General features: G+C 61.5%; 53 protein-coding genes and 2 tRNA genes (1 of these 55 cut by a window edge). 19 read left to right on the top strand and 36 right to left on the bottom strand.

Annotation, left to right across the window (positions count from 1 at the left end; translation table 11 throughout):
* The 3 genes from RLDS_RS49670 to rpmF form a co-directional block, all read right to left on the bottom strand.
* Window positions 1-867, bottom strand: the 5' portion of a protein-coding gene (locus tag RLDS_RS49670; RefSeq protein ID WP_021227898.1) for a beta-ketoacyl-ACP synthase III. It extends 114 nt beyond the left edge of the window; only the first 867 of its 981 coding nucleotides appear in the window; it begins with the start codon at window positions 865-867; the stop codon falls past the left edge of the window.
* Window positions 864-1,889, bottom strand: coding sequence for a phosphate acyltransferase PlsX (gene plsX / locus RLDS_RS49665; protein WP_031298884.1), 1,026 nt, complete (start codon window positions 1,887-1,889; stop codon window positions 864-866). Before plsX ends, RLDS_RS49670 begins: the two co-directional genes overlap by 4 nt.
* 68 nt (window positions 1,890-1,957) lie before the next feature.
* Window positions 1,958-2,137 (bottom strand): 50S ribosomal protein L32, encoded by a 180-nt coding sequence (gene rpmF / locus RLDS_RS0128855; RefSeq protein ID WP_031298882.1) that lies wholly within the window; start codon window positions 2,135-2,137, stop codon window positions 1,958-1,960.
* Between the two features lie 220 nt (window positions 2,138-2,357).
* Here rpmF and RLDS_RS49660 point away from each other — a divergent pair, with 220 nt between their 5' ends.
* Window positions 2,358-2,789: an MAPEG family protein gene (locus tag RLDS_RS49660; RefSeq protein WP_021227896.1), complete on the top strand. Its 432-nt coding sequence runs from the start codon at window positions 2,358-2,360 to the stop codon at window positions 2,787-2,789.
* A gap of 1 nt (window position 2,790) precedes the next feature.
* Here RLDS_RS49660 and RLDS_RS49655 read toward each other — a convergent pair whose 3' ends face one another.
* Genes RLDS_RS49655 through RLDS_RS0128850 form a run of 5 tightly spaced genes read right to left on the bottom strand, consistent with a single transcriptional unit; the run spans window position 2,791 to window position 5,755 of the window.
* Window positions 2,791-3,450, bottom strand: coding sequence for an MBL fold metallo-hydrolase (locus RLDS_RS49655; protein WP_021227895.1), 660 nt, complete (start codon window positions 3,448-3,450; stop codon window positions 2,791-2,793).
* A 38-nt stretch (window positions 3,451-3,488) separates the two neighbouring features.
* Entirely contained in the window at window positions 3,489-3,914 is a 426-nt protein-coding gene (locus RLDS_RS49650; RefSeq protein ID WP_021227894.1) for an RrF2 family transcriptional regulator, read from the bottom strand.
* A 39-nt stretch (window positions 3,915-3,953) separates the two neighbouring features.
* On the bottom strand, window positions 3,954-4,964 hold the full coding sequence (locus RLDS_RS49645; protein WP_408021189.1) for a glycerophosphodiester phosphodiesterase: 1,011 nt from the start codon (window positions 4,962-4,964) through the stop codon (window positions 3,954-3,956).
* Window positions 4,965-5,002: 38 nt separating this feature from the next.
* Complete coding sequence (locus RLDS_RS49640; RefSeq protein ID WP_021227892.1) at window positions 5,003-5,359, bottom strand: ArsC family reductase; 357 nt, start codon at window positions 5,357-5,359, stop codon at window positions 5,003-5,005.
* A gap of 15 nt (window positions 5,360-5,374) precedes the next feature.
* Window positions 5,375-5,755: a RidA family protein gene (locus RLDS_RS0128850; RefSeq protein ID WP_031298880.1), complete on the bottom strand. Its 381-nt coding sequence runs from the start codon at window positions 5,753-5,755 to the stop codon at window positions 5,375-5,377.
* Between the two features lie 135 nt (window positions 5,756-5,890).
* Here RLDS_RS0128850 and RLDS_RS49635 point away from each other — a divergent pair, with 135 nt between their 5' ends.
* Entirely contained in the window at window positions 5,891-6,199 is a 309-nt protein-coding gene (locus RLDS_RS49635) for a hypothetical protein (RefSeq protein WP_021227890.1), read from the top strand.
* 174 nt (window positions 6,200-6,373) lie between these two features.
* Window positions 6,374-6,967, top strand: coding sequence for a thermonuclease family protein (locus tag RLDS_RS0128845; RefSeq protein ID WP_021227889.1), 594 nt, complete (start codon window positions 6,374-6,376; stop codon window positions 6,965-6,967).
* A gap of 45 nt (window positions 6,968-7,012) precedes the next feature.
* Here the strand turns inward: RLDS_RS0128845 and RLDS_RS49630 are convergent, their stop codons facing one another.
* Complete coding sequence (locus tag RLDS_RS49630) at window positions 7,013-7,612, bottom strand: glycine zipper 2TM domain-containing protein (protein WP_021227888.1); 600 nt, start codon at window positions 7,610-7,612, stop codon at window positions 7,013-7,015.
* 596 nt (window positions 7,613-8,208) lie between these two features.
* On the opposite strand from RLDS_RS49630, the gene RLDS_RS49625 reads away from it, so the two are divergent.
* Window positions 8,209-8,427, top strand: a complete 219-nt coding sequence (locus tag RLDS_RS49625) for a hypothetical protein (RefSeq protein ID WP_021227887.1) — start codon at window positions 8,209-8,211, stop codon at window positions 8,425-8,427.
* 19 nt (window positions 8,428-8,446) lie between these two features.
* On the opposite strand, the gene RLDS_RS49620 is transcribed toward RLDS_RS49625, so the two are convergent.
* Together RLDS_RS49620 and RLDS_RS49615 are read right to left on the bottom strand one after the other, a co-directional pair.
* Entirely contained in the window at window positions 8,447-9,193 is a 747-nt protein-coding gene (locus tag RLDS_RS49620; RefSeq protein WP_021227886.1) for an SDR family NAD(P)-dependent oxidoreductase, read from the bottom strand.
* A gap of 93 nt (window positions 9,194-9,286) precedes the next feature.
* Window positions 9,287-11,683, bottom strand: coding sequence for a membrane-bound PQQ-dependent dehydrogenase, glucose/quinate/shikimate family (locus tag RLDS_RS49615; RefSeq protein ID WP_021227885.1), 2,397 nt, complete (start codon window positions 11,681-11,683; stop codon window positions 9,287-9,289).
* A gap of 270 nt (window positions 11,684-11,953) precedes the next feature.
* On the opposite strand from RLDS_RS49615, the gene RLDS_RS49610 reads away from it, so the two are divergent.
* Window positions 11,954-12,316 carry a PilZ domain-containing protein gene (locus RLDS_RS49610; RefSeq protein ID WP_021227884.1) on the top strand — a complete coding sequence of 121 codons (363 nt, stop codon included), beginning with the start codon at window positions 11,954-11,956 and terminating at the stop codon, window positions 12,314-12,316.
* A gap of 27 nt (window positions 12,317-12,343) precedes the next feature.
* On the opposite strand, the gene RLDS_RS49605 is transcribed toward RLDS_RS49610, so the two are convergent.
* Complete coding sequence (locus RLDS_RS49605; protein ID WP_031298878.1) at window positions 12,344-12,628, bottom strand: TFIIB-type zinc ribbon-containing protein; 285 nt, start codon at window positions 12,626-12,628, stop codon at window positions 12,344-12,346.
* Entirely contained in the window at window positions 12,628-13,338 is a 711-nt protein-coding gene (locus RLDS_RS49600; RefSeq protein WP_021227882.1) for a Bax inhibitor-1/YccA family protein, read from the bottom strand. The genes RLDS_RS49605 and RLDS_RS49600 overlap by 1 nt, the downstream gene beginning before the upstream one ends.
* A gap of 300 nt (window positions 13,339-13,638) precedes the next feature.
* Between RLDS_RS49600 and RLDS_RS49595 the strand changes: the two genes are divergently transcribed.
* Together RLDS_RS49595 and RLDS_RS49590 are read left to right on the top strand one after the other, a co-directional pair.
* Window positions 13,639-15,159: a cysteine--tRNA ligase gene (locus tag RLDS_RS49595; RefSeq protein WP_031298876.1), complete on the top strand. Its 1,521-nt coding sequence runs from the start codon at window positions 13,639-13,641 to the stop codon at window positions 15,157-15,159.
* A gap of 59 nt (window positions 15,160-15,218) precedes the next feature.
* Complete coding sequence (locus tag RLDS_RS49590; RefSeq protein WP_021227880.1) at window positions 15,219-18,110, top strand: CHAT domain-containing tetratricopeptide repeat protein; 2,892 nt, start codon at window positions 15,219-15,221, stop codon at window positions 18,108-18,110.
* 4 nt (window positions 18,111-18,114) lie between these two features.
* Here RLDS_RS49590 and RLDS_RS49585 read toward each other — a convergent pair whose 3' ends face one another.
* The 5 genes from RLDS_RS49585 to RLDS_RS49565 form a co-directional block, all read right to left on the bottom strand.
* On the bottom strand, window positions 18,115-19,995 hold the full coding sequence (locus RLDS_RS49585) for an ABC-F family ATP-binding cassette domain-containing protein (RefSeq protein ID WP_021227879.1): 1,881 nt from the start codon (window positions 19,993-19,995) through the stop codon (window positions 18,115-18,117).
* A 166-nt stretch (window positions 19,996-20,161) separates the two neighbouring features.
* Window positions 20,162-20,905: a short-chain dehydrogenase/reductase gene (locus RLDS_RS49580; RefSeq protein ID WP_021227878.1), complete on the bottom strand. Its 744-nt coding sequence runs from the start codon at window positions 20,903-20,905 to the stop codon at window positions 20,162-20,164.
* Window positions 20,905-21,804, bottom strand: coding sequence for an alpha/beta fold hydrolase (locus RLDS_RS49575; RefSeq protein WP_021227877.1), 900 nt, complete (start codon window positions 21,802-21,804; stop codon window positions 20,905-20,907). The genes RLDS_RS49580 and RLDS_RS49575 overlap by 1 nt, the downstream gene beginning before the upstream one ends.
* 100 nt (window positions 21,805-21,904) lie before the next feature.
* Entirely contained in the window at window positions 21,905-22,177 is a 273-nt protein-coding gene (locus RLDS_RS49570) for a DUF1330 domain-containing protein (protein WP_269078225.1), read from the bottom strand.
* Window positions 22,178-22,226: 49 nt separating this feature from the next.
* Window positions 22,227-23,138 (bottom strand): LysR family transcriptional regulator, encoded by a 912-nt coding sequence (locus RLDS_RS49565; RefSeq protein WP_021227875.1) that lies wholly within the window; start codon window positions 23,136-23,138, stop codon window positions 22,227-22,229.
* A 411-nt stretch (window positions 23,139-23,549) separates the two neighbouring features.
* On the opposite strand from RLDS_RS49565, the gene RLDS_RS49560 reads away from it, so the two are divergent.
* On the top strand, window positions 23,550-25,895 hold the full coding sequence (locus tag RLDS_RS49560; protein ID WP_031298874.1) for a TonB-dependent receptor: 2,346 nt from the start codon (window positions 23,550-23,552) through the stop codon (window positions 25,893-25,895).
* A 267-nt stretch (window positions 25,896-26,162) separates the two neighbouring features.
* On the opposite strand, the gene RLDS_RS49555 is transcribed toward RLDS_RS49560, so the two are convergent.
* The 5 genes from RLDS_RS49555 to RLDS_RS54755 all read right to left on the bottom strand — a co-directional run bounded on the left by RLDS_RS49555 (window position 26,163) and on the right by RLDS_RS54755 (window position 30,060).
* Window positions 26,163-26,450 (bottom strand): DUF1330 domain-containing protein, encoded by a 288-nt coding sequence (locus tag RLDS_RS49555; protein WP_021227873.1) that lies wholly within the window; start codon window positions 26,448-26,450, stop codon window positions 26,163-26,165.
* Between the two features lie 134 nt (window positions 26,451-26,584).
* Window positions 26,585-27,760, bottom strand: coding sequence for a CaiB/BaiF CoA transferase family protein (locus RLDS_RS49550; protein ID WP_031298872.1), 1,176 nt, complete (start codon window positions 27,758-27,760; stop codon window positions 26,585-26,587).
* A gap of 154 nt (window positions 27,761-27,914) precedes the next feature.
* Window positions 27,915-28,382, bottom strand: a complete 468-nt coding sequence (locus RLDS_RS49545; RefSeq protein WP_021227871.1) for a CoxG family protein — start codon at window positions 28,380-28,382, stop codon at window positions 27,915-27,917.
* Between the two features lie 42 nt (window positions 28,383-28,424).
* Entirely contained in the window at window positions 28,425-29,177 is a 753-nt protein-coding gene (locus RLDS_RS49540) for an alpha/beta fold hydrolase (protein ID WP_021227870.1), read from the bottom strand.
* A gap of 148 nt (window positions 29,178-29,325) precedes the next feature.
* On the bottom strand, window positions 29,326-30,060 hold the full coding sequence (locus RLDS_RS54755) for an enoyl-CoA hydratase/isomerase family protein (protein WP_021227869.1): 735 nt from the start codon (window positions 30,058-30,060) through the stop codon (window positions 29,326-29,328).
* 372 nt (window positions 30,061-30,432) lie between these two features.
* Between RLDS_RS54755 and RLDS_RS49530 the strand changes: the two genes are divergently transcribed.
* Both RLDS_RS49530 and RLDS_RS49525 read left to right on the top strand, forming a co-directional pair.
* Entirely contained in the window at window positions 30,433-31,236 is an 804-nt protein-coding gene (locus tag RLDS_RS49530; RefSeq protein WP_021227868.1) for an FAD binding domain-containing protein, read from the top strand.
* A 107-nt stretch (window positions 31,237-31,343) separates the two neighbouring features.
* A complete protein-coding gene (locus tag RLDS_RS49525) occupies window positions 31,344-32,129 on the top strand; it encodes an enoyl-CoA hydratase (protein WP_021227867.1) in 786 nt (261 codons plus the stop codon).
* Window positions 32,130-32,320: 191 nt separating this feature from the next.
* Here RLDS_RS49525 and RLDS_RS49520 read toward each other — a convergent pair whose 3' ends face one another.
* From RLDS_RS49520 to RLDS_RS54750, 4 genes are all read right to left on the bottom strand, one after another.
* Window positions 32,321-34,735 carry a xanthine dehydrogenase family protein molybdopterin-binding subunit gene (locus RLDS_RS49520; RefSeq protein WP_021227866.1) on the bottom strand — a complete coding sequence of 805 codons (2,415 nt, stop codon included), beginning with the start codon at window positions 34,733-34,735 and terminating at the stop codon, window positions 32,321-32,323.
* 42 nt (window positions 34,736-34,777) lie between these two features.
* Window positions 34,778-35,284: a (2Fe-2S)-binding protein gene (locus RLDS_RS49515; protein ID WP_021227865.1), complete on the bottom strand. Its 507-nt coding sequence runs from the start codon at window positions 35,282-35,284 to the stop codon at window positions 34,778-34,780.
* A 377-nt stretch (window positions 35,285-35,661) separates the two neighbouring features.
* Window positions 35,662-36,882 carry an acyl-CoA dehydrogenase family protein gene (locus RLDS_RS49510; RefSeq protein WP_021227864.1) on the bottom strand — a complete coding sequence of 407 codons (1,221 nt, stop codon included), beginning with the start codon at window positions 36,880-36,882 and terminating at the stop codon, window positions 35,662-35,664.
* 169 nt (window positions 36,883-37,051) lie between these two features.
* A complete protein-coding gene (locus RLDS_RS54750) occupies window positions 37,052-37,990 on the bottom strand; it encodes a LysR family transcriptional regulator (RefSeq protein WP_021227863.1) in 939 nt (312 codons plus the stop codon).
* 206 nt (window positions 37,991-38,196) lie between these two features.
* Between RLDS_RS54750 and RLDS_RS0128825 the strand changes: the two genes are divergently transcribed.
* From RLDS_RS0128825 to RLDS_RS49500, 3 genes are all read left to right on the top strand, one after another.
* The gene (locus RLDS_RS0128825) at window positions 38,197-38,703 is read left to right on the top strand and encodes a flavin reductase family protein (protein ID WP_021227862.1); all 507 of its coding nucleotides are present in this window, start codon (window positions 38,197-38,199) and stop codon (window positions 38,701-38,703) included.
* A 175-nt stretch (window positions 38,704-38,878) separates the two neighbouring features.
* Window positions 38,879-39,712 (top strand): SDR family oxidoreductase, encoded by an 834-nt coding sequence (locus RLDS_RS49505; RefSeq protein ID WP_021227861.1) that lies wholly within the window; start codon window positions 38,879-38,881, stop codon window positions 39,710-39,712.
* A 174-nt stretch (window positions 39,713-39,886) separates the two neighbouring features.
* The gene (locus RLDS_RS49500; protein WP_021227860.1) at window positions 39,887-40,789 is read left to right on the top strand and encodes a LysR family transcriptional regulator; all 903 of its coding nucleotides are present in this window, start codon (window positions 39,887-39,889) and stop codon (window positions 40,787-40,789) included.
* Between the two features lie 83 nt (window positions 40,790-40,872).
* Here RLDS_RS49500 and RLDS_RS49495 read toward each other — a convergent pair whose 3' ends face one another.
* The gene (locus RLDS_RS49495; protein ID WP_021227859.1) at window positions 40,873-42,096 is read right to left on the bottom strand and encodes a cytochrome P450; all 1,224 of its coding nucleotides are present in this window, start codon (window positions 42,094-42,096) and stop codon (window positions 40,873-40,875) included.
* 275 nt (window positions 42,097-42,371) lie between these two features.
* Window positions 42,372-42,446, bottom strand: a tRNA-Thr gene (locus RLDS_RS49490).
* Between the two features lie 116 nt (window positions 42,447-42,562).
* Here RLDS_RS49490 and RLDS_RS56570 point away from each other — a divergent pair.
* The gene (locus tag RLDS_RS56570; protein ID WP_169534115.1) at window positions 42,563-42,703 is read left to right on the top strand and encodes a hypothetical protein; all 141 of its coding nucleotides are present in this window, start codon (window positions 42,563-42,565) and stop codon (window positions 42,701-42,703) included.
* 3 nt (window positions 42,704-42,706) lie between these two features.
* Here RLDS_RS56570 and RLDS_RS49485 read toward each other — a convergent pair whose 3' ends face one another.
* On the bottom strand, window positions 42,707-44,488 hold the full coding sequence (locus RLDS_RS49485) for an aminopeptidase P family protein (RefSeq protein ID WP_021227857.1): 1,782 nt from the start codon (window positions 44,486-44,488) through the stop codon (window positions 42,707-42,709).
* Window positions 44,489-44,598: 110 nt separating this feature from the next.
* Here RLDS_RS49485 and RLDS_RS49480 point away from each other — a divergent pair, with 110 nt between their 5' ends.
* The gene (locus RLDS_RS49480; RefSeq protein ID WP_021227856.1) at window positions 44,599-46,683 is read left to right on the top strand and encodes a S9 family peptidase; all 2,085 of its coding nucleotides are present in this window, start codon (window positions 44,599-44,601) and stop codon (window positions 46,681-46,683) included.
* Window positions 46,683-47,075: an acyl-CoA thioesterase gene (locus tag RLDS_RS49475; protein WP_021227855.1), complete on the top strand. Its 393-nt coding sequence runs from the start codon at window positions 46,683-46,685 to the stop codon at window positions 47,073-47,075. The genes RLDS_RS49480 and RLDS_RS49475 overlap by 1 nt, the downstream gene beginning before the upstream one ends.
* Window positions 47,076-47,146: 71 nt before the next feature.
* Here the strand turns inward: RLDS_RS49475 and paoC are convergent, their stop codons facing one another.
* Genes paoC through paoA form a run of 3 tightly spaced genes read right to left on the bottom strand, consistent with a single transcriptional unit; the run spans window position 47,147 to window position 50,933 of the window.
* Window positions 47,147-49,351, bottom strand: coding sequence for an aldehyde oxidoreductase molybdenum-binding subunit PaoC (paoC, locus tag RLDS_RS49470; RefSeq protein WP_021227854.1), 2,205 nt, complete (start codon window positions 49,349-49,351; stop codon window positions 47,147-47,149).
* Entirely contained in the window at window positions 49,348-50,304 is a 957-nt protein-coding gene (locus tag RLDS_RS49465) for an FAD binding domain-containing protein (RefSeq protein ID WP_021227853.1), read from the bottom strand. Before RLDS_RS49465 ends, paoC begins: the two co-directional genes overlap by 4 nt.
* A complete protein-coding gene (paoA, locus tag RLDS_RS49460) occupies window positions 50,301-50,933 on the bottom strand; it encodes an aldehyde dehydrogenase iron-sulfur subunit PaoA (protein ID WP_021227852.1) in 633 nt (210 codons plus the stop codon). The genes RLDS_RS49465 and paoA overlap by 4 nt, the downstream gene beginning before the upstream one ends.
* 317 nt (window positions 50,934-51,250) lie before the next feature.
* Here paoA and RLDS_RS49450 point away from each other — a divergent pair.
* Together RLDS_RS49450 and RLDS_RS49445 are read left to right on the top strand one after the other, a co-directional pair.
* A tRNA-Gly gene (locus tag RLDS_RS49450) sits at window positions 51,251-51,325 on the top strand.
* Between the two features lie 503 nt (window positions 51,326-51,828).
* The gene (locus RLDS_RS49445) at window positions 51,829-53,850 is read left to right on the top strand and encodes a ParB/RepB/Spo0J family partition protein (protein ID WP_021227850.1); all 2,022 of its coding nucleotides are present in this window, start codon (window positions 51,829-51,831) and stop codon (window positions 53,848-53,850) included.
* Window positions 53,851-53,957: 107 nt separating this feature from the next.
* On the opposite strand, the gene RLDS_RS49440 is transcribed toward RLDS_RS49445, so the two are convergent.
* The 3 genes from RLDS_RS49440 to RLDS_RS49430 form a co-directional block, all read right to left on the bottom strand.
* Window positions 53,958-54,266: a type II toxin-antitoxin system RelE/ParE family toxin gene (locus RLDS_RS49440; RefSeq protein WP_021227849.1), complete on the bottom strand. Its 309-nt coding sequence runs from the start codon at window positions 54,264-54,266 to the stop codon at window positions 53,958-53,960.
* Between the two features lie 2 nt (window positions 54,267-54,268).
* The gene (locus tag RLDS_RS49435) at window positions 54,269-54,547 is read right to left on the bottom strand and encodes a type II toxin-antitoxin system ParD family antitoxin (RefSeq protein WP_021227848.1); all 279 of its coding nucleotides are present in this window, start codon (window positions 54,545-54,547) and stop codon (window positions 54,269-54,271) included.
* A gap of 96 nt (window positions 54,548-54,643) precedes the next feature.
* On the bottom strand, window positions 54,644-55,054 hold the full coding sequence (locus RLDS_RS49430; RefSeq protein ID WP_021227847.1) for a MerR family transcriptional regulator: 411 nt from the start codon (window positions 55,052-55,054) through the stop codon (window positions 54,644-54,646).
* 68 nt (window positions 55,055-55,122) lie between these two features.
* Here RLDS_RS49430 and RLDS_RS49425 point away from each other — a divergent pair, with 68 nt between their 5' ends.
* Window positions 55,123-55,767, top strand: a complete 645-nt coding sequence (locus RLDS_RS49425) for a cation transporter (RefSeq protein WP_021227846.1) — start codon at window positions 55,123-55,125, stop codon at window positions 55,765-55,767.
* Window positions 55,768-56,123 lie beyond the last annotated feature (356 nt).

The following is a 56,123-nucleotide window of genomic DNA, read 5'->3' as shown; positions in this document are numbered from 1 at the left end:
AACCGACGCGGCCGATGTATTGGCGTGCCGATCGACCGTCACGATCACACGCTCGGCAGGCAGCTTGAGCTTGCGGGCGGTCGCATCGAGAATGCGGGCATTGGCCTGATGCGGCACCAGCCAGTCGATGTCGCTTGCGGCCAGGCCAGCCATGCTCATGACTTCGTTCAGCACCGACGCCAGATTGACCACGGCATGGCGGAACACTTCCTGCCCCTTCATGCGCAGCTTGCCGACCGTGCCAGTGGTCGACGGGCCGCCATCGACGTAGAGAAGCTGGTTGTGCCGGCCATCGGCATGCAGTTTCGATGCCAGGATGCCGCGCGCGGAACGGGGATCAGTGGTGGCGCTTTCCTCCGCCCCCAGCACGATCGCGCCCGCGCCGTCGCCGAACAGGACGCAGGTCGTACGGTCTTCCCAGTCGAGAATCCGGCTGAAGGTTTCCGATCCGATCACCAGTGCGCGCTGGGCCGCGCCGGACCGGATCATGCTGTCAGCGACGGTGACGGCGTAAAGAAAGCCCGAACACACCGCCGCGACGTCGAAGGCGACACAATCATCAATGCCCAGCGCTGCCTGCACCTTGGTCGCGGTGGCGGGAAAGGTCTGGTCGGGCGTCGCAGTCGCCAGGATGATGAGGTCGACGTCCTGCGCGGCGAGGCCAGCAGCGTCGAGCGCGGCCTTGGCGGCGTCAGTCGCCAGCGTGGCGGTGGTTTCCCCCTCGCCCGCTATATGGCGCATGCGGATGCCCGTGCGCTCGACAATCCACTCGTCGCTGGTGTCCACCGTCTCGGTCAGTTCGGCATTGGTGACGACACGCTTGGGCAGGGCGGAACCTGTCCCCAGGAGAATGGAACGACGGATCACTTGACGGGCTGCTCCAGCTTCGATGCGACGGCGCCCAGTCCTTCGACGCCCGCCATATCGGCGGCGATGCGGCGGGTGATATCTTCTTCCAGCAGGCGCGCCGCGACATGGACGGCATTGGCGACGCCCTTTTCGTCCGCGCTGCCATGGCTTTTCACCACGACGCCGTTGAGGCCCAGGAACACCGCGCCGTTATGATTATTCGGGTCCAGATGATGCTTGAGCATATACATGGCCGGCTTTGAAATCAGGAAGCCGATCTTGGACCGGATCGAGCTGGTAAAGGCCTTGCGCAGCACATCGGTCACGAAGCGGGCCGTGCCTTCAGCCGTCTTGAGCGCGACATTGCCGGAAAAACCGTCGCACACGATCACGTCGCTGTCACCGCGCGCGATCTTGTCGCCTTCGGTGAAGCCGTCGAACTGGAGCGAGAGGTCATTGGCGGCGCGCAGCACGGCGGCGGCATCGCGAATTTCGTCGGTGCCCTTCAGCTCCTCGGTGCCGATGTTGAGCAGGCGCACTCGGGGCCGGTCAAGGTCGAAGGCGATCCGGGCATAGGCTGCGCCCATCACCGCGAACTGGACGAGGTTGCGCGCATCACATTCGGTGTTCGCGCCCAGATCCAGCATGATGGCGTCATTGTCGCCCAGCGTGGGCAGCATTGCCGCCAGCGCTGGCCGGTCGACGCCGGGCATGGTGCGCAGCGCCAGCTTCGCCATCGCCATCAGCGCGCCGGTATTGCCGGCGGACACTGCCGCGCCGGCCTCGCCCGCCTTCACTGCGGCGATCGCCATCGCCATGGAGCTGGTCTTTTTGCGAACAGCGACGCTTGGCTTGTCCGACCCATCCACGACGCTGTCGCTATGCACTACATCCGACGCCGCCCGCAAATTGGGATGACGGTCGAGCGCGGCCTTGATCCGCGCTTCGTCGCCGAACAGGGTGAACCGCAGGCCTTCGTGACGATGGCGGGCCAAAGCGGCCCCGGCCATCATCACACGCACGCCTTCGTCCCCGCCCATCGCGTCGATTGCGATTCGCGGTTGTCTGGACACTGTCAGGTCACCCCTTTGCGGAGTAGAGAATGGGCTCAGGCCCCGACGGCGACGACTTCGCGGCCGTTATAGTGCCCGCAGGCGTCGCACAGATTGTGCGGACGCTTGAGTTCACCGCAGTTGGAGCATTCCTGATAAGCCTCGACGCGCAGCGCGTCATGGCTGCGGCGCATGCCGCGACGGGAGGGAGAAGTTTTCCGCTTGGGGACAGCCATGTCGGCACCTTGTTCCGTATAATGATCTGGTTGTGCGACTGGCCGGTTTCCGATGGGATGCCGACGCCAACGGCGCCGCAGACCCATGCGGCCCGGGTGATCGCGAAGCCATGCGCCTATAGCGCTTTTTGCCGGTCACGCAACCCCTTCCTTCCTTTGCGCTTGCCCGGCCTGGCCCGCGCGATAGGGTGCGCGCATCCAGATACAGGGGGAATGCCGGATGCTGTTGCCGATCACATTGACCTTTGCCGCCGCCTGCGCGCTGCTCAATCTGTGGCTTGCGATTCGCTGCGCGCGGTTCCGCATTTCGGACAAGATCATGCATGGCGACGCCGGTCACGCGCTGCTCGCCAAACGGATGCGGGCGCATGCCAATTTCATCGAATATACGCCGATCGTCCTCATCCTCTTTGCGTTGATCGAACTGGCGGCCGGGCCTTCGCTCTGGCTGTGGATGGGGGCGTTGGCCTATATATTGGCGCGTGTCGCCCATGGCATCGGCATGGACGCGGACAAGCCGACCGCCTGGCGCGCGGGTGGAGCGCTCGTCACCTGGGGCGTCATGCTGGTGCTCGCAGGCGCAGCGCTGGCTCTGGCCTATCAGCAGACCCGCGAGGTTCCCGTGCCGCCCGCTTTGGCCGCGCAGGTCTAGGTCAGCGCGCCAGCACCGAATCGGCGACGAACGGATTGGTGCGGCGTTCATGGGCGAAATTGCTCATCGGCCCATGACCGGGGACGAAAGCGGTTTCGCCGCCCAGCGGCCATAATTTGCCGGTGATGGCGTCGATCAATTGCTGATGATCGCCGCGCGGGAAATCGGTGCGGCCGATCGCCCCCTGGAACAGCACGTCGCCCACGATCGCCAGCTTGCTGGGCGCATGGTGGAACACGACATGGCCGGGCGTGTGGCCAGGGCAATGATAGACGTCCAGCGTCAGATGGCCGACCGTCACCTGGTCGCCATCCGCCAGCCAGCGGTCAGGCTCGAAACTCTCCCCCGGCACGTTCCAGCGCTCGCCATCCTGCGCCAGCCGCTCGATCCAGAACCGGTCCTCCTCATGCGGCCCCTCAATCGGAACCCCCAGATCGCGCGCCAGAACGCCCGCCTGGCCGCAATGGTCGATATGGCCATGGGTGATGAGCAGCTTTTCGATGGTCACGCCATGCTGCTGCGCCGCTTTCTTGAGCATCGGCAGGTCGCCGCCCGGATCGACGAAAGCGCCGCGCATCGTGTCCGTGCACCAGAAGAGCGTGCAATTCTGCTGCAACGGTGTGACGGGGATCAGGGCGGCTTTGAGCGGCGGGTTGGTCATGCCCCCGATGTGGCGAAACCACGCGCGCGGCGCAAGGGTCAGCCCTCCGCCCCCAGCGGGATCGGCTCGGCCAGGCTGATGCCGTCCAGCACCTTGGCCGTCTCGTCGCGCACGCGCAGCATGATCCGATGGAGCCGGCACTCGCTTTCGGGCAGGCAGTTGGTGCAGCTTTCATGCGCGAAGCGGCTGGCGCAGGGGGTCAGAGCCAGAGAGCCGCGGGTCAGCCGGACGATATCGCCATAGCTCACATCGACCGGCGCCAGCGCCAGCCAATAGCCGCCGTCCCTGCCCCGCTGCGTCGCCACCAGCCCTTCACGCGACAATTCGGACAGGATCACGGTCAGGAATTTGGCCGGAATATTCTGCTGCGTCGCGATCTCGTTCAACGGCACGGGGCCCTGGCGGTAGCGGTCGGCAAGATGCTGGAGGGCGCGGATGGCGTAACGGGTCTTCTGGGACAGCATGGCCCCGTTATTCGCGCCCTACCGCCTTTTGACAAGCGCTTAGGGCGCGGCCGTCATCGCCGCGCGTGCCTGCTCCGGAAAGTCGGTGAACAAGCCGTCGACCCCGGCCGCGACGATCGCACGCACATAGCCGGCAAAGTCGCCGCGCCCTTCGGGATCGTCGCCGCGCTGATATTGGGCGGGCAGGAAGGGGTTTTCCATTCGCAGCGTCCAGACATGGACCTGCAAGCCTGCGTCATGCGCGCGGCCGACCAGCGCCGTCGCGCCTTCGGGTGCGATCACCAGCGCGGCGGACGGGCCGATGCCGTCGGCATAGGTCGCAATCTCCGTCAGGCCCTGCACCGTCAGCATGTCGTCATAGCTAGTGCCGGGCATATCGGCTGGCCCGCCCTGCGCATCGACCAATTGGATAAGGCGCAGCCGCGTGGCGGCGCGCAGCGCCTTCAGATTGCCGACCTCGAACGACTGGATGAAGACCGGATCGGCCTGCGTCATATAGCCATAGCGGCTGAGCAGATCGAGCAAGGGCGCCTGATGGGGCAGACCGATGCCCGCAAAATAGCTGGGATGCTTGGTTTCGGGATAGAGGCCGATACGCCGGCCAGTCTCCGCCTCCTTGGCGCGGACCAGCTTCAGAATCTCCTCGAATGTCGGAATTTGGTAGAGCGCATCATAGCGCTTGTTGGCCGGACGCAGGTCGGGAAGGCGTTCGCGCGCGCGCAATGTGCGCAGTTCCGCCAAGGTGAAATCCTCGATGAACCAGCCCGCCATTTCGACGCCGTCGATGACCTTGGTCGTCTTGCGATCGGCAAATTCGGGATGATCGGCGACGTCCGTCGTTCCGCCAATCTCATTTTCATGGCGGGCGACCAGCACCCCGTCCTTGGTCAGCACCAGATCGGGTTCGATATAATCCGCGCCCTGGTCGATCGCGCGCTCATAGGCGGCCAGCGTATGTTCGGGCCGCTCGCCGCTCGCGCCGCGATGTGCGATGATGATGGGTTCAGCGCCCGGCGCCGCCCGAAGCATCGAGAAAGGGAGGAGACTCATCAGAACAATCAGCCCTAATTGCGCCAGCCCCCGCATGCTCACGCCTTCACGCCGTGCAGCGCATTTTCATAGGTCGTCGCCTTGAACCCGACGATCGTGCCCTTGCCAGTGTCCAGGATCGGGCGCTTGATCATGGAGGGGTTGGCCATCATCAGCAAGATCGCCTTGTCCGCATCGATATGCGCCTTGTCGCCCGCATCCAGCGCCTTGAAGGTCGTGCCGGAGCGGTTGAGGATGGTTTCCCAGCCATGCTCCATCACCCATTCCTCCAGCCGGCCCTTGTCGACGCCCGACACCTTATAGTCGTGGAAGCTGTAGGGGACGCGCTCATTGTCCAGCCAGTTGCGGGCCTTCTTGATGGTGTCGCAATTCTTGATGCCGTACATGGTAATCATGATGCTGTGCTCCTGTCACCCTTTGAACGCGGTGACTTCGATCTCAATCTTCATTTCCGGCTTGACCAGCCCTGCGATGACGCAGCTTGCCGCGGGACGGATGTCGCCGAAGACGGGGCCGGCGATGTCGCCCATCACGTCCCAATAGGCGGCGTCGGTGATATAATAAGTGACGCGCACCACATCCGCGAAGGAAAAGCCCGCCTCCTCCAGCGCCCTTCCGATAGTCCGCAGCGCGTTGCGCCCTTGCTCGACCACGTCATCAGGCATCGTCTTGGTGTTCGGGTCCGTGCCGGTCGTGCCGGCGACGAAACACCAATCGCCCTGGACGACGGCACGCGAATAGCCGACCTGCGCCTCGAAAGGCGAGCCGGAGGAAATGAGCTGGCGAGGCATGGGGGTTTCCTGCTGCAGTGCGAAAGGATCGCGAGGCGCTTTGCCCCCTCCTCCCTTCGCTGTCCAGCGCTTTTCCCGGAACAGCGGCCGCTGCCGGCCGTTCATGAAGGCCGTATAGTTGACAGGAGACGCATCATGGACCGCCCCGAGCGCGAGCTGGAAGAGAATAGCGAACAGGCCGAAGCCGGCACCCAAGCGCAGGATGTGGCCGATGACGCCGCCACCCGCAGCATCGACCTCAGCGAAGACAGCGAACGCGGCGGCAGGACCGATCCGGCGCAGCTGGTGCCCGACGATAAAGAGGATCTGGTGGAAAAGATGAACGCGATGAACCGCTCGGGCCGGATCGACATGGATGCCTATGCCGGCGAGCCGCAGATGGACGATGAAGAAGACATTCTGGGCGCGACGGAAGACGCGGGCGATGAGGATGGAATGCCTTAAGCATCCCAAGGGGGAGGCGGGATTGCCGTTCTCGTCCATTTTGGATGCTTGCGCAGCGGCGCGCACACGGCGCCGGGCAGATATCATGCCGCATCTCCCCGGTCCCACCCATGCTGGCGTTAAGATGGCGCGGTCTTAACGCCTTATTTGGTCCTGCCATGGCAAAGCGGGACCATGGCGACAGGATTTTCTCGCAACAATAAACGGCATCGGCTTGCCGACAATCATCGCGACATCTGGTCACGCAGCGGGGCCGCTGCCAGGCTTCGCCCGAGGCGGGTCGAACGAGGGGTCAGCGGACCGTCGGTCGTTTATATGCTGTGCATCGGCCTGCTGCTTGGCTGGTATGGCCCGGTCTGGCTGGACATGACTTGGCAAAATGATAGTCCTGCCGTCTCCCTCGCCGCACCTCCCGACATGCTGACCGCAACCTTCGGTTTATGCCACAGCGGCGGCGGCATCAATTGTGTCGTCGATGGCGACACATTCTGGTTTCAGGGGACGAAATATCGCATCGCCGATATCGACACGCCTGAAACCCATGGCCCCCGCTGCCCGGCCGAAGCGGCGCTGGGCGCGCAAGCGACTCGCCGATTGCAGAGCCTGATGAACGCGGGCGCATTTTCGCTGGAGCGGGGCGAGCGCGACACGGATCGCTATGGCCGCTCGCTCCGCATCGTCACGCGCAGCGGAGAGTCGATCGGGGGCATGTTGGTCGCCGAGGGGCTGGCGCGAGAATGGGATGGCGCGCGCCATCCCTGGTGTTGAAGCGGGAAGGCGTCACGAAACCCGACCCCTTCTCGCGCCGTCGCCTCAGCGACAGTTCAATCCGCCCCGATCAATTTCCCGGCCTAGCAGGGCGCCAGCGCCACCGCCGATGAGAACGCCCGCTATGTTGGACTGACCCCGGTCGATCTGGCTGCCCAGCAAGCCGCCGAGCGCGGCGCCGACAATCAGGCCGGTCGTTCCGTCCGAACGGCGGCAATAATAGCGATCGTCATAACCGCGATAGATGCGCGTGCGGCGATCGACCCGGATCGGCGCGTAGCCGGTCCGATAATAGCGGTCCGGACGATAGAAGCGACCATAGCGCGGGTCAGGCCGGTTCCAATCATAGCGATAGACGACGCGGCCGGGCCGGCGGTAGTTGGCGCGACGGTCGCCCCGCCAGTCGCGTCGCGCCTCACGCACGTCCCGGCGATAGTCACGCTGCGCGCGGCGTTGATCCTGCACATAGCGCCGCTGCGCCTGGCGACTGTCGCGGCGATAATCCCGGCGGGCATCGCGAACATCCCTGCGATGCTCGCGTGCCTTGTGGCCCGGTTGGGCCAGTGCAGGCGCGGCGGTGATGCCGGTCAGGGTCATTGCGCCCAGAGACAGCGCCGCAAGGACGCGCTTGAACGGGTTCATCATGGCTCGAAGCTCCTTGAATCATGTCATGGGTTGAGAACTCCCGCTTTTGAAACATGTTGCATGAACGTCACAAAACCGACTGTTCAGGCAAGGGACAGTGCGAACTGGCTTTGCCTTACTCTACAATGGGTCAGAACGGCCTGCGCCCAGCGACCGAGGGAAGGAGCGTGCCCGGTGCGCCCATAGCATGGTCACAACTTCAATCGCCGCCCCGCTCGGGCGCCGCAAAGGTGTTTGGACTGCTCAGCACGACACGCTGTGCCTGCGTACGATCGTTACAATGATGGCAATGGGCCTGATCGAACAGCGTTTCGATCACCCAATTCTATGCCGCGACATCCCAAATGGCCCGCGCATCGCGCGCCACATGATCGCTGCCACAGATATGGCAGATATAAGCGTGGCGGATCGGTCCGGAGAGTGGCATGGCGCGACCTTATCGCCCTTACCGCCAAATTGGCGGCAATTTGCTCCGTTTTGGACCAGAATACGCGCTCACCCCCTCGGGCCATCCGATTTTTTGGGGATATGGGGAACATCATAGGTCGGGCCGCCTTCCGGTCATGATATAAGTACGACTCACAAGGAGACGACGCATGACCATAGCCCGTTTCGAGGATGATCCTGCTGCTGACGGCTGGAGCCCGCTCTTTCAGCTTTGGCAAATGCCCTGGCAGATGACGATGCAGTGGTGGGACTTCTATGCGCAGGCGCTACAGGTTTCCGGCCTGCACTTTCCCTATGGCAAGGCGCTCACCATGCCCAAGGAGCAGGAACCGCTGCATGTCGAGGAGGCGGAGGGGCTTTGCGCCTGACTGCAACCGGCCCAGCCTATTACTCCCGCGCGACCTGAAATCCGGCGAAGGACTGGCTGACCGGCATCAGTTCCAGCCGATTGATGTTGAGATGGGGCGGCAGGGTTGCGACCCAAAGCAGGGTCTGGGCAATATCCTCCCCCGTCATCGGGTCAGCGCCACCGTAAAGCGTGTCGGACGCGGCTTGGCTGCCGGTGCGCACCAGGGTAAATTCGGTTTCGACCATGCCCGGCTCGATCGAGGTGACACGCACCCCCGTGCCGTGCAGATCGGATCGCAGGCCCAGCGAAAATTGCTGCACGAACGCCTTGGTCCCGCCATAGACATTGCCGCCGGGATAGGGATAGGTCGCCGCCACTGAGCTCAGGTTGATGATCGCGCCCGTGCGCTCGACCAGACGCGGCAGCAGCTTGTGAGTCATGGCGATAAGGCCGCTGATATTGGTGTCGATCATCTGCCGCCATTGCGCCAAGTCCGCCTGCTGCGCAGGCGCGGTCCCCAGCGCCAGTCCCGCGTTATTAATCAACAGGTCGATGCCCTGAAATTCCGGCGGCAGCGACGCCAGCGCCTCATCGATCGCCGCCTCATCACGCATGTCGAAGGCTAGGCTGTGCATCTGCGGGCCGATCTCCGCCGCGAGCGCCTCCAGCCGATCCGCCCGACGGCCCGTACCGATCACGCGCCATCCCGCCTGGGCAAAAGCGCGCGCAGCTGCTTCACCAATGCCTGCGGTCGCGCCGGTGATGAGGACGGTCCTGTCTGTCATGCGATCTCCTGATTGGCCAAGCGGGGGGGGGGTAACGCCATCCCCGCGCATCGTCACGCCTATGTGGCGCAGCAAAGCGCCGGAAACAACCGCTCAGGGCAGAGCATAGGCGACCAGTTGATCGCTGACCGGCGTTTCCATGAAATGATGTCCGCCCGCCATGATGACCAGATATTGCTTGCCATTCTGGCTATAGGTCATCGGCGTCGCCTGCCCGCCGCCCGGCAGCGTATCGGACCACAGCGTCTTGCCGGTTCGCAGGTCTATGGCGCGGATCAGATTGTCGGTGGCGGCGGCGATGAAGATGAGGCCGCTTTTGGTGACGACCGCGCCGCCATTATTGGGCGTGCCAATGGTCAGCGGCAGCATGGAGGGGATGCCGAAGGGGCCATTGGTGCGCGCCGTGCCGAATGGGCGGTCCCAGATGGTGCGGCCGGTGGCCAAATCGATGGCCCGGATGCCGCCATAAGGGGGCTGCTTGCACAACATGCCGGTAAATTTCAGCCGCCAGCCCGCATTGACGTCGATCGCATAAGGGGTATGCGCCTGCGGGTCGCCAGCCCCTTCCGCGCCGCCAATCTTGCCCCGCGCCTGATTGCGCGGCGCCCAGCCCAGTTCATTGGCCTTGGCGCGCGGCACCAGCCGGACATAGTTGGGCATGTCGTTATAATTGGCGACGATCACCCCACGCGCCGGGTCGACTGCGATACCGCCCCAGTCGGTCCCGCCATTATAGCCGGGATATTCGATCGACCGTCGGTCGGCCTCGGGCGGCGTGAAGAAGCCCTTGTAGCTCGCCTTGCGGAACTGGATGCGGCAAATCATCTGGTCGATCGGCGACATGCCCCACATATCCTTTTCGGTGAGGTCGGGCTTGCGCAGATTATGATAGAGCGACACTCGCTGGGTCGGGGCGCGATCCTGCGGCTCGACGCCACCGCCTGGCGCCTTGATCTGGCCGATCGGCGTCAGCGGCCGGCCGGTGCGGCGATCAAGCACGTAGATGTCGCCCTGCTTGCTGGGCAGCACCATCGCGGGCACCGATCCGTTGGACGTGGGAAAGTCAACCAGCGTCGCCTGCGCGCCGAAATCATAGTCCCACACATCCTTCTTCACCGCCTGGAAGGTCCAGCGCGGTTTCCCCGTCTTGACGTCGATCGCGACCAGCGACGTCGCATAGCGATTTTCCTCCGGGCGGCGCAGGCTGCTATAATAGTCGGCCGACGCATTGCCCATCGGCAGGTAGACAAGACCCAGTTTCTCGTCGCCCGATGCGATGGTCCACATATTTGGCGTGCCGCGCGTATAGGTCTGGCCGGCGGGCGGCGGACCGCTGCGTTCAGGGTGCATCATGTCCCAGGCCCAGCGCATTTTGCCCGTCACCGCATCATAGGCCTGAATGACGCCCGATGGCTCCCAGCGGCTCTGGCCGTCAAGCACCTGATGGCCGGTCACGACCACGCCTTGCACGATAGTGGGCGGCGAATTGATCGACACATAGCCGGGGCTCACCTGCCCCATACCGTCGGTGATGCGCACCTGGCCATTTTGCCCGAAATCCCGGCATTGCCGACCCGTCCGTGCATCGAGCGCGATGATCCGCGCGTCCAGCGTGCCCAGAATGATGCGCTGCGCACAGGGCGTATCGGCCGCTGCGCCGGGCACCTGATAATAGCTCACGCCACGGCAGGCGGCAGTATAGGGAATGGCGTCGTCCTTGACGCCCGGGTCAAAGCGCCATTTCTGCTTGCCCGTCACCGGATCGAGCGCCAGCACCATGCTTTTTGGCGTACACAGATAAAGCGTATTGCCGATCTTGAGTGGCGTCGTTTCCGCGCCATAGGTGCCCTTCGCCGCAGCGCTGGGCATATCTCCGGTATGGATGGTCCAGGCCCGCTTCAGTTCGCCGACATTGGCCGGCGTGATCTGCGCCAGCGGCGAATAGCGGCGCGCGCTGTACGTGCCGCCATAGGCCGGCCAGTCATTGCCCACCTGCCCCAGCGACGGATCGGTCATGGCATAGCGCGCGCCGGGCAACTGGCCATTGACTGGCGGGATATAATTGCCCGCAATGCTCCAGCCGAAGATCGTGGCGATCGCAATAGTCCCGACTACGCCAATGCCAGCCCATGTCCAGCGCCCCGGCCTCCGGGTCAATGTCGGCATGACCAGCAGCACGGCGACCAGCAGCACCAGCGGGGCAACGACGCGCGGCACCAGCGCCCACGGACTTGTTCCCACTTCCCACAAGGCCCAGACCACCGTGGCAAGGAAGATGGCGACATACAGCCAAGCGCCCGCCATGCGCCCGCGGATCAGCAGCACGCCCGATATCAGCATCGCGACGCCGGTGATCAGGTAATAAGCAGAGCCCCCCTCGATCAGCAGCCATGCTCCGCCCCCAGCCAGCACCAGACCTATAAGGGCGATGACCCCGCCCAGGATCATGGCCGCGATGGATGTCCGGCCCATGGGACGCGCGCTGCCCATATTTGTTGCTCCTTTGTGTCTGGGGGGATGATCGCAGAAGCGATCAGGGCGCGATCAGTTCCTTTTTGACCGAGATTATCTCGGCAGGTTCCGGCGGCTGAGCCATCAGCAGCGTCGTTTCATGGCGCTTTTTCGCCTGCCCGCGCCAGACACTCGACCGGCCGCGACAATCGCGCGAAGTTACCAGTTGTTAAGGATTGATTGGCAGATTCGCGGCCTTGCCACTATGGCGCCTATGGGCTGCCGGCGTATTTTCGGAGGTGCGGAACGATGACTATCACGGATTTGGCGGCACGTTTCGATCGGCGTCGTCATGCGCGCTTCGTCACCGCGTTCGAAGCAGAATTGATCGAGGGCGACGATTGCCGCAAGGTTATCGTGGGCGATGTGTCGGCCGGCGGGTGCCTGCTGGAACATCGCGACGGCTTCCGCATCGGCAACACGGTGCGGCTGAAGGCCAAGGATATCGACATGGAAGCGCGTATCATGTGGTCGCGCGGTGATCTGTGCGGCATGCGGTTCGCGCAGAGCGTCGATCCCTGGCAAATCATCCGCGCCAATGTCGATGGCGCCGCGCGGATCGAGGACATGATGAACCAGGCAGCGCGCCTGCGGCTAGAACCGACCCGCTAACACTGCCTGCCCATCGACGGACGCGGCTTAATCGAACAATTCTTCGAGGAAGCTTTTCTTGCGCTTCTTCTGGAAGCCTGGACCATGATCATAATGCGCGCGGTCGGGGCGGTAGCTGGGTTGGGCGGCAGACGCAGGCGGCGTCATGCCGGCCGCCGATCGCTCGATGATCTTGTCCAGTTCGCCCCGGTCCAGCCACACGCCTCGGCATTGCGGGCAATAGTCGATCTCTACGCCCTGCCGATCCGTCATGGCGAGGCCGACATGACAAACCGGGCAGAGCATGGCGGACACCTGCGCCGCGTCCCGCATCATTCGCGCTCACCCGTCAGGCTGAGCAGCATCTGGAACAGATTGACGAAGTTTAGGTAAAGCGACAGCGCGCCCATGACCTGCATCTTCTGCGCGACTTCCTGGCCCGCATAGTAGAAATAGTCCGATTTGATGCGCTGCACGTCCCAAGCGGTGAGGCCGGTGAAGACCACCACGCCAATGATCGAGATGACCATCGCCATTGCCGACGAGCCGATGAAAAGGTTGATGAGGCTGGCGACGATAATGCCGATCAGGCCCATGATCAGGAAGCTGCCCATCTTCGTCAGGTCACGCTGCGTCGTATAGCCCCACAGCGCCATGGCGAGGAACATGACTGCGGCCGAGAAAAAGGCCTGCGCGATGCTGCCGCCGGTGAAGACGAGGAAGATGCTGCCCAGCGACACGCCCATCACCGCGGCAAAGGCCCAGAAAGCGGTGCGCGCGCCTGATGTCGTCATCTTTTCGATGCGGAAGCTGAAGAAAAACACGAAGGCGAGCGGCGCGAAGATCGCCACCCATTTGAGCGGCGTGCCGTAGATGGCGGCGGCGAGCGCCGGGGTATTGCCGACCAGTGCGGCGACCAGACCGGTGATGACCAGGCCAAGACCCATGTTGCGGAAAACGCCCAGCATATGCGCGCGCAGACCGGCATCGGTGTCGACCGACCGGCTGGCGCCATAGCCCGGCATGCGAACGGGATTATTCATGTGCAAACTCACTCCATCCAATCGAACTGGTTCGAGTGAGCCCGGCGCGGTCTTCTGTGGCAAGTGAGGGGGCAAAACGCCACAAAACCTGCACCGGGCACACCCGATGCGGTCCGACATCGCGACGGGATGCAAGGGGGTGAACATCCGCGTCGCCAGAGGGGCCCGGCCCGCACAGACAATATCGGGCACGACATGCACCGCCGCAAGATGTCGCGCGCTCTCGCAACATTATATTACAAAGGCGCATTCCAGTTCGGAGGATTGACCCCGCCCGCGTCTCGCGACATGGCTGGCCGCATGTCCGATGACCAGCCTATCGCTGCGCCGCTGCGCCTGTTCAACAGCCTGACGCGGGCCATCGCGCCGTTCGCTCCGATCGAGGACGGCCATGCGCGCGTCTATAGCTGCGGCCCCACCGTCTATAACTATGCCCATATCGGAAATTTGCGCGCCTATGTCTTCACCGACACGTTGCGCCGGGCGCTGCTGTGGAAAGGGCTGGCGGTCACGCACATCATCAACATTACCGATGTCGGCCATCTGACCAGCGACGCCGACGCGGGCGATGACAAGATGGAGGCGGCCGCGCGGGCCAGCGCCCAGAGCATTTGGGACATCGCCGCCCATTATACGCAAGCGTTCAAGCAGAATGTCGCTGACCTCAATATCATTGCACCCAGCGAATGGACGGTCGCGACGGACTATGTCCCGCAGATGATCGCGTTCGCGGAAAAAATCGCGCCCGATCATTGCTATGAGCTGGACAGCGGCCTCTATTTCGACAGCAGCAGCGTGCCCGACTATGGCGCGCTGGCCGGGGGCCGCGACGATGCGGCGCATGCGCGGATCGACCCCGTCGCGGGCAAGCGCAACCCCAGCGATTTCGCGATCTGGCGCAAATCGCCGCCGGGCGAACAGCGGCAGATGGAATGGGACAGCCCATGGGGCAAGGGCGCGCCCGGCTGGCATCTGGAATGTTCGGTCATGTCCCAGGCGCGCCTTGGCCAGCCCTTCGACATTCATACCGGCGGCATCGACCATCGCGAAATCCATCACCCCAATGAGATCGCGCAGAATCAGGCCTTCCACGTCTGCTGCGGCCCGGAGGTTGGCGCTGTCGAAGCGGGTTTCACCGGGGCGCGCTGGTGGATGCACAATAATTTCCTGGTCGATCGACAGGGGAAGATGTCGAAGTCCAAGGGCGGCTTCACGACGCTGTTCAGCCTGATCGACGCGGGCGTGCACCCCCTCGCCTATCGCCTGCTGTGCCTGGGCGCGCATTATCGCAGCGAACTGGAGTTCAGCGGCGACAATCTGGCGGCCGCCCTCACGCGGCTAAAGCGGCTGGTGATGGGCGTGGAGGGATTGAAGTCGCGCGCGGAAGGGGTGACTTGGCAGTCGCCCCGGCTCGACTATCTGCGCGCCAATCTGCATCCCAAGCTGACGCCGCTGCTCGAACAGTTCGACGCGGCCATTAGCGATGATCTGATGACGCCTCGCGCACTGCCGTTGCTGGAAGAGGCGATTGCGGTGAAAAAAGTGCCGGCGGATGAAAAGCTCTGCCTCATCGCCGCGTTCGACCAGGCGCTGGGCCTAAATCTGCTGAGCCTGGCGCGCGCGGACCTGCGGGTGCGCCCTAAAGATGCGCTGTTGACCGCCGATCAGGTGGATGCGGAACTGGAACGCCGCTCGGCCGCTCGCGCGAACAAGGATTTTGCCCTGTCGGACAGGATCAGGGATGAGTTGGTCGCGCAAGGCATTGAAGTGATGGACGGCGACCCGCTGCGCTGGGACTGGCGGCCTGCGCTCGGCGCTTGACGGCGGGGGCAGCGCGGCCGCAAAGGACGAAGGGGTCAAATCACTGAGCGGGGGCGGTGATGAAGCGATTGACGCGCCTTGGGCTATTGCTGGGATCATTGCTGGCTGCGTCGCCGACCCTGGCGAAGACGCCGGCATTTTCGACGAGCGATCCCCGTCACGCGGCGCTTTACCGGCTGGAGGCGGCCGCATCGACCCTCTATGATAGCGACGATTATGCGCTGTCCATGTCGCAGCGGACCCGCGACGCGTGGATGCGGCTGCATGACGCCGCGCTCAAGAGCCGGGTCAAAGGGCACCCCCATCCGCTTGGCGGTGTCGCGCTCGTCATGCTGGCATCGATGGACCAGCTGGACGGCAAAAATGCCGATGCGCTGCGCCGATCGAGCGAGAGCCTGACCCTGCTGGCACCCTTTGCGGACGCCTATCCCATCGCCTGGATGCAGGGGCAGTCGGTCAAGGGCTATGCGCAAATGGCGCTGGGCGACGTATCGGGCGGCGCGGAGACGCTGGCGCAGGCCAGCCGCGCCATGGACGGCTATGTCGCCAGTCTGCCCCCTGAAGGGATCGACCGGGACGTGCACATGCTGCGGTCCAACATCGCCTTCATCCACGCGCAGGCGCTGATGCGCCTTGGCCGCAATGCCGAAGCGGTGGTGGCGCAGAAGGCCTGCATGGACGCGCGCATCGCGGCGGTGGGGCCGAACAGCGCCGACGCGCTTGGCGCTTATTATACCTACGCCCAGATGCTCCAGCGCGTCGACCGAATCGAGGAGGCCGAACATTATGCGCGGTTGGCGGTCGAGATCGGGACCGATCATGTCGACCGCAAGCATCCCAATTATGCCCGGGCGCTGGAGGCGCTGGGGCTGTTGCTGTCGCGGACCGGGCGACGCGCCGAGAGCCTCGACTATCTACGGCGCGCCATCGCCATCAAGCGGGAGACGGTGGGGACGGACAGCCTGTATTTTCACTTCGCCCTGCAAAATCTGGGGTCCGTGCTGTTGTCGATGGAGCGTTATGCCGACGCCGGGCCACTGTTCATGGAGGCCGAGCGCGGCTTTCGGGCGCTGGAGGGCGAGAATAGCCCGCAATCCGCGCGCGCGCTTGCCTGGGCTGGCGCGGCAAGCCTTGCCGAAGGGCGTCACGACGAAGCGATCACAAGGCTGAGCGCCGCGTTGGACCGAGTGAAGGCCGGGTCCGACAAGGACAGGGATATCGGCCAGCGCGCCTACCCCTATCTCATCGCCGCTTTGGTCGAGGCGGGGCGGATGGATGCGGCGCGCGACGCCGCCGCCGCCTATGCGACGGAAAGCGCCCAGCTGGACAACGCGCCTGCCTTGCCACTGGCAATGGCGGCGATGCTGGTGGCGCGGACCGCGCCGGAGGGGCGGAATATCGGCGAAAGCGCGCGACGGGTCGTGGCGGTGGTGCGCGCCGATGCTGCGGTCAACAATGACGGGGAATTGGATGAGGAACAGCGGCTGGCGCTCGACATGGCGTTGGAGGCGGCAGCAACGACCGAGGACGGCGAACTCGCGCTGAACGCGATGGCCGTCATGGCCGCTTCGCGCATTGCCCAGGCCAACCGGCTGGTCGCGCAGCGACTGGTCCAGGATCCTGCGTTAGCGGCCCGGGTACGGGGTTTGCAGGATCGCGGCAGAGCGTTGGAAGAAGCGGACCGCGCCCTGCTGAAGGCGCTGGCGGTCGATAGCGGCGTTGCCGACGCGCGCGACCGGCGTGCGGCCGCCGCTGCGGCCATGGCGGCCGAACAGAGCGCGATCGCCCGCGACTTTCCCCGCTGGGCGGAAGCACGCGGGGCGGAGCAACCGGACCTGGCGGCGCTGCGCCGCGAACTGGGCAAGCGGGAAGCCTATCTGGCGGTTATGCCAGGCTTCAGTGGTGTCTACATGCTGGCCATAAGCCATGACGCCGTGCGGATCGAGCGCGCGAAGAGGAGCCGGGCCGATCTGGTCGCATTGGTGGGGCGACTGCGCGACGGGCTATCACCGGAGGGCTTTGACGGACAGGCCGCCTATCAGCTCCATGCGCACATCCTGACGCCGGGTATAGAGGCCGTGCTTGCCAGAACCCGGTCCTTGCGGATCGTCCCGACCGGCGCCTTTGCCTCGCTCCCCTTTGCCATGCTGACGCAACAGCAGGTGACAATGGCGCGCCCGGACACCCCCTGGCTGATCCGTCGCTTTGCCTTGACGGTGCAGCCCGGCTTCCTCACCACCCCTGCGCCAACACGCCTGACAGCGTTGAAGGGTCAGCGTTTCCTGGGCATTGGCGCACCCAATGGCCCCGGCGCGGCATTGATGCTGGCGACCACGGCGGGCGGCCCGTTTCGCGGTGGGGCAGCGGCGACGCTTTCGGCGCTGCCAGCCCTGCCCGGATCGTCAGCGGAATTGCAGGCGGTGGCGGATCAGTTCGGTCGGGCGCGGGCCACGCTGCTGACAGGCGCGCAAGCCACCGAGGCGGCGCTGCGGCGAAACGATCTCACGTCCTACGGCGTCATGCTGTTCGCGACGCACGGGCTGGTCAGCGGCGAGATAGAGGGGTTGACCGAACCGGCGCTGTTGCTGTCTCCCGACGGAACGGATGACGGGCTGTTGACTGCGTCGGAAGTGGCGACGATGCGGATCGGCGCGGACTGGGTGATCCTGTCCGCCTGCAACACGGCGGCGGGGGAGACGGCGCAGGCGCCCGCTTATTCAGGGTTGGCGCAAGCGTTCCGCTATGCCGGTGCGGGCGCGCTGCTGGTGTCGCACTGGCCGGTGCGCGACGATGCCAGCGCCTTCGTGACGCTGGAAACGGTGAAGGGCGCGGACCGTGGGCTGACGCGCGCGGTGGCGTTGCAAAAGGCGATGCTCAAGCTGATGCGGTCCGGCCGGCCGGACGCGGCGCAGCCCTTTATCTGGGCGCCGTTCATCCTGATCGGTCGATAAAGGGTCAGAGATCCTCCAGCGCCGCGCTCGCCTCCATCCACACTTCCTCGGCCGTTTCCAGCTTCTTTTCGATCGCGGCCCGCTTCACCATCAGTTCGCTGGTGGTCATCTTCGCTTCCGCGCCGGTCGCGGACTTGGGGTCGAACAGCGCCTGGTCGATGCGGCTGCGTTCAGCGGCCAGCGCGGCCATGTCCCTTTCCGCCTTGCTGACCGCATTCTTCGCCGCCTTCTGCTTTTCGCGCCACTGGGCCGCGTTGCGCTTTTCCGCCTTGCGATCGACCTTGGGTGCGTCACCGCCCCCTGCCCCATCCGCGCCATTGCCATCGGATTTGCGCAGGATGATGTCGGTATAATCGTCGAGGCTGCCGTCGAACGGCTGGGCGGTGCCATTGTCGACCAGCACCAGACGATCGGCAACCAGTTCGATCATGTGCCGATCATGGCTGACGATCACCACCGCGCCCGAATAATCGTTCAGGGCCTGCACCAGCGCCTCGCGGCTGTCGACGTCCAAGTGGTTGGTCGGTTCGTCGAGGATGAGGAGGTGCGGCGCGTCACGGGTGATGAGCGCGAGCGCCAGACGGGCGCGCTCACCGCCGGACATGCTCCCCACCTTCTGTGTCGCGCGCTCGCCAGAAAAGCCGAAGCGGCCCAGCTGCGCGCGCACCGCGCCCGGCGTCGCGCCCTTCATCACGCGGGTCATATGTTCGAGCGGGGTGTCGGTGACGTCGAGTTCCTCCACCTGATATTGGGTGAAATAGCCGACATTCATCTTGGGGCTGGAGGCCATGTCGCCCTCCATCGGCTTCAGTTGCGCGGCGATGAGGCGGGCGAGCGTTGTCTTGCCATTGCCGTTGCGGCCGAGCAGCGCCAGCCGGTCGTCGGGGTCGATCCGCAGGTTGATGCGGCGCAGGATCGGCGTGTCGGTATAGCCAACCGCGGCCATATCCATGGTGATGAGCGGCGGACGCAGTTCGGCGGGGCTGGGAAAGCCGAAATGCAGCGTCGGGTCCTCGATCGCGGCGGCGATGGGCTGCATCTTTGCCAGCGCCTTCGCGCGGGACTGCGCCTGTTTCGCGGTCGAGGCGCGGGCGGAATTGCGGGCGACATAGTCCTGCAACTTCTCGCGCTCCGCCTGCTGCTTGGCGCGGGCCGCTTCCTGCTGGACGAGGCGTTCGGCGCGCTGGCGTTCGAACGCGTCATAGCCGCCGGGGTAGAGCGTGACCTTCCCGCCTTCCAGATGCAGGATATAGTCGACGACATTGTTGAGCAGGTCGCGCTCATGGCTGATGACGACCACGGTGCCGCGATAGGCCTTGAGGAAATTTTCGAGCCACAAGGTCGCTTCGAGGTCGAGATGGTTCGACGGTTCGTCGAGCAGCAAAAGGTCGGGATTGGAAAAGAGCAGGGCGGCGAGAGCAACGCGCATTTTCCAGCCGCCCGAATAGCTGTCGAGCGGGCGGCCCTGCATCTCCTCGTCAAAGCCGAGGCCGACGAGGATGCGGGCAGCGCGGGCTGGCGCGGTATAGGCGTCGATCGCGGTCAGCCGCTCGTAGATATGGCCCAGCCGATCGGGATCTTCCGTCGTTTCGCTTTCGGCCATCAGCGCGGCGCGCTCGGTATCGGCGGCCAGCACGGTGTCGAACGGCGTGGCGGTGCCCGACGGCGCTTCCTGCGCGATATAGCCAAGGCGCGTGTCGCGCGGCATGTCGCACGACCCTTCGTCCGGGTCGATCTGGCCGATCATCACCTTCATCAGCGTCGATTTGCCAGCGCCATTGCGGCCGATAAGGCCCACGCGGCTGCGCGGCGGCAAGGTGGCGGCGGCGCGATCAAGAATGGTGCGGCCGCCCAGGCGCACGGTGATGGCATTGAGGTTCAGCATGGCGCGCGACCTAGAGCATTTTGCGCGGCGCGAAAATGCCGCACTGCGATTTTGTTGGCGCGCATCGAGATTGATCTGCGTGACGCGAGAAGGGACTTAACGGCAGATCATGTCGGAAACAGGGTTTGAGACTGCTGCGTCGCGGGACACAGACCGCGCCTTGCTGTCATCCAGCCGCGCGAGCCGACATTCCGCCATCCACCATCAGGACCGTTCCAGAGGTGTAGCCTGATCGAGGCGACGCCAGGAATGCGATGGCTGACGCGATTTCTTCAGGGTCCGCGGCACGACCAAAGGGCATAGCGTCCTGCTTGACCGCTGCCTCACCCAGATTATCGAGACGCTCTGTCGCGACCGGTCCCGGGCTGACGCCGACGACGCGCACACCGTTGCGATGACTATCGCTGCCGATGGACATGGTGAATGCCGTCAAGGCCGCATTGCCAGCGACGCCGCATATGTAGGTGGGGTTGCGTATCTGGGCGGCGGCGCCAATCACATTGACGATCACACCATTTCCGCGGGATGCCATCTGCGGGTAGATCAGGCGTGTCAGATTGATATAGCCAAAGACCTTGAGGTCCCACGCCGCCCGCCATTCATCCTCGCCAATATCCTCCAGCCTGCCGCCTGGAACAGCACCCGCATTATTGACAAGAATGTCCACTGCTCCGGCACGATCGGCAAGCGCGGCGACAGCCTTCGACGACGAAAGATCAGCCGCAAATATGTCAGCCTTGCGCCCGAAGCGCGCGACAATGTCGTCCGCTACGCGTCGCAGCCTTCCTTCCGATCTGGCGGCAAGAATGATGTCGCAGCCCGCCTCCGCCAGCTGCATCGCGGTAGCTGCCCCAATACCTTGCGACGCACCCGTGACCAGCGCGACCCTTCCTTCAAGGCCCAGATCCATCACGGCGCCCCTTCCGACTTGTCTCCCATAAAAATGGACTGGTTGGGGTTGGCCCGCGCATCTCTCCTCGGCCATTTGCCTCGTTCCACGGCAATCTGGAAAGCGGCGACACGATGGTTGAATTCGTCCGGCTCCTCAAGATTGAGGCCATGCCCGGTCTTGGGATGAATCCAAAGCCCTGCACGCGGCATGGTCCGTTTGAGGAAGATATTGGCATCAATTACCGGATCATCCTCATCGCCGACCGCCAACAGGACTGGCACATCCAATTTACGCAACTCATCCTCGAAATCATGCAAGGAGGGCCGGATTGCCTGGAAATTTTTCAGGGTGAGTGCCGATCCCAGCGCGGAATGTTCCGCCATCTGTTGTCGAAACTCCTGCCATCCGCGCGGATCCTTGTTGAGAAGTTGTACCCGTGTTGCCCCCATCGCAAGCCCATGAGCGCCCGCAACCATCCCTTCGTTCAACATGCGGTCGGCGCCCTTATATGTCTCGACCTTGAAAGCCTCGCGGTCCCCCTTGGGCGCGCCCGATCCGCCGCTGGAAAAAACCAGCGACAGAACGCGTCCGGGATATGACATCGCGAACTGAAGACCGGTGTAAGCACCCATGCTCAACCCGACGAGATGCGCCTTTTCAATGTCCAGGGCATCCATGATCGCCAGCAGATCGTCCCGCTGTCGAACATAGGTATATGCCTTTCCATCCTCAGGCACGGAAGAAGGCGGATAGCCCCTGGCGTTATAGGTGATGCAACGGTGGTCGCGACTGAACCGGCGCACCTGCGCTTCCCAGGTGCGGCAATCAGCAGCAAATTCGTGGATCCAGATGATCGGCACTCCACTGCCGGTTTCTTCATAATAGAGCGAACAGTCAGGGGTGTCGATGAAGGGCATCGCTATCTCCCGTTTTTGGATGGTGAAGGCAGGAAATTTGTACGCGGCATAACCCGGTCGATTGGGGGACGGCGGATCAGTTTCGCTAGGCAGACGTCGGTTACAATCCTGGGATGGCCCAGATATCGATGTCCGCAGATCCAGCGCGCAAAGGCTTGATTGCAGCATATTCCGGCGATTCCCAGAAATCATGCAAGGCCTGCATGGATGGAAATTCGAACAGCGAAATTGGACGATCCGCGCCTTGCCCCTCCAGCAAGTCTATCTTTGCACCGCGTATGATCGGCTTTGCCCCGAATTTTTCCATCAAAGGCTTAACCGCTTTGCGATATTCCAATAAACCTTCCTCGCTGATAACTTTCATTTGCAGCATCATATATGCGGGCATATTATATTATTCCCCTAACATTATTGTGTATAGATCATGGGAACATGCTCTTTTCATAATGTCGGCGCAGATGGCGGACAAAATTTTCCATATGCTCGTTCTCCTTCAAGGCGAGCGCCACCACGGGTCTTGGCGCTTGCGCGAACGAAAATGGAATTTCGACAAGTTGTTTCGACTGAACCAACTCTACGACATTGTGTCGCGCAAAGACGGAAAGATACGGACTTTCGACAAGCAACATGCGCCGTATCCGCTGGTCCTCCACCTCCAAGACGATGTCGGGCGGTTGTCGCCCTTCGCTGGCAAACAATGCCTCCAGCCTGTCGCGCAATACGCTGCCGGACGGACCCAGAATCCAGCCGGCCGAACTCAAATCATCGATGGTGGGATTTTCATTCTGGGCGAGAGGATGGTCCGGTCGGCAGAAGATCGCGACGCGATTTTCAAAAACGGGCTGAATGTGAAACTCCGCGACCTGTTGTGGACCGGGCATCGGGAGAACGGCGAAATTAATGTCTCCGTCGCGCAGGGAGGACAACAGGCCGGACTCCGATTGGCTTAGCAGCCTGACATCCATCTCTGGCCTTTCAGCCATCAGATCAGATACGGCATTGGCAAAAATATTGAGCGGATGAACCGGCGCGGTGCCAATGATGATCTGGACAGGTCGCCCTTCCATGAGGCGAGCCAGTCCACGCTCGGCTTCCTTCAGGCTGGCTCGTATGACCCGCGCGTGCGCCAGAAGCATTTTCCCGTCTGTCGTCAACTCCACGCCATTTACGTTGCGCGTGAACACCTTGGTCTGGCTCATATCTTCCAGTCGGTGAACGGTTCGGGTCAGCGCTGGCTGAGATTTATGCAGTGTGGACGAGGCCCGATTGAAGCCACCAGCCTCATAAATCGCAAGAAATGTCAGCAATTGCCCCGGATCAATCCGCGTCACCATTGTGGCCCCCTGCTCTTCTGGCTTGGCGTGATGCAAGCTGCCTTTAGCTCGTCCTTCATAAGTTCCCGCCAGATTTAGACCAGCGAAATACGGCGCCCCAAGCCGCGCCTCCACTCGGTCCCCGCGCCCATCCTCTCTGCAAGCAATTTCTCTTCACTCAATAAAGGAGCCGGCAACACTTATCTTATCAAAATCAGTCATACCCATATCAAGCAACGCCCCCGTCATATCCCCGCTCCGCCAATCAGACATTTCTATTAGGCCATGCAGAGTATGATCTGACATCGGCTGACAATAAGCCGGACCCATATTTCCGAGACAGGCTCCCCCCCGTGGGAGAGTTTCCGAATGATACTCAAAAAGGGCGGTGCGAAATAACGGATGACGTTCGACGTCAGGGGAGGATCGGACATGAATAAAATCGTGCTGGCTAGTTCCGTCGCAGCAATTTGCTTGCTGACGCCTTTTACTGCGTTTGCGCAGGAGGCAGCAGTTGAAGCCGAGACACAGAATAGCTCTGAAGACATCATCGTGACAGCGCAGCGCCGGGCAGAAAATGTTCAGGACGTGCCGATTTCCATCACAGCGCTCAACAATACGATGTTGAAGAATTCCAACATCGTGACAATTTACGATCTTCCTCGCGTCGCGCCGAGCCTGCGCGTCGATACGGGTATCGGCGCAACGCGCGCCCGTGTCATCGTTCGTGGCGTCGGTTCGCAGGGCGGGACCGCGATCGAACCCAGCGTGGCAGGATTCCTGGACGGCGTTTACATCCCGCGCGAAGCCCAGATGGTGGGCGCCTATCTCGATTTGCAAGGACTGGAACTGCTTCGCGGTCCGCAAGGGACGCTGTTTGGCCGCAATGCGTCAGTCGGCGCAATCAATTTGCGGTCGGCTCTGCCGGAAGATACGTTTTCCGGCAATCTGGCCGCCGAGATCGGAAATGGCGAACGCTATCGGACCGAAGGCTATGTCAACGTGCCGATCAGTGACGGGGCTGCCCTCCGACTGGCGGGCTTTGGCGAACTCAATCGCGGTTTGTGGTACAACCGTCTGGACGACAAACATTATGGGGCTTCGGACAGCTTCGCGCTGCGACTGTCCGGCAAGTTTGATCTCAGCAGCAACCTTAGCTGGATCGTGCGGGGCAATGTTGCTCGCCGGAATGGCAATGAAGCGGCAATGGGCGCGCTGCTGACAAGTTCGATACCTGACGGAAGGCTGCCGGGCTTCCTGGCCCGTTTGGCGACGATCGGCTCCAATGATGTCGATTTGACGCCGTTCGACCACAGATTCAACCAATATGTCGGCGACCATGTGGATGACACTCAATGGGGCGTAAATTCCACGCTGCAGTGGGATTTTGATTCAGGGTTCAGCCTGAAGCTTATCGACGCCTATCAATATTGGGAAAATTCTACTGCGCTGACCAATGTTTTCGGCGTCGAAACACCAACGCTTTCCGATTTCCTTTCCTACAAAAGCAAAAGCCATTGCCATGAATTGCAACTGATTTCGCCAACGGACAGGTTGCTCGATGGTCGGTTGAGCTTTGTGGCAGGCCTTTATTATTTCCATGAGAGCTGGCTCAGCGACGATGCCTATCAAATTTACACCGATGGGTGCAGGCTGCTGTTTCCTGCTGGACCTCCGGGCGCGGTTTGCCCCGGCCAGACCAACACAGACCTGTTCAATCGCCGCTTCACCCAGGTGACGGACAGCTACGCCGCCTATGCCCAGACGACCTTCAAGCTTCTGCCGACGGTTGACCTGGTTCTGGGCGGTCGCTGGACCCGCGACGAAAAATCGGGGCACGCCATCCAGGTGGTGAACAGGTCTTTGGGCGCGAATTTCGCTCTGCCGGAAGACCGCCGTCTGGCCCTGGCCAATGAGCGCTTCACGTACCGAACCAATCTCAACTGGCGACCGACCGACAATTTGCTGTTCTTTGGTTCCTATTCGACCGGGTACAAATCCGGCGGCTTTGATTCCAGCACATTGACTGGCGCGCTTCCCCCGGCCCCTCCCGGTACATTGCTTGATCGGACCTTGAAGCCGGAAACCGTGCGCAGCGCCGAAATCGGGATGAAGTCGGAGCTGTTCGACAAACTGCTTCAACTCAACGTCACCTTGTTTCGCATGAAGGTGAAGAATTTCCAGGATCGGCTGACAAATGGCATCGCGTTTCGCGTCGTCAACGCCGGCGATCTTCGAAACCAGGGGGTCGAAACGGACATGCAGCTTCGCCTCAGCGAAGTTTTGCGCTTCAACGCGTCTGTCAGCTATCTGGATGCCGTCTTCACCTCCTACCCGACGGCGACCGCCCTTCCAGGCCAGACCGGCACGCGCGACATCACGGGCGAACGGCCGACATTTGCTCCAAAATGGTCCGGCAGCCTGGGCGCTGAATTCCGCCATGACATATCGGGGGGAATGCGGTTCCTATTTCGCAGTGATGTGTCATTCGTTTCTTCAGCCAACATCAACCAGATCAACAATGCAGACCCGTATACCGTCCAGCCGGCCTATCAATTGCTGAGCGCCCGCGCGACATTGTACGGGAAGGATGATCGATGGAGCGTTTCCGTCTTCGGAGACAATCTGACGGATACTGGATACTGCACGTCATATACCTATCAAGCCCTTGGTGGCTTGCTGGGCGTCGTCGACCCCGCCACGGGCAGGTCGGCTTTGCGCTGTAATTCCGTCAGTCGCCCTCGCTCCTATGGTGTAAGGGCCTCCTTCTCATTCTGATCGGGGTCTGGGATTGGCAGGACACAGGCTCTGAACGATAGTTCGATCGTTCAGAGCCTGTGAACCGATAGAAAACCAAGATGATAGTAGGTAACGACTGCCAATAGCGCAGTTACAAGTAGCCTTATGACGGCGATCGACCAGCATCCCGCCCGCTGGCCAGCATGCGCGGACACCCGCCCAATCCTGTGGCACGCCGAGACCCATTACTCGCCTATAGGAATGGGCTGGCTGGCCCGATCGAGAGCGTCTTGTGCGCTGTTTCGCTCAGATCCCGTCGATGATGAAGGTCCGGTAATCCGCACCTGCACGACGATGCGCCATGGCCGCCTGATATTCAGGGCTATCATACCAGGCCTCTGCCGCTTCAAATGTCGGAAACTCGAGGATGACTGCACCCTCCACCGGTTCCCCTTCGGTGCTGCGTACCCGCCCATAGGACGCATGACGTTTGAAGGAATGGCCCGCGGCCGCTGCCCGGGCCATGTCCCGGTAAATATCCATCTCATCCGCATCATGTACCGAATTGCGGATCGCGACAAAATATGCAGGCATAGCTTTACTCCCTGAAGCGCCGCGGAATCGACGGCGCACGCGTTCAGTCGCTCAGTTGTTCAACGCAACCTGCGACCATTCCCGCCAGATACCTAACCGCCAGGGCATTGATTACGCCTCATGGCATGAACGCATCAGATGATGTTCTCGCGCCTGAGCCGGGCAATTTCATCGCTGTCATACCCAGCCGCCGCAAGGACCTCCTCCGTATGCTGCCCCAGTTCCGGCGGTGCGTTGCGAAAGCTGGCCGGCGTCCGGCTGAGTGTAATCGGCTGCCCCAGTATCTCTATTTCGCCCAGAACAGGGTGATCAAGCTTAGTCGCGATCCCGGTTTCCTGGACTTGTGGGTCTTCGAACATCTCGTCCAGCTTGTAAATCGGCCCCGCCGGCACCCCCGCGGCGTTCAAGATATCCACCCACTCCGCTGCCGTCTTCGCGCGCGTCGCATCGTTTATGGCCGCGTTCATGGCGTCCCTATTTTGCTCCCGCAGCCGCGCATCTGTAAATCGGGCATCGTCAATCAATTCGGGAGCACCGATCGCCCGGCACAGCCGGTGATAACTATCATTCCCTACGGTCGAGAGGGTGAAGTAGCCATCCGATGATTCATAGACACCGGTCGGCACGATCTGAGGATGGTCGTTGCCGCGTTGCTGGGGAATACGCTTGTCCATTAACCAGGCCATCGCCTGATAGTCCAGCATCATGATCTGGGAAGACAGGAGATTGGTCTGCACCCATTGCCCCCTGCCGGACCGTTCCCGCTCGGCCAAGGCGATGAACGTGCCCATCGCAGCGAAAATACCGGCACTCATATCAGCCGGTGACATTCCGACCCGCAGCGGCCCCTGATTTTCATAACCGGTCAGCCACATCAATCCGCCCATGCCTTGCGCGATGAGATCGAATCCGGGACGGGTTCGGTAGGGTCCGGTTTCACCAAAGGCCGAAACGGATGTGTAGATCAGCCGCGGGTTGACCGCCGACAGGCTGTCATAGTCAATGCCCAGCTTCGTTTTTACATCCGGCCGGAAATTTTCCACCAGAATATCCGCTGTCTCGACCAGCCGCTTGAGCACGGCCACGCCCTCCGGCCGTTTCAGGTCCAGCGTGATGCCCCGCTTGTTGCGCTGCGCATTCACATAGTCCGAAGACAGGCGATTGTCGCCCATCGGGTCTCCGCCGCCATCGGTCCGCTCTATCTTTATGACATCAGCGCCAAAGTCACCGAAAAATTTGACGCAGGTGGGACCCGCCCTGACTCGCGACAGGTCAAGCACGCGCAAATGGGAAAGCGGTAGAGGTGTCATGGCCGGATCCAAAAAATAGAGATCTATAAGCTAATTCTCCGCACAGGCTCATCTTCGCCCGTCATCGGATTTATTATATTCAATCAGGAGCATCACTCCCTAAGAACAAATCGTATATTGGAAACCATCAATCGCAACTGGATGCGTTGCTTATTCAGCTGACATGAGGTTCGATAGACGGCATAGTCGCGGCGAAAGACGCAAAAAACTGGTCGGCATATTTTTTCGCGACGGAGTCCAAAAGGCGGGCGCCCAGTTGCGCAATTTTTCCGCCAACATTCGCCGTCACCTCGTAACTCAGCGTGGTCGATTCCGCACCCAGCGGGGTCAACCGGACCACGGCGCCGCCCTTGGCATATCCGGCGATGCCGCCCTGCCCTTCGCCAGATATGCGATAGCCGTGCGGAGGATCGAGATCTGACAGTTCCACACGCCCCTTAAACTTGGCCTTCATCGGGCCAATTTTCAAAACTGCGGCCGCGACGAAAGCGTTTGCTCCATCCAGCTCCAGCGTTTCACAGCCCGGAATGCAGGATTTCAGCGTCTCAGGATCGTTGAGTTTTTTCCACACGACTTCCGGCGGAGCGCCAAGGTCAACGCTGCCATTCATTTCAACTGCCATTACGGTATGTCCTTCCTGAAGGCGATGCGGCAGCGCCTTGCCTCACTGCGCCCTGAAAAATCCCTGGACAGCGCCCGCGACATAGATCGGCGCTTCGTCGATCGGGCAGTGGCCGGTTTCCGCCAACATCTCGAATGTCGCATTTGGATATGCCTGCGCGAACGTGTCCTTGAAGACAGTCTCGACGTCCATCGGCTCTTTGCCGCCGGCCAGCACCAGGATCGGCGTTTCTATGCCTGTGACAAGCGGAGTGAGGTCAGACCGCGCAAACATCTCCAAATAGCCCTGCATGGCCTCGGGCTGCGCCGAAGCGGTTTGGCTGATGACATGGTCGAGCCATGCGGAGGGAAGGCGATGGCCGGTCGAGAAATCGAGCAGTCCGCGACGCACCTCCAGATTGTCAGCAGCAGCATGAAACATGCTGAACGTCTGATCATCAAACTGCGCGCCAGAAGGCGGAACGGACGCAACACAGGCAAGCTTGATCAATCTGTCCGGATATAAGGCCAATAAGCGCTGCCCGATCAAACCACCCATGGAATGGCCGATCACGAGAAACTCATTCCAGCCCAGGCTTTCGATCAATTCACCCAGGTCAGAAACAATTTCGTCCAGATCATAGACGCCGCGCATATGCGCGGAAGCGCCATAGCCCCGGTAGGCCGGGACAACGAACTCAAAGGCGCTTTGGTCGAGTGCATGGCGCATGGGATCGAGCAAATGTTCGTCTCCCATCCATCCATGCAAGGCGAGTATTTTTTGGTCGCCATGGCCAAAGCGTTCATATGCCAGCATCCGCTATCCTCTCATGGGAGGGCCCTTCTCGTAACGGCGCCCAATTCCTTTATGTCGATATGATGCGACCGGTGATCGAGCCACAAATCGATTATTTACATTACCCTATCAGTCGGGCCCAATTGAACACCAACCACTTGCCTGTTGTTCAGTGCGACTTCAGCTCCGAGGAGGAATTCAGCGTCGCGTGAAGATTGCGCGCAAGATCGGTTGCCGCAGCTGCATCAAGGCCAATCGCCGAGCGCGCATATTGGCGCACCGCTTCTGTGGCAACGCGGGCGGGGCGCAACAAGGCCCGCTCAAGTTCCGCAACGCGCGCATTCAGGTTTGCCGCTGGCGTGACATCACTGGCAAGGCCAAAAGATATGGCACGCTCGGCATCCACCGCCTGGCCCGTCAGAAAGAGATAATAGAATCCTTTGCGCGGCACGCGATCCACCAGCGCTGCCATCGCCATTCCTGGCATGACGCCATGCCCCATTTCCGGCAGCTGGAACACTGCATCGTCGGCTGCAATCGTAATGTCAGCCGCGCCAGCCAGAGCGCACCCAAAGCCCCGCGCGCGCCCCTGCACCACGGCAACGACGGGGACCTTCGCTGAACGCAGGCACCCATAACAGTCAAATATCACCTCATTTTGGCGACGCATGGCAAGGGCTTCCGGCAAGGGGCCGGACATGTCCACCGACTTGATGTCGCGGCCAAGGCAGAAGTCGGGCCCGTTGCCACGCAAGACGATCAACTTGCACGTGTCAGGCACGTCTTGGATGATATCGCGTAGTTCACCGATCATCTGATTGGTGAATATATTGCCCTCTTCGGGCCGGTTTAAAGTCACCCGCAGAATGTCGCCGTCGTGAACGGCCAATATCCTGTCCTCCATCACCTTTCAAACTCCACCCCAAGGAGCAATGCTCCGCTGTTTTGAAATTCATCGGTGAAATGGACCGCCAGATATAATCGAAAAGGCAGATGGGGTTATGCGCTACCATGCGATTTCAACCATTTTTCGATCAAGTCGGTTGCTATGGCCCCTATAAGGGTCCGCTCCGGACAGATAACATATGGAGTCTGTCCGATTGCCTCAATCTTCCGGCGTCGATCCCGCATGGGGCCATATCAGCATTCTATGTGCCAAGCCCGCATCACCACTGCTATGCCGGTCTCACACAAGGCACGCGACGCGCGGATCGAGGCGGAAGCCGGGACATAATCGGATTCCGGCCGTGGCACTGCGGAGAGGACGAGGTTGGGCATGGAGAATTTCGAGTATTTTCGTCCAGAAAGCCTGGAGCATGCGAGTATTCTTCTTGGCGAGGATGACGAAGCGAAACTGATCGCGGGGGGCATGACGCTACTGCCGACGATGAAATTGCGGCTCAATGAACCGTCTCGCCTGGTTGATCTTTCCAAATTGCCGGAATTGCGCGGTGTCGATTACCAGCAGGACCGCTTGTCAATCGGAGCCATGACCCGGCACTACGACGTGTCACGCGATCCACTGGTCATGCAAAAGCTGCCTGCGCTCGCCTCGCTAGCTGGCGGCATCGGTGACGTGCAAGTGCGCAATCGCGGGACCATTGGCGGCTCCATCGCGAACAACGACCCCTCGGCTGATTATCCGTCAGCCTGTCTTGCCCTTGATGCACTGCTCAGCACGAACAAGCGCGTGATTTTGGCAGACGACTTTTTTGAAGGACTGTTCACCACCGCGCTCGACCCTGCCGAAATTCTGACCTCGGTCAGTTTCCGTATTCCCCAGCGCGCGGCCTATGCCAAATTCAGAAGCATGGCTTCCGGCTATGCCGTTGTCGGCGTGTTCGTCGCGCAATATGACGACGCGGTACGGGTCGCAGTCACTGGCGCAGGGGCGGACGGCGTATTCAGACTAAGCATGGCGGAAGAAGCGCTTGCCCAGGATTTCCGGCCGGAAGCCTTGAGCGATCTGAAAGTCGACCCGGCGACACTTATGAATGAAGCCGCCTGCCCGCAGGATTATCGCGCGCATCTCATTGGCGTCATGACCCGCCGGGCCGTCGTCGCCGCGCTGAGCGGTTGAGCCTGTCGCGCCAGCTCTACCTTCACACTTCTTCATGATCCGGGCGCCGTGTCATCCCCCTGACCATCGCCCGTCGGTCAATGCGAACGCAATCCAAAGGACCCTTAATGATGGAAACAGGACATCTCCGCCTGGAACAGGATGGATCGATCGCGCAAATCATCATCGACAATCCCGCCAAGCGGAACGCCATGTCCCTTTCCATGTGGGAACAACTGGATTCAATCCTGGCCGACATTGGCGAAGACATCCGGTGCATCATAGTGACCGGCGCAGGAGACAAGGCGTTCGTATCAGGCGCGGACATTTCCGAATTCCAGTCGGCGCGCAGCGGCGCGGCGGACATACGATATTATGATCAAACGGCAGAGGCAGCCATGCAGCGGCTATTTGACATGCCGCAGCCGACCATAGCCATGATTTCGGGCTATTGCATCGGCGGGGGCGTCGCCCTTGCGTTGTGCTGCGATGTGCGGATCGCTTCGGACGACAGCCAATTCGCCGTCCCAGCGGTTCGCGTCGGACTCGGCTATGGGGTTACGAACCTCAACAAGCTTGTCCGGGTCATCGGTATCGCCGCGGCGCGAGATATCATGCTCAGCGGTCGTCGCTTTGATGCGGAAGAAGCCTTGCGGCTGCACCTGATCAGTAAGGTCGTCCCCCGCGAGAAGCTGCTGGCTCATGTTGCTGACTATTCTGCCCAGATGGCGGCCAATGCTCCCCTGACGCAGCGCGCCATCAAGGCAACCCTCAATATTTTCAGCCGCGCCGTCCCCTCCGCCGATCTGGACCAGTGCGACGCATTGGCCGAGCAATGTTTCCTGAGCGAAGACTATCAGGAGGGGACAAGAGCCTATATGGAGAAGCGCAAGCCGCTATTTCGGGGTCGGTGACGCCCCAACATATGTCTATTGCCTCACGGTAGAGCCACTTGCGGAAGATATGGCTTACCATATGCGGGCATGCGGCGCGACGAAAGGTGATCTTCTGGCGTCAGCAAGACCATAGTGGCATTATGTCGATCAATCGTCGGCGATGATGAGGCGTTCGCCATCCGTGCAGCGCGCCCCATCCCTGCCCGTCTTCACAGCATCATCAAGTCGCGCAGCATCTGGTTTTCCGGCAGCCCGGCTTTCTCGTGGATAGCACTCCAGACTTTCTGCGGCGTCAGCGGCATTTCGATATGCTCGACGCCAAATTCCTTCAGCGCGTCAACCACGGCGTTGACGAATACGGCCAGGGCGGGCGTAGTTCCCCCTTCCCCGCCTGATCGCACGCCCATCGGGTTCATGGTAGCTGGCACTTCGCTGATCTCGACCTTGAACATCGGAACGGACTCGGCCCGCAGCAAGCCGTAGTCCATCAGCGAACCCGTCATCAACTGCCCGCTTTCCTCGTCGTAAACAACGTGCTCGATCATCGCCTGGCCCAGGCCCTGAACGCATCCGCCGATAGTCTGGCCGTGCAGGATCAGAGGATTTATAGCCCGGCCCACATCGTCGACTGCGGCTATGTCCACAAGCCGGACCGCGCCCGTTGCGAGGTCGACCTCGACTTCGCATGCCTGAGCGCCAAAGGGGAAGGACGCATCGCTAAAGAAATGATCATGCTCGCCATAGAGCGGCGCACGCAGCTCCTCGGGAAGGTCCGGCCTGTCGCGGATGAGGCGGGCCACATCAAAGATGGTGAATTCAGAAGCCTCGCTCGCCTTCAAGACCCCATTTGCGAAAGTCACGGCTGAGCTATCGACACCGGTGACATGCGCCACGACCTTTGACGCTTGCTCAATCACTCGATTGACCGCTTCATTGATGACGACGCAGGCAAAGCGCATGGATCGGCCGGAAATGGATCCCCCACCGATCGTGAGGCGATCTGTATCGCCTGCCATCAGCCGAACCTGATTCAGCCCGATGCCCAGCAACTCGGCCGCCACCTGGGCAAAACTGGTTTCATGCCCCTGGCCGCTGGACATGGTGCCGATGACGAGTTCCACCATCCCATCTGGATCGACGCGGATTTCCGCTTTTTCCCTGGGCATTCCGGTGGTGATTTCGACATAGTTGGCAATGCCGATCCCACGGCGCTTTCCCTGCGCGCGGGCATCTTGCGCGCGGGCGGGAAAGCCATCCCAGTCGATCATCCGCAGAGCGGCGTCCATCACCCCCTCATAATCACCGCTATCATATTCGATCCCTGCGATATTGCGGTAGGGAAACTGGGAAGGTTGGACCAGATTTCGACGTCGAAGCTCGATACGATCAAAGCCGAAGCGCTGCGCGGCAATGTCGACCAATCGTTCCATGACGAAAATCGCCTCGGGGCGTCCGGCACTGCGAAAGGGTGCGGTCGAGGCCGTATTGGTGATCGCGCCGATCGCCCGAACCGATCCCACCGGTATGTCATAGACATTGCTCATCAGGCTCGCGCCTTTACGCAACGGCTGGAACGATACGAAATGCGCGCCAAGATTGCTGATGTTGCGCGTGCGCAGGGCAAGAAAGTTTCCGTCGTCATCAAGCGCCAACTCAGCATCGACAGTCAGGTCCCGTCCCTGATAGTCGGATGCGAAAGCCTCACCTCGTTCAGCCGTCCATTTTACAGGTCGGCCGACCTCCTTGGCCGCCCATGTCACCAATGCCAGTTCAACGGAGAGGTTGTTCTTGGTGCCGAAATTCCCACCGACATCCTCTGCGATGACTCTGACGTGAGAAGGCGGGACTCCCAGTACCAGCGCCAGCTCGATCTTATGCCGCCATACGCCGCTGCTGCCGGCATAGAGCTGGTAGCGTTGGGTTTCAGGGTCATAACTCCCGGTCGCGGAACGCGGCTCCATCGTAACCCCCGTCACACGCTGGATATGCGTATGGAGCGACGCAACCTTGGACGCTGACGCGAAGATTGCGTCCGTAGCGTCCTGGTCACCGACATGCGCGTCAATGCCTATATTGCCTGGGAATTCTTCCCATAATTGGGGCGCATCGGGTTCCAGCGCTTGCACCGCATCGACAACGAAGGGCAATTCTTCAAATTCCACGTCGACCAGACTGGCCGCAGCCTTGGCGATGTCAGCGGTTTCGGCAACGACCATCGCCACTGCCTCGCCCGAATAAATGCTGATGTCGGGCGGTAGCAGATGGTGGGGGGTCGAAACGATCGGCTTGCCGCTGGAATTGACCAGAATGATGTCAGCACCACTTTTCTGGGTTTCGGCCGATCCCATCAGAAAATTGTCATGCACCAGTGGCTTGAGCCCTGCAGCGATCACGTCTTGTCCGGTGAAAACCGCCAGCACACCCGGCAAGGCCAAGGCCGCAGCCGTACTTATCGACACAATTCGCGCTCTGGCGTAGGGAGAACGCACCATTGCGGCATGGGTCAATCCAGGCAGCGTGAAATCATCGCTGTACCGCCCGGCGCCCGTCACCAGCCGCAAGTCTTCCTTCCGCAAAACGGGTTTGCCGATATATCGCGATGGCTGATTGGATTGTGCATTCATTAAACCACGCTCCCCGAAAGGTTGAGGGGCCTGGCAGCAATGTCAGTGCGCAGCACGAGCAGCCTCCAATTCAGCCGGATCTTCCCCCGCCATGACCCTGGCGGCAAACTGTACGGCCTCCACAATGCCCTGATATCCCGTGCAGCGGCAGATATTGCCGTCAAGCGCATGGCGGATTTCGGATTCACTGGGATCAGGATTGCGATCAAGCAGCGCAACCGAACTCATGATCATGCCAGGGGTGCAGAAACCGCATTGCAATGCGTGACACGCGCGGAACCCTCGCTGAACCGGATGCAGCGCATCGACCGTGCCTGCCCCCTCGATCGTCTCGATGGTGCCCCCGTCAGCCTGGACAGCCAGGATCGTGCAGGATTTTATCGCGTCCCCGTTAAGCCGAACCGTACAGCAGCCACATTGGGTCGTGTCGCATCCGACATGCGTGCCCGTCAGGCGCAGGTCTTCGCGCAGGAACTCCACCAACAACCGCCGCGGCTCGACGTCGCGGTCGATCCTCTCTCCGTTCACGCACACGCTTATCTTAGCCATGTCTCGCCTTATTGGTCGCCACACTCATTGCTGAGACATGGCACGAATATATGTTGCATGAAGATTTGGGTCCGCAAGCACTTCTATGCCTAAAGCAGGACCACCTCAGGCCATAATTGAAACGTCTGATGGCCTTATGCGCACAGGATGGGCACTGCCCCAATGGCGTGCAATCGGGTCATCACCAATTCAGCGGAACGACTTTATATGCTCTGCGGCGTGGCCAGCCAAGGCAGCGCTGCTTTCCAAAGCGGAAGCCCTGTGCAAATGCTCCCGTAGCATGTTCGATCGCCAGTTGGCATTCGCTCATGTGATCGGGGGTATGAAACAAAGGGTCGGCTACTCGCTGCCTGGCAACGAGCAGCCGGAAGTCATGGTCAATACACTCCCACCGGTTCAAGACCGAAGCTTTGCTGCCCGACCATCGCGTAGATCGCCTGCACATCCATGCTCGTGTGCCGGGTCCCCACATTGACGTCACGCCAGTGACGCTGGATTGGCGCATCCAGAGACGCCGAACTTGCGCCGGCGCCTTCAAACAACAAATTGACCGCATCGCTAGCCTGGCGCGCGGCGAAAGCAACATCGCGGCGAACCTTCACCCTCTCGGCCTGAGTCAAAGTCTGTCCGCTGCGGATTTTCGCCTCCAGCGGCGGTAGATCATGCAGGATAAGGGCAATCGCCGCATCGATTTTCGCCTGGGCTTCACCGGCTCTCGCCTGGGCTTGCGGGGTTTGAGCGACCGTCAGGGCCGCACCCGGTTTCAGGCCACCCTTGACCTTGGTCCGCATCGCCTCACAATACCAGTCATGTGCTGCCTGAGCGATGCCGAGCAATGGGCCAACGAGCATAATGGACCCGAAGGTCGCAAAGGAGAAGGCTGCATTGACGTTCCCGGGGACATCACGGCCGGGGATGGTTCCGCGTGCAACATCGTTCAACCGGATCATCCGGTGGGAAGGCACGAAAATGGGCGCTGTCGAACGCAGCGTCTTGCTGCCGCTGCCCTGCATGCCCGCCACGCGCCAGCTGTCATGATCGATGTCGATATCCTTGCGGGGGACCAGAAACCATCCTGCCCCGCGCTCCCCTTCGTCGGTTTCGGGAAGAGGCGCGGATACGAAGAACCAGTCGGCATTGTCGCAATTGCTTGCAAACGGCCAGCTGCCCTCTACCAGATATCCGCCATCGGCTGCCTGGCTTTTGCCGGTCGGGAAAAAGGTGCAGGACAGGATGTTGTCGGGGTTCTCCAACCAGACGTCATTCTGCGCCTCAAGGGGCCAGAACGACGCCATCCAGCTATTGCCGTTGGCGAGCATGGAGCACCAACCCGTGCTTCCGCAACCGCGGGCAAGTTCGAAACCCAGTTGAAACTGTTGGCTGGGCGTGCACTCAAGGCCGCCAAATCGGGCTGGTTGACCCAGACGATATAGCCCCGCCTGCTTGAGAAGCTGTGTCACCTCTTGGCTGACGCGCCCTTCCGTTTCCGTCTGTGCCGCCCTTTCGGCCAACATTGGTCGCAATGATCGGGCCTGGGCCAGAATATCGTCCATGGCCATCATGGGTGTGGTGTCATTTGTTTTATACGCGGTCGCCATGACGCTCTCCTAAGCAATATGTCTTGCAGCTTGGCCACGTCCCGATCTGCCTTGGGGGCCCGGCCATGGACGTGATCCTATCGTGCGATGAGCGAGAGGAAAAATCGCCCCGCACAATGCAGGTATCAGCAATATCTATGTCCGGTCGGCACCCTGCCCCGGCCGCTTGTCAGTCAGGCGACCCGTGATCGACCGTTCGCGTCTGGATTGAACGACATTCCTCGACGATGAGCGACCTCAGCCACCGCTGCGCCGGATCCTGTTCGTCACGTTCGTGCCACAGCAGGCTGATGGCGATCTTGCGAAATGCCTCGGGCAATTCGATCGACCGCAGACCCAGTTCGGTCGTCACGAGGCTGGCAAGCTGTTCAGGAACGATACCTACCGAAACAGTGCCGGAAACCAGCCGGCCGATGGCGAGAAACCCGGGCACGCTGATATAGGGTGGATAATGGGGCAAGCCCTCCACTCCGACATTTTCTTTCGTCCAGTGAACGCCAGGAAAATTGGGAGCAATATACGGAAAATGTCGAAATTTATCCAGCGTCGGCTTCCCTCGCAACGGATGCGACTGGTCGACGATTCCCACGAACCGGTCGTCCAGGACTTTGCGGATTCTGATAACGGACGCAATTTCGTTAGATATGCCTCCGGGTAGATTGCCTGCCAGGCACATATCCACCCGCCCTTGATACACGCTATCATTTGGCTGATCGAGAAGCACCGTTTCGAAAGTGACCTGCGGCGCCAGCGCACTGATCTTGCGGAACACGGCGGGCAATATGACGCAGAGCCCATATTCAGATACCATCAGGCGGAATGTGCGCTTCAGGTCTTGGGGCGTAAAATTGCGTTTTGGCTGCATCAGCCGATCCGACCGCAACAAGATTTGCCGCACCTCCGCAGCCATTTCTTCCGCACGCGGCGTAAGCACGAGGCTCTTGCCCACTCTAACCAGCAAGGGATCGGAGAATTGATCTCGAAGCCGACGCAGCATGCCGCTCATCGTCGGTTGGCTGACGCCCAATTGCCGCGCCGCCTCAGTAACGCTTCGGGTCTGGAGCAACGCATCCAGAGGTTCAAGCAGATTGAGGTCGAGCCCTCTCAAACCAGTTTCCTCTCCACCACGTTAGTGCCGGAATAGGTATTGCCAATGCCGGCATTGCGCCAGCCGATTTCCCTCATTTCAGGTTCCATCCTATCCTGACCTCAAGACGATAGCCAAACGGAATGCTGCCGTCGCGGTGCCGGTATTCGTGCCACCTGCGACCACGGATCCTGCCATACCATATGAGGCGGGGGAGAGGATTGAGTATGACGACAGGTGAAATAACCGATATCGCCACAGATCTGCGGTGGGCCTTGCGATCGCAAGTGCGACCGGTTTGGGTCATGTCGACCCACTGGGATGGCCAGGACTATGCCATGGCTGCGACGGCCGTAGCCGAGGTCAGCATGAACCCGCCATCCATGCTGTTTTGTATCAATCGCGCCAACGGCATGTTCCGGGCCATGGAAAATAACGCGACCTTTGCGATGAACATGCTGGCGGCGGAGCATGAAGCAGTGTCGAGGGCATGCGGTGGAGAGATCAAGGGACCCGAGCGCTTCACAATCGGCAATTGGGTATGGGATGACGATACCGGGGTCCCATTACTGGCTGACTCTGCGGCGTCGATCATCGCAATTCCAACAACATTTGTCGATCACGGTTCACACAGGATTATCGTCGCAACCGTTTCATCCATTGTGCGTGGCAAAGCGCGTTCGGCACTATGTTTCAGAGACGGAGCCTACCTCCCCATCCTGTGCGACAACTGACAAAGTCCTGGTTGCAGTCCGTTGAGCAGCCCAAAGGCGGACGCCGCTGTTTCCGCGGCATGACGGACATTGTTTTTCCGCAACCTGCACGATAGAAGGTCTCGAATCGTCCTACGATTTGACCAAATTTGCTCGGCGGGATGGTGTAATCGAAGATTGGAGAGGGGCCTTTACCATGACACTTTCAGGCAAAACGCTGTTCATCACCGGTGGCAGCCGCGGTATTGGCCAGGCAATCGCTCTGCGCGCCGCGCGCGATGGGGCCAATGTGATCATCGCAGCAAAGACCGCCGAACCACATCGCACCCTGCCCGGCACGATTTATACGGTCGCCGAAGAAGTCGAAGCAGCGGGAGGCAGAGCGCTTCCGGTCGTTCTGGACGTGCGTGACGCCGATGCGATTGAGGCTGCGGTGAATGCTGCTGTCGCCAAGTTCGGCGGGATCGATGTTTGCGTGAATAATGCCTCAGCGATCGATCTGTCACAGTCGCTGGATATTGACGTGAAACGGTTTGATCTTATTCATCAGATCAACGTGCGCGGGACCTTCCTTGTCTCGCGCGCCTGTATCCCCCACCTTCGCAAAAGCGAGAACCCGCATATTCTCGCCATGTCGCCGCCGCTCGATCTGCGCCCCGAATGGCTGGGTGCGCATTTGGGTTATTCCATGAGCAAATTTGGTATGACCATGGTCATGATGGGCATGGCTAACGAATTCCAGTCTGATAGCATCGCCTGCAACACCTTGTGGCCACGCACCACAATCGCGACGGCGGCGGTGGAATTCGCGCTGGGGGGAGAAGCCATGCTGCGGCAGTCGCGAACGCCGCAAATTATGGCTGACGCAGCTTATGCAATCATCACAAAGCCGGCAAAATCCTTCACCGGACATTGCCTGGTCGACGATTCGGTATTGCGGGACGAAGGCGTGATCGACTTTGATTGCTATGCCGCGGCGCCTGGCAATCCGCTCATGGCAGATATCTTCATTGATCCGGCCACTGTGTGATCGCCGTTAAGTCAGCCTGCTTGATAGCTAACTGGCTGAAACAGGTGCGCCATGCTTTCGTCCCGGTTGCGTAGCAAGGAGAGGACGCCTACACTGTTGCAGTGCTGCATGAATGAACCGCGGCGCGCCTTTGTCGCAGCCTGCAGCAGATAGGTCGTCAATATCACTGTGCGAATGGACCCGGGGCAACTGCTGACTTTTCTCGCCATCCATGACGCGGGAGGATTCAACCGCGCGTCCATGACGCTGCATAAATCACAGCCGGCCTTGTCGCGGACCGTACACCAGTTGGAAGACGCGATTGGTGCGAAGGTATTTCTGCGGAATGCAAGTGGCATCCAGATTACCGATGAAGGCCGGCTATTGCTGGAACATGCCCGGCAGATACGGGACACGATACGTTCTGCCGAGGCTGGTCTTGCAGCCAACAAGGCTGCGAAGAGAACAGAATTGTCTATCGGGGTATCGTCCATTCACCCTTTGGATCAGTTCGCGAAGGCTCTGGCCGACCTGGCGCATGACAATCCCAGGACGGCAGCGCGCCTGATCGTCGGGTCGGATAGCGACTTACTCTCAGCCGTGCGTGAAGGCGGACTGGATCTTGCTATCCTGCCCATGCCATCGACACGCGAATTGGCCGATCTGAAAGCCGAACCTATTTTTTTCGATCATGCCGCTGTTTCCGTCTATTGCCGCGCGGGTCATCCTCTGGCTGATCTGGCTTCACCCTCCATTGCGGATCTGAGCGGAGCATCATGGATCATGGGCTTTCCAGGCAGCATCTTTCGAGATCGCCTCGACGCCCTGTTTGACGCCGCCAAGGTTCGCCGTCCACGTATCGCACTGGAAGTAGACGATGCCAGGGCCCGATCAACTTTCGTCCTCAAGTCTGATATGGTGTCGATATTCCCGCTGCATGCGGTCAAGGCGTTGGTCGACTCCAAAGACCTGGTGGCGATCCCCTTTCCCCTGTGGGATAATCCGCAGCCCTTGGCCGCAGTGTGCGCCGAAGGGAACGAGGCTTTCAGGCAGAAGTTTGCTGAGTATCTGCGACGCCATCACCAGCATGATGAATAGGCCCCGTTGCGGAAACGCTGGCCGCATTCGGCATAGCATGTCAAAGCCGCATGCCCCCCTGCCCGCAGCGCCCACTGTCCCGATTATGAGCGCCTGAACAGGCGGAGAGGCAACTGGGTCAGGCCGTACAGACCTCGACTTTCGCTCAATTCCGGCTCTTCCACCTCAATCCTGTCAACATGCGCGATGAGCGATTCCAGCAAAAGCTCCATTTCCAGCCTCGCCAGGTTCATGCCGCCACACAGATGCGGGCCGCCACCCCAACCCAGTTGATCGCCAGCCTTGCGCGTTATGTCAAAGCGATCCGGGTCATCATATCGCCGCTCGTCGCGATTGGCGGCTGCATACATCAGCATGACGCGCGCGCCGGCCGGGATGAAAACATCGCCCGCGACATAGTCGGAGAGCGCATAACGCGAAAACCATCGGGCAGGACCGCTATGCCTGACGGCTTCATACACCGCGCCGGAGATCAAACCTGGATCGCGCTTGAGCATTTCATATTGGTCAGGATTTTGGCCAAGCGCATATAAAAGGCTCGACATGGCGAAAATAGTTGTATCAAGGCTTGGAATAACGAGCCCGCTCATCGCGGCATGCGCTTCCCCCATCGTCAGCTTGCCTGCGGCTACCGCGTCGAAGAGGTCGGAAGTCCATGATCCCGCAACCAGATCCTCTCGCTTGACCTGACGCACATACATCATTGCTTCGATCAATATTTCAGCATCCCTCACGAATGCTTCGCGGTCTTCATAGGCTTCGATCGGACCGCCGGAATTGAAGGTCGCCGTGGCCCATTCAAGCATCCGCTCACGTCCGTTTTCCGGAAGGCCCACCAGATGCTTGATGGCTTTGAGCGGAAGAAGTTGGGAAACCGACGTTACGGCGTCGATCGTCTCTCCATTGGCAGCCTCACTGATCCTCGTGTCGATGATCTCCTTCAACATGGTCCGGTATCGCTTGAGCGCGACCGGGGTCAGATTATGCTGAACAGCGCGACGCAGCCGCTTATGGCTCTCATCGTCGCGCTGAATGGTTGGAGGTTCGGGAAATTCCCGATTGACATAGTCGTTAAATCCCACGCCTTTGCTCGACGTCAGAATGTCCCGATGATTAAGCGCTTCCTTTATATCATGGAAGCGAGATAGGGCGAAAATCTCCGGATCGGTAGGGAGGCGGACAACCGGACCGAGATCTCTGATCTTTTTATAATGGCTGAAAGGATGTTTCAGAGCATCAGGAGCGAAAATATTCTCTCCATATACGGGCGCAACATCATAGCCTTCCGGCGTCGGATAATTACCCATTCAGAACTCTCTCTCTAACGATGCTCTAGACTTAAAATGCTGCTCATGCTGCCGTGAATGGCATGCTATTTCAGGATGGTAGTACTCTGAAGCATGCCAAAGGCCGTCATTGAAAAAGCCTATATCGCGATACCCGACGCTAAGAGGCTGGAATGGGCGCATTGCCCGAACGGTGTATCAAGGGCAGCGACAGGCCAAAAATCACAGCCCTGCACCACACCGTGGCGGAATCCTGTTCGCACCGGTCGCGCCTTTGTCTGCGGATATAGGAGAAATGGTGCTGCCGGTGAGGATTGAACTCACGACCTCAGCCTTACCAAGGATGCGCTCTACCACTGAGCTACGGCAGCACTCTATTTCCAGTCCAAGGCGTCATCTGCGCGTTGGAGGCCGGGCCTATGGCTGCCAACGCAGCCCATGTCAAGGCGGGTTGCGGCGGACGGCGCATTTTGCTTATGCCGCTGTTATGGCTGAAACGCAGGACGAGAAAAAGGCGCGGCTGGCGCAGGCGTTGCGGGATAATCTGCGCCGGCGCAAGGCGCAAAGCCGGGACGCGGTTCGGGAAGAGGCGCCGGCTGCGCCCCCGCCCGACCCGTCCCGGCGCTAGATGTTACAGCGCCGCGCAGGCGCCCTTGAGCCAGGCAAGCGCGTCGCCATCCAGTTGCGGGCCGACCACATCCAGCACCTTGGCGTGATAGGCGTCGACCCATGCGCGCTCGTCAGCGCTCAGCATGTCGACCGCGATCAAGGCGCGGTCGATCGGCGCGAAGGTCAGCGTTTCAAAGCCCAGCATCTCCTTCTCCGCGCCCGAAATGGCACGCTCCTCCACCAGGACGAGATTTTCGATGCGGATCCCATATTCGCCAGTCTTGTAATATCCCGGCTCATTGGAAAGGATCATGCCGGGCACCAAGGGCTCATCGCCGCCGCCAAATGTGGCGATACGCTGCGGCCCTTCATGCACCGCCAGGAAACTGCCCACCCCATGACCGGTGCCATGGGCGTAATCCAGCCCTTCGGCCCACAGATATTGCCGCGCCAATATGTCGAGCTGACCGCCGCGCGTGCCCCTGGGGAAAATGGCGCGAGCAAGCGCAATATGGCCTTTGAGCACCAGCGCGAAATGGCGCTGCATGTCCGCTGTCGGCTCGCCCACCGCGATGGTGCGCGTAACGTCAGTGGTGCCATCGCGATATTGGCCGCCTGAATCCACCAGATAGAGCGTGCCGGTTTCGATCGGGCGGTTGGTCTTTTCCTCGACCCGATAATGGACCACCGCGCCATTGGGGCCGGCGCCGCTGATCGTGTCGAAGGACAGGTCCTCCAGCAGGCCGGTGTCCTTGCGGAAGGCCTCCAGCCGGTCGGCGGCGGACAATTCGGTAAGGCCGCCCTTAGGGGCGTCGACCGACAGCCAGTGGAGAAACCGGCTGAGCGCCGCGCCGTCGCGCGCCTGGGCGGCCTTGTGCCCGGCAATTTCGGTGTCGTTCTTGATCGCCTTGGGCAGAACCGCCGGATCGCGCAGCGCCAGCACCTTGGCTCCGCCCTGCTCCAGCGCCTCGAAGATGGCGGCGACGGCGCGTTCGGGGTCCGCGACGACGCTCTTGCCCCGCAAGTCCGCCAACGCATCGGCAAAGGCGGCGCGATCATGAATGCGCACGCCATTGCCCAAATGCTGGGCGACGGCATCATCCATTTTCTCCGGCGCGACGAAAAGGTCGGCCGTGGCGTCGGCATGGACGATGGCATAGGCCAGAGCGACGGGCGTGCGATCCACGTCCTTGCCCCGGATGTTGAAGGTCCAGGCGATCGAATCAAGCGCCGACAGAATCGCGGCGTCCGCCTTTTTCGACGTCAGCCAATCAGCCATCGCGGCGCGCTTTTCCGCCGCGCTCCGCCCCGCGAACCGATCATCATGAACGACCAGGCGCGCATCGCTGGGCAGCGGGCGATCGGGCCAGACGGCGTCGATCGGGTTCGTGTCCACCGCAACCAGTTCCGCGCCCTGTTCGGCCAGTGCCTCTGTCGCCTGGCGAACCCAGCTGCGCGTGTGCAGCCAGGGGTCATAGCCGATCCGCGCGCCCTGTCCGGCATGATCCTTCAGCCACTGCGCGATCGAGGTCTGCGGCACGCTTTCATATTGCCAATGCGCCCCGTCCACCTGTTCGCGCACCTGCAGCGTGTAGCGGCCGTCGACGAAAATCGCGGCTTCCTGCGGCAGCACCACGGCGCTGCCCGCCGACCCCTGAAACCCCGTCAGCCAGGCGAGCCGCTGGGCATAGGCGCCGACATATTCGCTCATATGCTCGTCGGTCAGCGGCACCACGAAGCCGTCCAGCTTCTGGCGCACCAGCTGGGCGCGCAGGGCTTTGAGGCGATCTTCATAACTGGACATTGGTCATTCCTTGGATCATTCCGGCCTCTTGCGCCGGCGACAATGTCGACAACATAGAGAGGCACGCCGCCATATACCAGCGCGGCCCCCGTCTGGAACATGGATAATTAATGACCGACCCTATGCAGCCTGCCCCGTCCCCAAAACTTTCCCCGCCGATCGCCCCGCGCCGGGATCATAGCGTGACCCATCATGGCATCACCGTGGACGATCCCTATGCCTGGCTGCGCGATCCCGGCTATCCTGACGTTGCCGACAAGGATGTGCTTGCCTATCTGGAGGCGGAAAACGCCTGGTTCGAAGCCGCCATGGCGCCGCACAAGCCGCTGGTCGACCGCTTGTTTCAGGAGATGAAGGGCCGCATCAAGGAAGATGACCAGTCCGTCCCGCAAAAGGATGGCGATTATGTCTATTGGCGCGCCTTCGAAATCGGCGCCCAATATCGCAAATGGTATCGTCGTCCCGTCGCGGGCGGACCTGACCAGCTGATATTGGACGAACCGGCACTGGCGGAAGGACACGACTATTTCCGTCTGGGCGCGCTGTCGGTCAGCCCGGATGGCCGCTACCTTGCCTATGCGATCGACACCAACGGATCGGAACGGTTCGAAGCACGGATCAAGGACCTGGAAACCGGCGCGCTATTGCCGGAAGTCATCCCCGGCACCTTGTCATCCCTGGTCTGGACCTCGGACAGCAAGGGGCTGCTCTATGGTCTTGCCAATGACAACTGGCGCACGGACAATGCCAGGCTGCATTGGCTTGGGCAGGACGTGGCGAGCGATGTCGAGCTGTTTCACGAGGATGACGAGGGCTTTCGCGTATCCATCGGCCTGACATCATCGGAAAACTATATCGTCATTGCGACGGGCGACCATGTGACCAGCGAGGCGTGGCTGCTGCCGGCCAATGATCCCACGGCCGCGCCTTTATTGGTGTCGGCGCGACAGCCCGGCCGCGAATATGACGTGGATGAACATGAGGGCACGCTCTATATTCGCACCAACGACAACCACCCTAATTTTCGTCTGATGAAGGCGACGCTGGAGGCGCCGGGCGAATGGCAGGAAGTGATTGGCCCGGACGCGCATTTTTACCTGACCGACTTCACCCTGTTCAAGCATTTCTACGTGACCGAAGGGCGGCAGGACGGGCTCGACCAGATCGAGCTGCGCGACTATGCGACGCATGAGGCCAAACGCATCCCCTTCCCGGAAGCCAGCTATTCGGCGAGCCTGGACGACAATCCCGAATATGACGTGACGAAGCTACGCATCGGCTATGAATCGATGGTCACGCCCGACACGATCTACGACTATCATCTCGATAGCGGCGACCTGGAGGTGTTGAAGGTCCAGGACATACCGTCCGGCTATGACGCCAGTCGCTATGCGACCGAACGACTGATGATCCCGGCGCGCGACGGGACGGACATCCCGGTCTCGATCGTCTATCCCGCGGATTTTCCCAAGGATGGCAGCGCGCCGCTGCACCTTTATGGCTATGGCGCCTATGGCATGGCGATGGAGCCGGGCTTTTCGACCAGCCGCCTGTCGCTGCTCGACCGGGGTTTCGCCTTTGCGATCGCGCATATCCGCGGCGGCGATGACCTTGGCCAGCAATGGTATCTGGACGGCAAACTGGACAAGCGCACCAACACCTTCACGGACTTTGTCGACGTTGCAAAGGGTCTGATCGAACGCGGCTATGCCGCCAAGGGACGCGTGAGCATTTCGGGCGGATCGGCCGGCGGCGAACTGATGGGCGCGGTCATCAATTCCGATCCCGACCTGTGGAGCGCGGTCGTTGCTCATGTCCCGTTCGTTGACGTGCTCAACACGATGCTGGACGCCAGCCTGCCGCTGACGCCGGGCGAATGGCCGGAATGGGGCAATCCGATCGAGGACGCGGCGGCGTTCCGCACCATCCAGTCCTATGATCCCTATGGCAATGTGAAAGCGCAGGATTATCCCCCGCTGATGGTAACGGCCGGGCTGAACGATCCGCGCGTCACCTATTGGGAGCCGGCGAAATGGGTGGCGCGGCTGCGCGCGACCAAGACGGACGACAATATCCTGCTGCTCAAGACCAATATGGGCGCGGGCCATGGCGGCAAGTCCGGTCGGTTCGAAAGCCTGCACGAAACGGCGGAGGAATTCGCCTTCATCCTGTGGCAGTTGGGGGGGGAGGGCTGATGGCATCCTCCTTCACCAAGCAGATCATAGCGTTGCCCGAGCATATCGACGAGCTCGGCCATGTGAACAACGCCGTGTGGGTTCAGTGGATGGAACAGGTGTCGGTGGAGCATTGGCGACAGGATGCGGATCCCGCCCATGTCGAAGCCTATATCTGGGTCGTGACTAGGCATGAAGTCGACTATCGCGGCAATGTGAAGGAAGGGGAGCAGGTGACGGCCCGCACCTGGATCCCCGAAGGACCGCGCGGGGCGCGGTTCGACCGGATGATCGAATTTACAGGACCTGACGGGAAAGTGAAGGTCGCGGCCAAATCCACCTGGGCGATCATCGACAAGGCGTCCGGCAGAATCTTACGCGTTCCGGCAGAGGTGGCGGCGAACTTCGTGTGAGGTCGCCCGAGCGTGATCGAGAACCATATGGCTTTCGACCACGCTCGAAACGAATGGATATTTTCCGCGCCTCAGGCCGCCTGCGCCTTGAGCAGCTTGTCGATCGTCAGCGGATAGTCGCGAAGGCGGATGCCGGTGGCGTTGTAGATCGCGTTGGCCACTGCCGCGCCTGCACCGCAAATGCCCAGCTCGCCCACGCCCTTGGCCTTCATCGGCGAGCTCTTATCGTCCAATTCATCGACGAACAGCACGTCCTGATGCGGGATGTCGGCATGAACGGGCACCTGATATTCGGCCATGTCGTGGTTGACGAAAAAGCCGAAACGGGTGTCGACGTCCAGCGCCTCCATCAGCGCAGCGCCGACGCCCATGGTCATCGCCCCAATCACCTGGCTGCGTGCGGATTTGGGGTTGAGGATGCGCCCTGCGGCAAAGGCGCCGCCCATGCGGCGAATGCGGACTTCGGCGGTGTCCATGTCGACCCCCACCTCACAGAAATGCGCGCCGAACGTCGCCTGCGCATATTTCTTGTCGAGGTCGCCATATTCCATGCTGTCCTCGACCCACAGCCCTTGTGCGCCAGCCAGGGATGCCAAGGTCTGCGACTGGTTCCCCATTCGCACCAGCCCGTCTTCGAACTGCGCCTGGTCCGCCGGGTAGCCCGCCTTTTCGGCAAGCTTCGTGCGCAGCGCCATGGCCGCGGCATAGACGCCGGCGGTGGAGCTGTTCGCGCCCCACTGGCCACCCGACCCCGCTGACACCGGGAAGCGGCTGTCGCCCAGGCGCACCGTTACCTGATCGAGGTCGACGCCCAGCATCTCCGCGGCGGTCTGAGCGATGATCGTGTAGCTGCCGGTGCCGATGTCGGTCATGTCGGTTTCGACAATGACCTTGCCCATCCCGTCGACGCCTGTGCGCGCGCCCGACTTTTCCGTCAGGTTGTTGCGGAAGGCCGATGCCATGCCCATGCCGACCATCCACCGGCCGTCGCGCATCTGTCCCGGCTTGGGGTTGCGCTTGTTCCAGCCAAAGCGATCCGCGCCGGCGCGCAGGCATTCCACCAGCTTGCGGCTGGAGAAGGGCCGTTGCGGGCCGGCTTCGGGATCAAATTGGACATCGTTGCGGATGCGCAGTTCGACCGGATCGACGCCGCAGGCCTCCGCCAGTTCGTCCATGGCGACTTCAAGTGCGAGCAGCCCGACCGCTTCGCCGGGCGCGCGCATGGCGTTCCCTTCGGGCAGGTTCAGCGTCACCAGCCGGTGCGCCGTCATGCGATTTTCACCGCGATAGAGCAGCCGGGTCTGCTGCGCCGCCGTTTCCGCACCGCCCCCCGGCAAGTCGCCGGACCAGACTTCATGGGCGATCGCGTCGATCACGCCATCCTTGTCCGCACCGATGCGGATACGCTGGATCGTCGCCGGGCGGTGGGTGGTGTTGTTGGGGATTTGCGGACGGGCGATGGCGACCTTGACCGGGCGCCCGACTTGCCGCGCGCCGAGCGCCGCGAGCAGGGCGTCCGCGCGCAGGAACAGCTTGGAGCCGAAACCGCCGCCAATATAGGGCGACACGAACCGGATATTCTCCTTGGGAATGCCCAATGTCTTGGCTATGTCGCCCACGCTCCAGGCGATCATCTGGTTCGATGTCCACAGCGTCAGCTTGTCGCCGTTCCAGGCGGCAATGCTGGCATGCGGCTCCATCATCGCATGGCTCTGATCCGGAGTCGTGTACGTCTGTTCCACCTTGACCGACGCCTTGGCAAAGGCGCCGTCGAAATCGCCAGCCTTGGTATCGGCCGGGCCGCCGAAGCCCTGCGGCGGAATGACGCCGTTCAGCCGCTCGGCCGCGAGGTCGAATTTGCCGTCTTCCGGCGCATAGTCGATGCGGACGAGGGCTGCGGCGGCGCGCGCATTTTCGAATGTGTCGGCAACGACCAGCGCCAGCGCCTGCTCATAATGTTCGATCTGCGGCCCACCCAGCAGATGCGCGGTGTTCATATTGCCTTTCGACAGCTTGCCGGCATTGGCGTGGGTGACGATGCCCAGAACGCCGGGCGATGCCTCCGCCGCGGTGAGGTCCATCGCCGCTATCCGGCCCTTCGCGATCGCGGACCCGACAATCCAGCCATAAGCGGCATTGGGCGCGGCGTCATGGCGTTCATAGGCATAGACTGCCGTGCCCGTCACCTTGGCTGCGCCGTCGATGCGGTCATGCGGAATGCCGATGACGCGACCCTTGTCGATCGGGTTCGGCCCTGCGGGGGTGTCGAACTTCATGCCCGTGCCTCCTGCTGACGGTAAAGCGACGCCAGCGTCCGTTCGACCAGCGGCTTCTTGAAATCATTATGCTCTGTCGTCCGTGCGCCGGCCAATGTGGCGTCGGCCACCGCTTTTGCACCCTGCGGCGCGGCGGCGTCTGCCTGCGAGTTGCGCCATGGCTTGGCGCCAATCCCGCCGAACGCGAAACGGGCGCTCCCGTCCTTCCCGAAAATCGCCGCCACCGACACCAGCGCGAACGCGTAGGAAGCACGATCGCGCACCTTGCGATAGACGTGAGTGCCCGCGATCGGCTTGGGCAAGGTCACAGACGTGATGATTTCGCCGCCTTTAAGCACCGTTTCCTGATGCGGCGTGTCGCCGGGAAGCAGGTGAAAGTCGGCGATCGGGATGGCGCGCTTCGCGCCATCGGCCGACACGGTATCGACCTGCGCGTCGAGCAGGCGCATCGCCACGGCCATGTCGCTGGGATGCTGCGCGATGCAGGCGTCGCTCACACCCAATATCGCCAGGCTGCGGCTCATGCCCTTGAGCGCGCCGCAACCGCTGCCCGGCTTGCGCTTGTTGCAGGGCATGCGAATGTCGTAAAAATAGGGGCAGCGCGTGCGCTGGAGCAGATTGCCCGCGGTCGTCGCCTTGTTGCGCAACTGGCCCGACGCGCCCGCGACCAGGGCGCGGCTGAGCACGCCATAATCGCGCCGCACCGTCCTGTCCGCCGCCAGATCGGTGTTGCGCACCAGCGCGCCGATGCGCAGCCCGCCCTCCTCGGTCTTTTCGATGCGGTCCAGACCCAGCCGATTGACATCGATCAGATGGGTCGGGGTTTCGATCTGCAATTTCATGAGGTCGAGCAGGTTGGTCCCGCCGGCAATGAAGCGCGCGCCCTGAACCGATGCCGCCGCCTTCGCCGCCGCTTCCACGCTCGTCGCGCGTTCATAGGTAAAGGGCTTCATGCCTTGGCCTCCCCGACGACGTCGCTGATCGCGGCGATGATGTTGGAATAGGCGGCGCAGCGGCAGATATTGCCGCTCATCCGCTCGCGCACCTCGTCTTCGCTGAACGCGACCTTGTCGAGGTCTTCCGTGACATGGCTCGGAATGCCCGCCTTGATTTCCTCCAGCACCGAAACGGCCGAACAAATCTGCCCCGGCGTGCAATAGCCGCACTGATAGCCGTCATGGACGACAAACGCCTTTTGCATGGGGTGCAGCGCCTCGGGTGTGCCCAGCCCCTCGATCGTGGTGACGGCGTCGCCGTCATGCATCACCGCGAGCGTCAGGCAGCTGTTGATCCGCCGCCCTTCGACGATCACGGTGCAGGCGCCGCACTGGCCATGATCACACCCTTTTTTCGTGCCGGTGAGCTTGAGATGCTCGCGCAGCGCGTCGAGCAGGGTGGTGCGCGGGTCCAGTTGCAGATGGACCTCCCGGCCATTCACGGTGAGTTCGACAGCGGTCATCGGGGTTCCTTTGCTGGCGGGGGCGGACGGTGCGGCATGCGCCGGGGCCATGAGCGGAACCGTCGCCGCAAGCGCAGCGCCGCCCTGGAAAAGCCCGCGGCGGGTAACATGGTCGGATGTCATGGCTGGTCCGTCCCCTCTCAATCTATCGATGATTACGAAGCGCGGCGGGAAATGATCCGCCGCAGGAAAAAGTTTCGCTGGTGGCATGATGATAAGCGGTTTCGGGCCAGGTGGAAAGCCGGCTTGAACGGACGTCGGGACTGTCCTCGCCCTGTTCGGGCGACACCGATCGAGGGAGATAAGGCGATGACATATCATCCATATTTTCTGCCTTGAAGGATAATTTTATTTTTCTGCAATTCTCCCCTTGCCCCCATGGCAGACCGCTGCTAGTTCGCCGCCACCCGCCGAGAGGAACACCGCCTCCGGCCGCCAGAGCGGGCGTAGCTCAGGGGTAGAGCACAACCTTGCCAAGGTTGGGGTCGAGGGTTCGAATCCCTTCGCCCGCTCCAGATTTCCTAAGAAAATCAGCATATTATAAACCTGCCCCGGCAGGAAAACCATATTACGTGCTCTGCGGAGACCGGGAAAGTAATAAGGACGTAATATGCTGAGCGGGTGTTTCAGGACGCCTCTGGCGTGCCATCGGCGGCCCCTGATGTTGAAGCCACGAATCTTGTCGGGGAATGCCTTCCCCTGCTGACGAGCCGAAGTCTCGTCAGACCCCTTCTAGCGGGGACACCCCGCAACGCCCCGTGTGACGTCTGACGCCGTGTCGAGATCGAGCCAGGGCTATCCTGTCCCGATCGCGCCTGTTTATGACTCTCCCGTCGATGGGGTGGGCGACGCTTCCCTTTAGGCCCGCCGCGCCGGGCCGCAACGCGCGGCAAGCCGCGCTTACCTTCCCTGCGTTTCGGTCCTTACGGATGCGCCCCGGCTCTGCCGGCGGGCCTGCCGGTCGCTCCTTCGCCGCCCACCCCATTCCGGGGTGAGTGTGTGTTGAAGGAGAAGTGTGATGAACGCTGTTACCGAAACCACCGCTGCTGACCCTGTGTCGGGCGTCGAGATTTTCGTGCCCTTGAACAAGCTCAAGAAGTCCCCGCGCAATGCGCGCAAGGTGCCGCATGGCGAAACCGCCATCGAAGCGCTGGCCGCATCCATTGCGCATAAGGGGCTGATCCAGAACCTTGTCGTGGAACCCGAAGTGACGGAAGACGGAACGCCGACCGGCTCCTATTTCGTCACCGCTGGCGAAGGCCGCAGGCAGGCGATGCTGCTGTGCGTCAAGCGCAGGAAGATGAAGAAGTCCGATCCGGTGCGCTGCTGGCTCGATACCGAGAACGACCCGTCCGAGATCAGTCTGGACGAGAATGTCACCCGCACCCCCATGCATCCTGCCGACCAGTTCGAGCGGTTCCGCGAGCTTTCCGAAACCAAGGGCTGGGGCGCTCAAGAGATCGGCGCGCGGTTCGGCGTGTCCGCCCATGTGGTGAAGCAGCGGCTTCGCCTTGGTGCAGTGTCGCCCAAGCTGCTGCAGGTCTACCGTGAGGATGGGCTTACGCTGGATCAGTTGATGGCCTTTGCCATTACCGAGGACAATGAACGGCAGGAACAGGTGTTCGAGAACCTGCATCACAACCGCGAGCCGTGGATCATCCGGCGCGATCTGACCGCCGCCAATGTTCCCGGTCATGATCGCCGCGCGATCTTCGTGGGCGAAGCTGCCTATGAGGAAGCGGGCGGCACCATCATCCGCGACCTGTTTGCCGATGAAGGTGGCGGCTATTTCGAGGATGCAGGTTTGCTCGACATGCTTGCCATCGAGAAGCTGCGCGAAATTGCCGCCGAAGTGCAGGCCGAGGGCTGGAAATGGGCTGAGGCACATATCGAATATCCTCATGCCCACGGCATGCGGCGTTTCTATCCCGAACCCGTTGCCCTGTCCGATGAAGACGAGAAGCGGCTGGAAGCGGCATCGGTCGAATATGACCAGCTTGTCGAGGGTTTCGACTCCTATGACGAGATGCCCGAGGACGTGGCGGCAAAGGTTGAGGCACTGGACGCCGAGATCGATGCGATTTCCGACAAGCGTCATGCCTATGATGCCAATGTAATCGCGCATGGCGGCGTATTCGTGGTGCTCAATCATGACGGTACGGTCAGGATCCAGCGCGGTTTCGTTCGTGCCGAGGATGAGGCGCTGGCCGATCCGCAGCCCGAAAGTGAAGCCATCGACCCGGAAACGGTCGAGGATGAGCAGACCGAGGAAGGTGATGAGGACGTGCAGGACATCGAGGACGAGGAAGTCGGCAAGCCGATTTCCGATGCCTTGACGCGCGACCTGTCCGCGCACCGGACACTGGCCCTTCGCGTGGCGCTTGGCGAGCGGCCCGACATGGCGCTGATCGCGCTCACCCACACGCTGACTTCGCAACTGTTCTACAGCTATGCCGAGGCCGGTTGCCTTGAAGTCCGTCCGACGGTGACGCCGCTGGGCAGTCATGCGGACGGGATCGAGGATACGCCGCTGGCAGCCAGGGCGAACGCAGCGCACGACGCATGGGCAGAACGGATGCCGCGTGATGTGGCGGACCTGTGGGCATTCGTCGTTGCTCTCGACGATGAGGACCGGATGGCGCTGCTGGCGCATTGCGTGTCTTGCACCGTCAATGCCCTGCGTCTGCCGTGGGATCGCAAGCCCCGCTCGCTGCAAACCGCCGACAGGCTGGCAAGCGCGTTGTCGCTCGACATGGCGAAGGACTGGACGCCCACCGTGGACAGCTATCTTGGCCGTGTTACCAAGGCGCATATCCTTGAAGCCGTGACCGAAGGCGTGTCGGAGGATGCTGCCCGCCGGATCGCCGACATGAAGAAGCAGGACATGGCGCAGTCCGCCGAGCAGCTTCTGGCCGGAACCGGATGGTTGCCTGTGACCCTGCGGACATCGGAGCAGCAAGGGGTGCAGTCGTCCGACGCGGAGGTTCCCGAAGCACAAGGCGAGGACGGCGAAGACTTCTACGCCGTTGCCGCCGAATAGCGGCTTGAAGCCGGGGCCGTGCGAGCGGTCCCGGCTTTTCTTTCCGTCTATTTGGACGGCTCAAAAATTTGCGCCAGCGCTCGCTGGGCACGGCCCGGCTCACGATCCTAATCACCTTCGGCCAGGATGGTCTCGAAGTCCCGCCCACCATAGAAAATACCGACGATAGCGACTGTCGTGTCGTCTACAGCAAAGGCAATCGTCACACGCCGCCGCCAGGTCAGCGTTCGCAGGCCCGGTCTCAGATCGTCTCGCATGGTCCCGCGATGAGGGAAATCGGTCAGTTTGCCGATATGGTCGAGAATACCGTCAGTGAAGCGCCCCGCAATGTCAGGGGATGCCGCGTCAGCAATATAGTCGTAAATGGCATCGAGATGGTCGCGCGCTTCCGGCGTGAAGACAATGGAATGCCCCACGCTCAACCGCGCTTGGTCGCCCGTTTCTGGCGTTCGGCCAGACCGGACCGTACATCCTCGAGCGGGATACCGCGCGAAGGATCGGCCCGATAGGCATCATAGGCGGGAGCTACCTCGTTGCGCAGCCAGCTATCGACGGCCCGGTCACGCGCCTGAAGCGCGCGCAACCCGTCGCGGATTACTTCGCTTTCGCTGGCATACTCGCCTGATGCTACCCTGGCGCGAACCTGCGCCGCCATCTCGTTCGGCAACGTGACACTGAACTGTTGAGTCGTCCGCATGACACTCGCTCCTTTAGAATAGGATTTAATCCTATTCGCCGACTGGTTCAAGTTTGTCGGATAAATCGACCACGAACAGGAGCAGAATTGCCTGTCCTATTTCCTGCCAGGCAGGTCCGGAGCCAGTGCCTCGATTATCCGACAATCCCCGACCGTGCCGCCCTTGCAGGAGTCGAGTAATGCGGACAACTCGCTCCGCAGCGCAGTGAGATCGGCGATCTTGCGCTCGACATCGGCAAGATGGTCTCCGGCCAAGGCATCGACCGTGGCACAGTCGCGTGTGCGATCATCCGACAGTGACAGCAGCGCCCGCACCTGGTCGAGCGGGAAGCCAAGATCGCGCGCGCGGCGGATGAATGAGAGCCGGCCCAGCTCCGCCTCCCCATAGGAGCGGTAATTGCCCGAAGTCCGTTTGGGCTTCGCAAGCAATCCGATCCGCTCATAATAGCGGATCGTCTCGACCTTGGTGCCCGTCGCCTTCCCCAGTTCGCCGATCGTTAGCGCCATGCCCTTGACCCTGTAGTTGCTACAGGGTGCATATAGGCGGTCGCATCGGAAGAATCGAGGTGACGGATATGGCAGGCGGATGCTGCGGCGGTTGCGAAACGACCGCACCGAACAAGGACAAGACATGGCGGCGGGTGCTATGGATCGTGCTTGTCATCAATGCCGGTATGTTTGGCGCCGAGATGGTGGCCGGGGTCGCGGCGCATTCGGCATCGCTCAAGGCCGACGCGCTCGATTTCCTGGGTGATGCCGCCAACTATGCGATCAGTCTGGGGGTTGCCGGCATGGCGCTGCAATGGCGCGCGCGGGCCGCATGGCTCAAGGGCGCCTCGCTGCTCCTGCTCGGCCTGTGGATTCTGGCCAGCACCGCATGGATGGCGCTTGCCGGCACGCTTCCCCGAGCTGAGACGATGGGCATTATCGGCGTGCTAGCGTTCATCGCCAATCTTGCTTGCGCGATCATGCTGTGGCGGCACCGCGACGGCGACGCCAACCGCAGGTCGGTATGGATCTGCTCGCGCAACGATGCGATCGGCAATGTGGCCGTGGTCGCCGCCGCGCTCGGCGTGTTCGGCACCGACACCGCCTGGCCCGATATCGCCGTTGCCGCGATCCTGGCCGGGCTCGGCGTCAGTGGCGGTTGGCAGATCGTCCGGCAAGCGCGGTCCGAATTGCGGGGACTTCCGGGAAGAAGGGCACGCGCCGCCACCTGAGGCGCTCAATTTGCCCTTGTGCGGTATGGAGAGCGTTTTGTTCGGCAGGCGCCGAAACATCTGCACCTGTGGCGTAGCGTTCCGACCGCACGCCCGCAATCTCTGTTCCCTGCCGTCAGAACCACTCCCACCCGGCCTCTCTCATGGCTGTCTGGCCGGAGACGGCTTCGCCCGATCGGCTACGCCGCAATGGCGGGCGCGCAGCCTTTTTTCCGCCGCCTGTCGGCTTTGCATCGCGAAGCAAAAAAGCCGCTTCCCGCCATCCTCCGCTTCGCTGCGGTCCCTTTGGGATGCGCCGCCGATCGCTCCGGTCCCTTGAACCGCCATCGAGGCCGCGATGGGCGCGGTCCGAGCAA

The sequence above is a fragment of the Sphingobium lactosutens DS20 genome (genome assembly GCF_000445105.1).
In the GTDB taxonomy this organism is placed as follows: Bacteria; Pseudomonadota; Alphaproteobacteria; order Sphingomonadales; family Sphingomonadaceae; genus Sphingobium; species Sphingobium lactosutens.
This window is presented reverse-complemented; position numbering and strand designations above follow the sequence as displayed.

Bases quoted from the DNA above. Each gene is read 5' to 3' on its own strand.
- RLDS_RS49480 (WP_021227856.1), top strand. From the start codon at position 44,599: ATGACCGACCCTATGCAGCCTGCCCCGTCCCCAAAACTTTCCCCGCCG.
- RLDS_RS49575 (WP_021227877.1), bottom strand. From the start codon at position 21,804: ATGCCCTTCATCGACACCCCTGACTGTTCGCTCTATTATGAAGAAACC.
- RLDS_RS49645 (WP_408021189.1), bottom strand. From the start codon at position 4,964: ATGAGTCTCCTCCCTTTCTCGATGCTTCGGGCGGCGCCGGGCGCTGAA.
- paoC (WP_021227854.1), bottom strand. From the start codon at position 49,351: ATGAAGTTCGACACCCCCGCAGGGCCGAACCCGATCGACAAGGGTCGC.
- RLDS_RS49445 (WP_021227850.1), top strand. From the start codon at position 51,829: ATGAACGCTGTTACCGAAACCACCGCTGCTGACCCTGTGTCGGGCGTC.
- RLDS_RS49610 (WP_021227884.1), top strand. From the start codon at position 11,954: ATGACTATCACGGATTTGGCGGCACGTTTCGATCGGCGTCGTCATGCG.
- RLDS_RS49545 (WP_021227871.1), bottom strand. From the start codon at position 28,382: ATGGCAGTTGAAATGAATGGCAGCGTTGACCTTGGCGCTCCGCCGGAA.
- plsX (WP_031298884.1), bottom strand. From the start codon at position 1,889: ATGGGCGGGGACGAAGGCGTGCGTGTGATGATGGCCGGGGCCGCTTTG.
- RLDS_RS49505 (WP_021227861.1), top strand. From the start codon at position 38,879: ATGACACTTTCAGGCAAAACGCTGTTCATCACCGGTGGCAGCCGCGGT.
- RLDS_RS49530 (WP_021227868.1), top strand. From the start codon at position 30,433: ATGGAGAATTTCGAGTATTTTCGTCCAGAAAGCCTGGAGCATGCGAGT.
- RLDS_RS49585 (WP_021227879.1), bottom strand. From the start codon at position 19,995: ATGCTGAACCTCAATGCCATCACCGTGCGCCTGGGCGGCCGCACCATT.
- RLDS_RS49605 (WP_031298878.1), bottom strand. From the start codon at position 12,628: ATGCGGGACGCGGCGCAGGTGTCCGCCATGCTCTGCCCGGTTTGTCAT.
- RLDS_RS49515 (WP_021227865.1), bottom strand. From the start codon at position 35,284: ATGGCTAAGATAAGCGTGTGCGTGAACGGAGAGAGGATCGACCGCGAC.
- RLDS_RS49660 (WP_021227896.1), top strand. From the start codon at position 2,358: ATGCTGTTGCCGATCACATTGACCTTTGCCGCCGCCTGCGCGCTGCTC.
- RLDS_RS49630 (WP_021227888.1), bottom strand. From the start codon at position 7,612: ATGATGAACCCGTTCAAGCGCGTCCTTGCGGCGCTGTCTCTGGGCGCA.
- RLDS_RS49510 (WP_021227864.1), bottom strand. From the start codon at position 36,882: ATGGCGACCGCGTATAAAACAAATGACACCACACCCATGATGGCCATG.
- RLDS_RS0128845 (WP_021227889.1), top strand. From the start codon at position 6,374: ATGGCGACAGGATTTTCTCGCAACAATAAACGGCATCGGCTTGCCGAC.
- RLDS_RS49495 (WP_021227859.1), bottom strand. From the start codon at position 42,096: ATGGGTAATTATCCGACGCCGGAAGGCTATGATGTTGCGCCCGTATAT.
- RLDS_RS49555 (WP_021227873.1), bottom strand. From the start codon at position 26,450: ATGCCTGCATATTTTGTCGCGATCCGCAATTCGGTACATGATGCGGAT.
- RLDS_RS49465 (WP_021227853.1), bottom strand. From the start codon at position 50,304: ATGAAGCCCTTTACCTATGAACGCGCGACGAGCGTGGAAGCGGCGGCG.
- RLDS_RS49655 (WP_021227895.1), bottom strand. From the start codon at position 3,450: ATGACCAACCCGCCGCTCAAAGCCGCCCTGATCCCCGTCACACCGTTG.
- RLDS_RS49525 (WP_021227867.1), top strand. From the start codon at position 31,344: ATGATGGAAACAGGACATCTCCGCCTGGAACAGGATGGATCGATCGCG.
- RLDS_RS49425 (WP_021227846.1), top strand. From the start codon at position 55,123: ATGGCAGGCGGATGCTGCGGCGGTTGCGAAACGACCGCACCGAACAAG.
- RLDS_RS49650 (WP_021227894.1), bottom strand. From the start codon at position 3,914: ATGCTGTCCCAGAAGACCCGTTACGCCATCCGCGCCCTCCAGCATCTT.
- RLDS_RS49550 (WP_031298872.1), bottom strand. From the start codon at position 27,760: ATGACACCTCTACCGCTTTCCCATTTGCGCGTGCTTGACCTGTCGCGA.
- RLDS_RS49625 (WP_021227887.1), top strand. From the start codon at position 8,209: ATGACCATAGCCCGTTTCGAGGATGATCCTGCTGCTGACGGCTGGAGC.
- RLDS_RS49640 (WP_021227892.1), bottom strand. From the start codon at position 5,359: ATGATTACCATGTACGGCATCAAGAATTGCGACACCATCAAGAAGGCC.
- RLDS_RS49635 (WP_021227890.1), top strand. From the start codon at position 5,891: ATGGACCGCCCCGAGCGCGAGCTGGAAGAGAATAGCGAACAGGCCGAA.
- RLDS_RS49430 (WP_021227847.1), bottom strand. From the start codon at position 55,054: ATGGCGCTAACGATCGGCGAACTGGGGAAGGCGACGGGCACCAAGGTC.
- RLDS_RS49500 (WP_021227860.1), top strand. From the start codon at position 39,887: ATGGACCCGGGGCAACTGCTGACTTTTCTCGCCATCCATGACGCGGGA.
- RLDS_RS49580 (WP_021227878.1), bottom strand. From the start codon at position 20,905: ATGGATCTGGGCCTTGAAGGAAGGGTCGCGCTGGTCACGGGTGCGTCG.
- RLDS_RS0128825 (WP_021227862.1), top strand. From the start codon at position 38,197: ATGACGACAGGTGAAATAACCGATATCGCCACAGATCTGCGGTGGGCC.
- rpmF (WP_031298882.1), bottom strand. From the start codon at position 2,137: ATGGCTGTCCCCAAGCGGAAAACTTCTCCCTCCCGTCGCGGCATGCGC.
- RLDS_RS49485 (WP_021227857.1), bottom strand. From the start codon at position 44,488: ATGTCCAGTTATGAAGATCGCCTCAAAGCCCTGCGCGCCCAGCTGGTG.
- RLDS_RS0128850 (WP_031298880.1), bottom strand. From the start codon at position 5,755: ATGCCTCGCCAGCTCATTTCCTCCGGCTCGCCTTTCGAGGCGCAGGTC.
- RLDS_RS49590 (WP_021227880.1), top strand. From the start codon at position 15,219: ATGAAGCGATTGACGCGCCTTGGGCTATTGCTGGGATCATTGCTGGCT.
- RLDS_RS49595 (WP_031298876.1), top strand. From the start codon at position 13,639: ATGTCCGATGACCAGCCTATCGCTGCGCCGCTGCGCCTGTTCAACAGC.
- paoA (WP_021227852.1), bottom strand. From the start codon at position 50,933: ATGACATCCGACCATGTTACCCGCCGCGGGCTTTTCCAGGGCGGCGCT.
- RLDS_RS49475 (WP_021227855.1), top strand. From the start codon at position 46,683: ATGGCATCCTCCTTCACCAAGCAGATCATAGCGTTGCCCGAGCATATC.
- RLDS_RS49565 (WP_021227875.1), bottom strand. From the start codon at position 23,138: ATGGTGACGCGGATTGATCCGGGGCAATTGCTGACATTTCTTGCGATT.
- RLDS_RS56570 (WP_169534115.1), top strand. From the start codon at position 42,563: ATGGCTGAAACGCAGGACGAGAAAAAGGCGCGGCTGGCGCAGGCGTTG.
- RLDS_RS49570 (WP_269078225.1), bottom strand. From the start codon at position 22,177: ATGCTGCAAATGAAAGTTATCAGCGAGGAAGGTTTATTGGAATATCGC.
- RLDS_RS49560 (WP_031298874.1), top strand. From the start codon at position 23,550: ATGAATAAAATCGTGCTGGCTAGTTCCGTCGCAGCAATTTGCTTGCTG.
- RLDS_RS54755 (WP_021227869.1), bottom strand. From the start codon at position 30,060: ATGGAGGACAGGATATTGGCCGTTCACGACGGCGACATTCTGCGGGTG.
- RLDS_RS49620 (WP_021227886.1), bottom strand. From the start codon at position 9,193: ATGACAGACAGGACCGTCCTCATCACCGGCGCGACCGCAGGCATTGGT.
- RLDS_RS49600 (WP_021227882.1), bottom strand. From the start codon at position 13,338: ATGAATAATCCCGTTCGCATGCCGGGCTATGGCGCCAGCCGGTCGGTC.
- RLDS_RS49520 (WP_021227866.1), bottom strand. From the start codon at position 34,735: ATGAATGCACAATCCAATCAGCCATCGCGATATATCGGCAAACCCGTT.
- RLDS_RS49435 (WP_021227848.1), bottom strand. From the start codon at position 54,547: ATGCGGACGACTCAACAGTTCAGTGTCACGTTGCCGAACGAGATGGCG.
- RLDS_RS49540 (WP_021227870.1), bottom strand. From the start codon at position 29,177: ATGCTGGCATATGAACGCTTTGGCCATGGCGACCAAAAAATACTCGCC.
- RLDS_RS49615 (WP_021227885.1), bottom strand. From the start codon at position 11,683: ATGGGCAGCGCGCGTCCCATGGGCCGGACATCCATCGCGGCCATGATC.